The 57132-nt window shown below is 67.9% G+C and carries 54 protein-coding genes and 1 riboswitch (2 of these 55 running past the window's edge); of the genes, 29 read left to right on the top strand and 25 right to left on the bottom strand.

Features of this window, described 5'->3' with window-relative positions; genetic code table 11:
- Positions 1-1014, bottom strand: the 5' portion of a protein-coding gene (locus SK854_RS29090; RefSeq protein ID WP_319978307.1) for an MFS transporter. 228 nt of this gene lie to the left of the window's left edge; the window shows 1014 of its 1242 coding nt (coding positions 1-1014); its start codon is at positions 1012-1014; its stop codon lies beyond the left edge, outside the window.
- 54 nt (positions 1015-1068) lie between these two features.
- On the opposite strand from SK854_RS29090, the gene SK854_RS29085 reads away from it, so the two are divergent.
- Genes SK854_RS29085 through SK854_RS29075 form a run of 3 tightly spaced genes read left to right on the top strand, consistent with a single transcriptional unit; the run spans position 1069 to position 4005 of the window.
- Complete coding sequence (locus SK854_RS29085; RefSeq protein WP_281251353.1) at positions 1069-1569, top strand: ArsR/SmtB family transcription factor; 501 nt, start codon at positions 1069-1071, stop codon at positions 1567-1569.
- A gap of 25 nt (positions 1570-1594) precedes the next feature.
- Positions 1595-3055, top strand: a complete 1461-nt coding sequence (gene hflX, locus SK854_RS29080) for a GTPase HflX (protein WP_319978306.1) — start codon at positions 1595-1597, stop codon at positions 3053-3055.
- Positions 3052-4005, top strand: coding sequence for an SdiA-regulated/phytase-like domain-containing protein (locus SK854_RS29075; RefSeq protein ID WP_406601841.1), 954 nt, complete (start codon positions 3052-3054; stop codon positions 4003-4005). The genes hflX and SK854_RS29075 overlap by 4 nt, the downstream gene beginning before the upstream one ends.
- Positions 4006-4038: 33 nt before the next feature.
- On the opposite strand, the gene SK854_RS29070 is transcribed toward SK854_RS29075, so the two are convergent.
- The gene (locus tag SK854_RS29070; RefSeq protein ID WP_319978305.1) at positions 4039-5151 is read right to left on the bottom strand and encodes a cytochrome P450; all 1113 of its coding nucleotides are present in this window, start codon (positions 5149-5151) and stop codon (positions 4039-4041) included.
- Positions 5152-5275: 124 nt separating this feature from the next.
- On the opposite strand from SK854_RS29070, the gene SK854_RS29065 reads away from it, so the two are divergent.
- Positions 5276-6016, top strand: coding sequence for a GbsR/MarR family transcriptional regulator (locus tag SK854_RS29065; protein WP_319978304.1), 741 nt, complete (start codon positions 5276-5278; stop codon positions 6014-6016).
- On the opposite strand, the gene lexA is transcribed toward SK854_RS29065, so the two are convergent.
- Positions 6000-6677, bottom strand: a complete 678-nt coding sequence (gene lexA, locus SK854_RS29060) for a transcriptional repressor LexA (RefSeq protein WP_402915616.1) — start codon at positions 6675-6677, stop codon at positions 6000-6002. The genes SK854_RS29065 and lexA overlap by 17 nt on opposite strands.
- A 234-nt stretch (positions 6678-6911) precedes the next feature.
- On the opposite strand from lexA, the gene SK854_RS29055 reads away from it, so the two are divergent.
- From SK854_RS29055 to SK854_RS29045, 3 genes are all read left to right on the top strand, one after another.
- Positions 6912-7184, top strand: coding sequence for a hypothetical protein (locus SK854_RS29055; protein WP_319978303.1), 273 nt, complete (start codon positions 6912-6914; stop codon positions 7182-7184).
- A 272-nt stretch (positions 7185-7456) separates the two neighbouring features.
- Positions 7457-7927, top strand: a complete 471-nt coding sequence (gene nrdR, locus SK854_RS29050) for a transcriptional regulator NrdR (RefSeq protein WP_030464916.1) — start codon at positions 7457-7459, stop codon at positions 7925-7927.
- A gap of 65 nt (positions 7928-7992) precedes the next feature.
- The gene (locus SK854_RS29045) at positions 7993-10821 is read left to right on the top strand and encodes a vitamin B12-dependent ribonucleotide reductase (protein ID WP_319978302.1); all 2829 of its coding nucleotides are present in this window, start codon (positions 7993-7995) and stop codon (positions 10819-10821) included.
- 58 nt (positions 10822-10879) lie between these two features.
- On the opposite strand, the gene SK854_RS29040 is transcribed toward SK854_RS29045, so the two are convergent.
- Both SK854_RS29040 and SK854_RS29035 read right to left on the bottom strand, forming a co-directional pair.
- Positions 10880-11125, bottom strand: a complete 246-nt coding sequence (locus SK854_RS29040; RefSeq protein WP_319978301.1) for a hypothetical protein — start codon at positions 11123-11125, stop codon at positions 10880-10882.
- 207 nt (positions 11126-11332) lie between these two features.
- On the bottom strand, positions 11333-11893 hold the full coding sequence (locus tag SK854_RS29035; protein ID WP_319978300.1) for an HNH endonuclease: 561 nt from the start codon (positions 11891-11893) through the stop codon (positions 11333-11335).
- 60 nt (positions 11894-11953) lie between these two features.
- Here SK854_RS29035 and SK854_RS29030 point away from each other — a divergent pair, with 60 nt between their 5' ends.
- From SK854_RS29030 to SK854_RS29010, 5 genes are all read left to right on the top strand, one after another.
- A complete protein-coding gene (locus SK854_RS29030) occupies positions 11954-12505 on the top strand; it encodes a hypothetical protein (RefSeq protein ID WP_319978299.1) in 552 nt (183 codons plus the stop codon).
- A 188-nt stretch (positions 12506-12693) separates the two neighbouring features.
- Complete coding sequence (locus tag SK854_RS29025; RefSeq protein WP_319978298.1) at positions 12694-13590, top strand: ADP-ribosylglycohydrolase family protein; 897 nt, start codon at positions 12694-12696, stop codon at positions 13588-13590.
- 87 nt (positions 13591-13677) lie between these two features.
- A complete protein-coding gene (locus tag SK854_RS29020; RefSeq protein WP_319978297.1) occupies positions 13678-16167 on the top strand; it encodes a PEP/pyruvate-binding domain-containing protein in 2490 nt (829 codons plus the stop codon).
- A riboswitch (ZMP/ZTP riboswitch) is annotated at positions 16154-16240 on the top strand. (Overlaps the previous gene by 14 nt.)
- A gap of 23 nt (positions 16241-16263) precedes the next feature.
- Positions 16264-17091 (top strand): bifunctional 5,10-methylenetetrahydrofolate dehydrogenase/5,10-methenyltetrahydrofolate cyclohydrolase, encoded by an 828-nt coding sequence (locus SK854_RS29015; RefSeq protein WP_319978676.1) that lies wholly within the window; start codon positions 16264-16266, stop codon positions 17089-17091.
- 10 nt (positions 17092-17101) lie between these two features.
- Positions 17102-17758 carry an EcsC family protein gene (locus SK854_RS29010; protein ID WP_319978296.1) on the top strand — a complete coding sequence of 219 codons (657 nt, stop codon included), beginning with the start codon at positions 17102-17104 and terminating at the stop codon, positions 17756-17758.
- On the opposite strand, the gene SK854_RS29005 is transcribed toward SK854_RS29010, so the two are convergent.
- Positions 17755-18513, bottom strand: a complete 759-nt coding sequence (locus tag SK854_RS29005) for a bestrophin-like domain (protein ID WP_319978295.1) — start codon at positions 18511-18513, stop codon at positions 17755-17757. The genes SK854_RS29010 and SK854_RS29005 overlap by 4 nt on opposite strands.
- Before the next feature lie 315 nt (positions 18514-18828).
- Here SK854_RS29005 and SK854_RS29000 point away from each other — a divergent pair, with 315 nt between their 5' ends.
- From SK854_RS29000 to SK854_RS28990, 3 genes are all read left to right on the top strand, one after another.
- A complete protein-coding gene (locus tag SK854_RS29000; protein WP_319978294.1) occupies positions 18829-19791 on the top strand; it encodes a DUF6923 family protein in 963 nt (320 codons plus the stop codon).
- Between the two features lie 518 nt (positions 19792-20309).
- Positions 20310-20738, top strand: coding sequence for a CBS domain-containing protein (locus SK854_RS28995; protein ID WP_319978293.1), 429 nt, complete (start codon positions 20310-20312; stop codon positions 20736-20738).
- A 27-nt stretch (positions 20739-20765) separates the two neighbouring features.
- Positions 20766-21707 carry an MBL fold metallo-hydrolase gene (locus tag SK854_RS28990; RefSeq protein WP_319978292.1) on the top strand — a complete coding sequence of 314 codons (942 nt, stop codon included), beginning with the start codon at positions 20766-20768 and terminating at the stop codon, positions 21705-21707.
- A 105-nt stretch (positions 21708-21812) separates the two neighbouring features.
- Here SK854_RS28990 and SK854_RS28985 read toward each other — a convergent pair whose 3' ends face one another.
- Together SK854_RS28985 and SK854_RS28980 are read right to left on the bottom strand one after the other, a co-directional pair.
- A complete protein-coding gene (locus SK854_RS28985; RefSeq protein ID WP_319978291.1) occupies positions 21813-22352 on the bottom strand; it encodes an SRPBCC domain-containing protein in 540 nt (179 codons plus the stop codon).
- Complete coding sequence (locus tag SK854_RS28980) at positions 22342-22689, bottom strand: ArsR/SmtB family transcription factor (RefSeq protein WP_319978290.1); 348 nt, start codon at positions 22687-22689, stop codon at positions 22342-22344. The genes SK854_RS28985 and SK854_RS28980 overlap by 11 nt, the downstream gene beginning before the upstream one ends.
- Before the next feature lie 77 nt (positions 22690-22766).
- Between SK854_RS28980 and SK854_RS28975 the strand changes: the two genes are divergently transcribed.
- Both SK854_RS28975 and SK854_RS28970 read left to right on the top strand, forming a co-directional pair.
- Positions 22767-23732, top strand: coding sequence for a DUF3500 domain-containing protein (locus SK854_RS28975; RefSeq protein WP_319978289.1), 966 nt, complete (start codon positions 22767-22769; stop codon positions 23730-23732).
- On the top strand, positions 23662-24387 hold the full coding sequence (locus SK854_RS28970; protein WP_319978287.1) for an endonuclease V: 726 nt from the start codon (positions 23662-23664) through the stop codon (positions 24385-24387). Before SK854_RS28975 ends, SK854_RS28970 begins: the two co-directional genes overlap by 71 nt.
- On the opposite strand, the gene lspA is transcribed toward SK854_RS28970, so the two are convergent.
- The 3 genes from lspA to SK854_RS28955 are packed head-to-tail and all read right to left on the bottom strand — an operon-like array spanning position 24359 to position 26664.
- A complete protein-coding gene (gene lspA, locus SK854_RS28965) occupies positions 24359-24844 on the bottom strand; it encodes a signal peptidase II (RefSeq protein WP_319978286.1) in 486 nt (161 codons plus the stop codon). The genes SK854_RS28970 and lspA overlap by 29 nt on opposite strands.
- A 49-nt stretch (positions 24845-24893) precedes the next feature.
- Positions 24894-25361, bottom strand: coding sequence for a YybH family protein (locus tag SK854_RS28960; protein WP_319978285.1), 468 nt, complete (start codon positions 25359-25361; stop codon positions 24894-24896).
- Positions 25362-25365: 4 nt separating this feature from the next.
- Positions 25366-26664 (bottom strand): 6-phospho-beta-glucosidase, encoded by a 1299-nt coding sequence (locus SK854_RS28955; protein WP_319978284.1) that lies wholly within the window; start codon positions 26662-26664, stop codon positions 25366-25368.
- Between the two features lie 325 nt (positions 26665-26989).
- Between SK854_RS28955 and SK854_RS28950 the strand changes: the two genes are divergently transcribed.
- Positions 26990-29014: a helicase gene (locus SK854_RS28950; protein WP_319978283.1), complete on the top strand. Its 2025-nt coding sequence runs from the start codon at positions 26990-26992 to the stop codon at positions 29012-29014.
- Here SK854_RS28950 and cutA read toward each other — a convergent pair.
- Together cutA and add are read right to left on the bottom strand one after the other, a co-directional pair.
- The gene (gene cutA, locus SK854_RS28945; RefSeq protein WP_319978282.1) at positions 28997-29311 is read right to left on the bottom strand and encodes a divalent-cation tolerance protein CutA; all 315 of its coding nucleotides are present in this window, start codon (positions 29309-29311) and stop codon (positions 28997-28999) included. The two genes, SK854_RS28950 and cutA, sit on opposite strands and share 18 nt — an antisense overlap.
- A complete protein-coding gene (gene add, locus SK854_RS28940) occupies positions 29308-30309 on the bottom strand; it encodes an adenosine deaminase (protein WP_319978280.1) in 1002 nt (333 codons plus the stop codon). The genes cutA and add overlap by 4 nt, the downstream gene beginning before the upstream one ends.
- A gap of 107 nt (positions 30310-30416) precedes the next feature.
- Here add and SK854_RS28935 point away from each other — a divergent pair, with 107 nt between their 5' ends.
- Together SK854_RS28935 and SK854_RS28930 are read left to right on the top strand one after the other, a co-directional pair.
- Positions 30417-32216: a Xaa-Pro dipeptidyl-peptidase gene (locus SK854_RS28935; RefSeq protein WP_319978279.1), complete on the top strand. Its 1800-nt coding sequence runs from the start codon at positions 30417-30419 to the stop codon at positions 32214-32216.
- Between the two features lie 174 nt (positions 32217-32390).
- A complete protein-coding gene (locus SK854_RS28930; RefSeq protein ID WP_319978278.1) occupies positions 32391-33431 on the top strand; it encodes a DUF4192 domain-containing protein in 1041 nt (346 codons plus the stop codon).
- Here SK854_RS28930 and SK854_RS28925 read toward each other — a convergent pair.
- Genes SK854_RS28925 through SK854_RS28910 form a run of 4 tightly spaced genes read right to left on the bottom strand, consistent with a single transcriptional unit; the run spans position 33401 to position 38277 of the window.
- Positions 33401-35404, bottom strand: a complete 2004-nt coding sequence (locus SK854_RS28925; RefSeq protein WP_319978277.1) for a S9 family peptidase — start codon at positions 35402-35404, stop codon at positions 33401-33403. The two genes, SK854_RS28930 and SK854_RS28925, sit on opposite strands and share 31 nt — an antisense overlap.
- A gap of 6 nt (positions 35405-35410) precedes the next feature.
- Positions 35411-36373, bottom strand: a complete 963-nt coding sequence (gene galE / locus SK854_RS28920; protein WP_319978276.1) for a UDP-glucose 4-epimerase GalE — start codon at positions 36371-36373, stop codon at positions 35411-35413.
- Between the two features lie 36 nt (positions 36374-36409).
- Positions 36410-37585, bottom strand: a complete 1176-nt coding sequence (gene galK, locus SK854_RS28915; RefSeq protein ID WP_319978275.1) for a galactokinase — start codon at positions 37583-37585, stop codon at positions 36410-36412.
- The gene (locus SK854_RS28910) at positions 37582-38277 is read right to left on the bottom strand and encodes a metal-dependent transcriptional regulator (RefSeq protein WP_319978274.1); all 696 of its coding nucleotides are present in this window, start codon (positions 38275-38277) and stop codon (positions 37582-37584) included. Before SK854_RS28910 ends, galK begins: the two co-directional genes overlap by 4 nt.
- Before the next feature lie 78 nt (positions 38278-38355).
- On the opposite strand from SK854_RS28910, the gene SK854_RS28905 reads away from it, so the two are divergent.
- Complete coding sequence (locus SK854_RS28905) at positions 38356-39216, top strand: sulfurtransferase (RefSeq protein WP_319978273.1); 861 nt, start codon at positions 38356-38358, stop codon at positions 39214-39216.
- 16 nt (positions 39217-39232) lie between these two features.
- Here SK854_RS28905 and SK854_RS28900 read toward each other — a convergent pair whose 3' ends face one another.
- Positions 39233-39835 (bottom strand): DUF3558 domain-containing protein, encoded by a 603-nt coding sequence (locus SK854_RS28900; protein WP_319978272.1) that lies wholly within the window; start codon positions 39833-39835, stop codon positions 39233-39235.
- Positions 39836-39937: 102 nt separating this feature from the next.
- Here SK854_RS28900 and SK854_RS28895 point away from each other — a divergent pair, with 102 nt between their 5' ends.
- The 6 genes from SK854_RS28895 to SK854_RS28870 all read left to right on the top strand — a co-directional run bounded on the left by SK854_RS28895 (position 39938) and on the right by SK854_RS28870 (position 49675).
- On the top strand, positions 39938-41110 hold the full coding sequence (locus SK854_RS28895; RefSeq protein WP_319978271.1) for an acetoin utilization protein AcuC: 1173 nt from the start codon (positions 39938-39940) through the stop codon (positions 41108-41110).
- 6 nt (positions 41111-41116) lie between these two features.
- Positions 41117-43762, top strand: a complete 2646-nt coding sequence (locus tag SK854_RS28890; RefSeq protein WP_319978270.1) for a bifunctional acetate--CoA ligase family protein/GNAT family N-acetyltransferase — start codon at positions 41117-41119, stop codon at positions 43760-43762.
- A 184-nt stretch (positions 43763-43946) separates the two neighbouring features.
- Positions 43947-44780 carry a glutamate ABC transporter substrate-binding protein gene (locus SK854_RS28885; protein ID WP_319978269.1) on the top strand — a complete coding sequence of 278 codons (834 nt, stop codon included), beginning with the start codon at positions 43947-43949 and terminating at the stop codon, positions 44778-44780.
- A 31-nt stretch (positions 44781-44811) separates the two neighbouring features.
- A complete protein-coding gene (locus tag SK854_RS28880) occupies positions 44812-45579 on the top strand; it encodes a GntR family transcriptional regulator (RefSeq protein WP_319978268.1) in 768 nt (255 codons plus the stop codon).
- Between the two features lie 50 nt (positions 45580-45629).
- Positions 45630-49181, top strand: coding sequence for an ABC transporter substrate-binding protein (locus SK854_RS28875; RefSeq protein WP_319978267.1), 3552 nt, complete (start codon positions 45630-45632; stop codon positions 49179-49181).
- Positions 49182-49333: 152 nt separating this feature from the next.
- Positions 49334-49675, top strand: coding sequence for a hypothetical protein (locus tag SK854_RS28870; protein WP_093599595.1), 342 nt, complete (start codon positions 49334-49336; stop codon positions 49673-49675).
- Between the two features lie 72 nt (positions 49676-49747).
- Here the strand turns inward: SK854_RS28870 and SK854_RS28865 are convergent, their stop codons facing one another.
- The 6 genes from SK854_RS28865 to SK854_RS28840 all read right to left on the bottom strand — a co-directional run bounded on the left by SK854_RS28865 (position 49748) and on the right by SK854_RS28840 (position 54731).
- Positions 49748-50410, bottom strand: a complete 663-nt coding sequence (locus tag SK854_RS28865; RefSeq protein ID WP_319978266.1) for a hypothetical protein — start codon at positions 50408-50410, stop codon at positions 49748-49750.
- Positions 50403-50987, bottom strand: a complete 585-nt coding sequence (locus tag SK854_RS28860) for a hypothetical protein (protein WP_319978265.1) — start codon at positions 50985-50987, stop codon at positions 50403-50405. Before SK854_RS28860 ends, SK854_RS28865 begins: the two co-directional genes overlap by 8 nt.
- A 72-nt stretch (positions 50988-51059) precedes the next feature.
- A complete protein-coding gene (locus SK854_RS28855) occupies positions 51060-52238 on the bottom strand; it encodes an RtcB family protein (RefSeq protein WP_319978264.1) in 1179 nt (392 codons plus the stop codon).
- Between the two features lie 10 nt (positions 52239-52248).
- Complete coding sequence (locus SK854_RS28850) at positions 52249-52920, bottom strand: hypothetical protein (RefSeq protein ID WP_319978263.1); 672 nt, start codon at positions 52918-52920, stop codon at positions 52249-52251.
- Between the two features lie 48 nt (positions 52921-52968).
- Positions 52969-53769 (bottom strand): ABC transporter permease, encoded by an 801-nt coding sequence (locus tag SK854_RS28845; protein ID WP_319978262.1) that lies wholly within the window; start codon positions 53767-53769, stop codon positions 52969-52971.
- Complete coding sequence (locus SK854_RS28840) at positions 53766-54731, bottom strand: ATP-binding cassette domain-containing protein (RefSeq protein WP_319978261.1); 966 nt, start codon at positions 54729-54731, stop codon at positions 53766-53768. The genes SK854_RS28845 and SK854_RS28840 overlap by 4 nt, the downstream gene beginning before the upstream one ends.
- A 97-nt stretch (positions 54732-54828) precedes the next feature.
- On the opposite strand from SK854_RS28840, the gene SK854_RS28835 reads away from it, so the two are divergent.
- Both SK854_RS28835 and cpt read left to right on the top strand, forming a co-directional pair.
- Positions 54829-56148 carry an NAD(P)-binding domain-containing protein gene (locus tag SK854_RS28835; protein ID WP_319978260.1) on the top strand — a complete coding sequence of 440 codons (1320 nt, stop codon included), beginning with the start codon at positions 54829-54831 and terminating at the stop codon, positions 56146-56148.
- Positions 56149-56357: 209 nt separating this feature from the next.
- Entirely contained in the window at positions 56358-56903 is a 546-nt protein-coding gene (cpt, locus tag SK854_RS28830) for a chloramphenicol phosphotransferase CPT (protein ID WP_319978258.1), read from the top strand.
- On the opposite strand, the gene SK854_RS28825 is transcribed toward cpt, so the two are convergent.
- Positions 56900-57132: the 3' end of a radical SAM/SPASM domain-containing protein gene (locus SK854_RS28825; RefSeq protein WP_319978257.1), read on the bottom strand. It continues 613 nt past the right edge of the window; the window shows 233 of its 846 coding nt (coding positions 614-846); its start codon lies off the right edge, out of view; the stop codon is at positions 56900-56902. The two genes, cpt and SK854_RS28825, sit on opposite strands and share 4 nt — an antisense overlap.

Genomic DNA, 57132 nt, shown 5'->3' with positions numbered 1-57132 from the left:
GCAGATGGCCTGCCGGTAGCTCACCTGGCCGACGTTGTAGACGACGACACCGAACGCGCTGACCGCGAGCCCGGCCATCGCGAACACGATGCCCCAGCCCGGCTTGGTGAACGGCATCAGCAGCACGAACGGCCAGGTCAGCAGTGGCACGAACCAGATCAGCCGCGCCTGTCCGATCAGCACGCCGAGCCGGTGCGCGACCATCGCGCCGAGCACGCCGCCGACACCGCTCGCGCTGAAGATCAGACCCGCCGTGCCTTCGCTCAGCCCGGCCACCCGCAGCAGGAACAGGACGCTGACGGCGTTCTGGATGCCGTGGAAGAAGTTCGACGTGCCGGTGCAGGCCACGATCTTGCGCAGGGTGGCGTTGCCGAAGACGAACCGCAGCCCCTCCATGATCTCGCGGCGCAGGTGCGGATCGGGGTGGCGCTCCGGCACGGTCTCCACGATCTTGATGCGGGACAGGAAGAACGCCGAGCTCAGGTAGCCGAGACCGGTCGCGAGCACGCCGTTGGCCGCGCCGAGGAACTGCGCCACGTAGCCCCCGATCGCCGGCCCCGACACCTCGGCCACGGACATGCTGGCCTGCAGTTTCGAGTTGCCTTCGACGAGCTGGTCGCGTCCCACCAGCGACGGCAGGTACGACTGGTAGGCGACGTCGAAGAAGACCGTGCAGACGCCGACCGCGAGGCTCACGATGATCAGTTGCGGCAGGTCGAGCACGTCCATCCACCACGCGAGGGGCACGCTCAGCATCAGCGCGGCGCGGACGACGTCCATCGTGATCATCAGCGGTTTGCGCCGCATCCTGTCGACCCAGACGCCCGCGGGCAGTCCGATCAGCAGGAACGCCATCGTGCCCGCCGCGGCCAGCAGTCCCATCTCGAACGGTGTCGCCTGCAGCGCACCCGCCGCGAGCAGCGGGATCACCGTCAGCCCGATCGTCGAGCCGAACTGGCTGATGGTGTCGCCGAGCCACAGCCGGCGGAAGTCGTGATGCCCCCAAAGCGCCATGCCGAGAAGTCTGCGCTGAGTGATTGGAAAGTGTCAATCACTTAGACTGTGCTCGTGCCACTCTCCCGGAAGCGACGTCCCGCGACGAGCGACGAAGCCGCGGCGCTGAGCTCTGACCTGCGGCTGCGCATGATCCGCATGACGTTCGACCGCCCGCTCACCAACAAGGAGCTGGCCCAGCGGCTGGGCAGGGACCCGGCCACGACGCTGCACCACGTGCGCAAGCTCGTCGCCGCCGGATTCCTGGAGGCGATGCCTCCCCGCGCGGGCAACCGGGGAGCGAAAGAGATCCCCTATCGGTCGACAGGACTGTCCTGGGAGCTCGACAACAGCGAAAATGCGGTCGCCGTCGGCGAAGCGATGCTGCACGCTTTCCTCGGCGAGGTTGCCGACATCGGGCTCAGTGACGTGGATCAGAGCCGTCTGGTCGTCACCGTCGACCCCGAGGAACTAAAGCAGCGGCTCGCGTCGTTGATGGATGAGCTGGCCGCGCAACCGGTCAAGCCGGATGTTCCCCGTGTGGCGATCTACCTCGCGGTGTATCCGGGGGACTAACTGTCCGTGGGACGATGAAGGGCAAATGACGGAAAACATCCAGAGCACAGAGTTCGACCCGGAGTTCGACGCCACCTGGGAGGAGGACGACTTCTCCACGGGTGATTTCGAACGTGTCGAACGCGCCGCGCTGCGCCGTGTCGCGGGACTGTCCACCGAACTCGAGGACATCACCGAGGTCGAGTACCGGCAGCTCCGCCTGGAGCGGGTCGTGCTCGTCGGGGTGTGGACCGAGGGCACGGCGGCGGACTCCGACGCGTCGATGGCCGAACTCGCCCGCCTCGCCGAGACTGCCGGTTCCGAGGTGCTCGAAGGCCTCGTGCAGCGGCGCGACAAGCCCGACGCGGCGACGTACATCGGCTCCGGCAAGGTCTCCGAGCTGCGCGACGTCGTGCAGTCGACGGGTGCCGACACCGTGATCTGCGACGGCGAGCTCTCGCCAGGCCAGCTGCGTCAGCTGGAGGAGAAGCTCAAGGTCAAGGTCGTCGACCGCACCGCGCTCATCCTGGACATCTTCGCGCAGCACGCGCAGTCCAAGGAGGGCAAGGCGCAGGTCGAGCTGGCCCAGCTGCAGTACCTGATGCCGCGCCTGCGCGGCTGGGGTGAGTCGTTGTCGCGGCAGGCCGGTGGTCGTGCGGGTGGCGGCAACGGCGGTGTGGGTCTGCGCGGTCCCGGTGAGACCAAGATCGAGACCGACCGTCGCCGGATCCGCGCGCGCATCTCCAAGCTGCGCCGCGAGATCGCCGCGATCGGCGTCGTCCGCGAGACCAAGCGGGGCCGCCGCACGGCGAACGAGATCCCGAGCATCGCGATCGCGGGCTACACGAACGCGGGCAAGTCGTCGCTGCTCAACGCGCTGACGGGCGCCGGTGTCCTGGTGGAGGACGCGCTGTTCGCCACCCTCGACCCGACGACGCGCCGCGCGCTGACGCCGGAAGGCCTGCCGTACACGCTGACCGACACGGTCGGCTTCGTCCGGCACCTGCCGCACCAGCTGGTCGAGGCGTTCCGCTCGACCCTCGAGGAGGTCGGCCAGTCCGATCTGCTCGTGCACGTGGTCGACGGCTCCGACGGCATGCCGGAGAAGCAGGTCAAGGCCGTGCGCGAGGTCCTGTCCGAGATCAACGACAAGACCGACACGCCGATGCCGCGCGAGCTGCTCGTCGTGAACAAGATCGACGCGGTCGGCGACCTGGGCATGGCCCGGTTGCGGCACCTGTTCCCGGACGCGTCCTTCGTGTCGGCGCACTCGGGCCTCGGCATCGAGGAACTGCGGGTCCGCATCGCCGAGCTGATGCCACGTCCCGAGGTCGTGGTCGAGGCTCTCGTGCCGTACGCGCGGGGCGAGGTCGTCGCCCGCGTGCACCGCGACGGCGAGATCCTGTCCGAGAAGCACACGGAGTCGGGCACCCTGCTCAGCGCCCGCGTGCGTCCGGACCTCGCCAGCGCGCTCGAGGAGTTCGCGACGAACGGGACGCCTGCTTGATCCCGCCTCCACCCGTGGACGTGTGCCCGGTAGCCATGCAGGAGCTCTCCGGGCTCACGTCCGACGGCAAGCAGTTCTTCGCCGTCAGCGACAGCGACAACGGCACGCTGCGCATCCAGGTCATGGGCCGCGACTGCGTCGTGACGCGCACGATCACCGCGCCCGTCGACCCCTACGACGTCGAAGACCTGGCGATGACGCCGGACGGCACCCTCTGGGCGTCCGACACCGGCGACAACAACAAGTCCCGCTCCACGGTCGCCTTGCACAAGGTCTCGCCTTCGGGCGCCGTGGAGCGGTTCCGCGTCACGTACCCGGACGGCAAGCACGACGCCGAGGCGTTGCTCATCGACAAGTCCGGCACCCCGTACATCGTCACCAAGGAACCCCTCGGTTCCGCGCTGGTATATCGCCCGACGGCTCCGCTCCAAACTGATATATCGGTGCCGTTGGAGCAGGTCGCACGCGTGTCGCTGTCGACGACGGACACTCCGGGAGGCCCCCTGGAGGGCACCCTCGACTCGCGTCTCGTGACCGGAGCCGCCTCCACACCCGACGGCTCCGTCATCGCCCTGCGCACCTACACCGACGCCTACCTCTACCCGGTCCCCGACGGCGACGTCGTGAAGGCGCTGTCCGGCGACCCGGTCCGAGTCCCACTGCCGAACGAGCCTCAGGGCGAGGCCATCGCGTTCGACCCGGACGGCACCCTGCTCTCGGCCTCCGAAGGCACCGGCACCCCGATCCGGGCCGTGGCGGGCGCCGCGGCCCTGGCCCAGCCACCCCCGCCGACGACCACGACACCTCCGCCGGCCGCCGACCAGCCGCAGGCGTCTCCCTCGGAATCGCCGGGCGGCTCGTGGCAGAACTGGCCTCTCGCGCTGACCCTGGGCGGCATCGTGCTCGTCGCCGCCCTCGTCATCGGCCTGCGCTTCCGCCGCAGGGCCTGATTTCTGGGCCTGATTTTCGGGCCTGAATCAGTCCTAGTCCCAGGCGACGGGCATCCGCTCCAGCCCGCCGATCACCAGGCTCGCCCGATGCGGCAACTCCTCTTCCGGCACGGCCAGACGCAGCTTCGGGAACCGCGTGAAGAGCCCGGGAAAGGCGATCTTCAACTCGATCCGCGCGAGGTGCTGGCCGATGCACTGGTGGATGCCGTGCCCGAACGCGAGATGCCCCGCCGTTCCCCGAGCCAGGTCGAGGACGTCCGGATCGGCGTAGCGAGCCGGATCGCGGTTCGCCGACCCCAACTCGACGAACACGGTGTCACCCGCGCGCACGACGACGCCGTCGATCTCGACGTCCTCCAACGCGGTGCGCGCCGTAGCGGGCGTCAAACTGATATATCGGAGCAGCTCCTCGACGGCGGCGCCGGGATCGGTGAGCATCGCCTCCACCCGCGCCCGTTCCCGCAGCAACTCCAGCGCGCCGAGCGACAGCATGTTCGTCGTGGTGTCGAGCCCGCCTCCGAGCAACGCCATGCCCATCGCGGCCATCTCGTCATCGGTGAGTGGCGACTCGCCCGACCCAGCCGGCTCCGAGTGGACGAGGTCGCTCAGCACGTCGTCCGTCGGCTCCGCCTGCTTCGCCGCGACCATCTCCAGCATGAACCGCTGCAGCCGCTCGAACGCCTCGAACATCGCCACGGCTTCACCGGCTCCAGCGCCACTGGCTCCGGTCAGCACCATCGCGTCCTGCTGGAACTCCACACGCCGCTCGTACGGAACCCCCAGCAACTCGCAGATCATCAGACCCGGCACCGGCACCGCGAAGTGCTCGACCAGATCCGCCGGCGACCCCTGCGCCGCCAGCACGTCCAGATGCTCGGCCGTGATCACCTCCAGCCGCTCGGCGAGCAACCGCATCCGCCGCACGGTGAACTGACCGGTCAGCCGGCTGCGGTAGCGGGTGTGCTCCGGCGGGTCGTGATCGGTGAACGCACCAGGCGGCGACGGCGGCGCGTCACCGGGACTCCCCGGCCCGAACGGGTTGTGCATCAGATCCGGCCGGATGCTGAACCGCCCGTCCGCGAGCACCGCGCGCACAGTCGCGTGATCGTGCGCGCGCCAGCCGTCGTGCCCGTCCGGAAACGTCATCGGACTCAGTGGCATTGCTCCCCCCTTGCAACGAGGTCTTTCCCCTACCTGCAAGCTAAAAACGTTTGCGGACGAAGTCAAAAGACTCATTGCAATGGCTTGAAGCGCAAGGCACCATGGGGTTGTGCCTGGTAAACGCCTAGACGAAGAAGAACGGCAGCTCATCGCCCAGTTCCTCTGGGACGGGCTGGGATACTCCGAGATCGGGAGGCGGTTGCAAAGGCCTGCCTCGACGATCCAGCGCGAGGTGACCCGCAACGGCGGCCACAACAACTACCGGCCGGGTGCCGCGCACCGGGCGGCGAGCGATCGGGCGATGCGCCGGATGCCCGCCGTCGACGATCTCGACGTCGACGAGGAGGCGTACTCGTTCGACCGCAGTCCGGCGCAGGTGCAGGAATTCCACCTGAGGCTGGTCGGCGTGTTCCGGCAGACCGGGCTCACGCGCACGGCGGCGCGGATCCTCGCGGAGATCTTCATGACCGACAAGGGCAGCCTGTCCGCGACGGAACTGGTGCTGCGGTTGTCAGTCAGCCCGGCGACCATCTCGCGGTCGACGAGCTACCTGCAGGAGATCGACCTGCTGCACAGCGAACGCGAAGGCAAGCGCGTGCGCTACTTCCTGGGCGATGACCTCTGGTACCGGGCGTGGCTGTCGAGCGCCCAGCGCAACTCGGTCTGGGCGCACACAGGACTGGAAGGTGCCGAGATCTTCGGTCTCGGCACCCCGGTGGGAGCCCGCCTCAAGGACATGGGCCAGTTCTTCGCGTTCGTCGTGGTGGACATGGAGTCCACCCGGCAGAAGTGGCTCGACTTCTTCGAGAAGAAGAAGCACGCCCGCGGAGAAGCTACGGAAGACGCCTGAGCACGGTCACGACCTTGCCCAGGATGGTGGCCTCGTCGCCGTTGATCGGCTGGTAGGCCGTGTTGTGCGGCATCAGCCACACGTGGCCGTCCTTGCGCTTGAACGTCTTCACGGTCGCCTCGCCGTCGATCATGGCGGCGACGATCTCGCCCTGGTCGGCCGTGGGCTGCTTGCGGATCACGACCCAGTCGCCGTCGGTGATCGCGGCGTCGATCATCGAGTCACCGACGACGCGCAGCAGGAACAGCTCACCCTCGCCGACGATCTCGCGCGGCAGCGGGAACACGTCCTCGATCGACTCCTCGGCCAGAATCGGGCCACCAGCCGCGATCCGGCCGAGCATCGGCACGTAGGCGGGCGTCGGCTTGGACATCGGGTCGATACCGGCGTCGATCTCGTTGGGCAGCATCCCGACCGCGCGCGGGCGGTTCGGGTCGCGGCGCAGGAAACCTTTTCGCTCCAGCGCGCGCAGTTGGTAGGCGACCGACGAGGTCGATGTGAGACCCACGGCCTCACCGATCTCGCGCACGCTCGGCGGGTAGCCGAAACGGTCGACCCAATCGCGGATCACGTCGAGCACCTTGCGCTGACGCAGAGTCAGGCCGGCGTTTCCCGCGATCTCGTTCACCTGTGTCTCCACAAGAGCGGGATCCGGGTCGATCGTCTTGCCTGCCACGGTCGCTGTCCTCCTCGCCGCCCCCAGTTCGAATGGGAATCCGGCCTCCGTCGATCTTCGTGGTCGACGGTAGTCGTGTTTGCTGCACAGATCAAACACCTGTTCGAGGTATTTGGGCGCGTGTTGTGGCGTTCGGAGAGTCGGTCTGGTAGAAATTCGCACGGACGTTCGATCGAACCCCTGTTCGATCATGGTGGTTGACCTGCGATGGAGGTCGTGATGGCGGTACTCGTCGAGAAGCGGATGCGGGTAGTTGAAGACGCGGACGTCGCAGCGGGACGTCCACTCCGTTCGGGTCCCCGTGTCATGCCGCGCAGGCCCGCGACCAAGCCGCGCCCGGTCGCGGTGCCGGTGTCGCGCGAATCGAGCTCGTGCGAGGTCCGGCCGAAGCGCGAGTCGGTGTTCGAACTCGTCGCGGTCGGCGTGCTGAGCGCCTTGACGGTGGTCGCGCTCGGCGTGCTCTATCTACAGCAGGCGGGGGTCACCCCGTAGGCCTGCCCCTACATCTTGTGTTTCCGGCGCCCGGCGTGACGTGTTCTCTCCGTCATGTGCGGGCGTCGTTGCGTAATCACCGCTGATCGCTCGCGGTTCCTCCAACAGAGTGACACGCGACGCGCCGTGTCGAGTTGCGTCGACGTCCGCTGCGATCTAGGTTCTACCCCTACATCTAGTGGTTCCACCGTTGTAAGTAGTCCACAGGTTGTGGGTAACCCGACCAGTGTGGCTGCTGCGGTGAGTGCTGCGCTGGGAAGGGGTGAGGTGGCGTGCGGTGTCCGTTCTGCCGTCATTCGGACTCGCGGGTGGTCGACTCCCGTGAGGTCGACGAGGGACAGGTGATCCGTCGCCGCCGCTCCTGCAACAGCTGCAGCCGCAGGTTCACCACGGTCGAAGAAGCGGTTCTCGCCGTGGTCAAGCGCTCCGGCGTGACGGAGCCCTTCAGCCGCGACAAGGTGGTCGTCGGTGTGCGCAGGGCGTGCCAGGGCCGCCCGGTCGACGAGGACGCGTTCCAGCAACTCGCCCAGCGGGTGGAAGAGTCGATCCGGTCGACGGGATGCGCGGAAATCGCCAGTCACGAGGTGGGCCTCGCCATTCTCGGCCCCCTGCGTGAGCTCGACGAGGTCGCTTATCTGCGCTTCGCGAGCGTTTACAGGTCCTTCTCGTCCGTAGAGGACTTCGAGAAGGAAATTCTTGATCTTCGCACTGCGAGAGCCGAGGAAGCACCGGCCGAGCAGTGATCCACGCGCACCAGAGCGCGTGAGACAACCATCTTTTCTAAGCACCAGCACGAGGGAGATCCACCGTGACCGAGACCGTCGGCGGCTCAGCCAAGAAGACAGCCGCACGGGCGGCTGCGAAGCCTGCCGCGCTGAAGATTCAGCGCGTCTACACCACCGAAGGCCGCCACCCCTATGACGAGGTCACGTGGGAGCGCCGCGACGTCGTCATGACGAACTGGCGCGACGGCTCGGTGAACTTCGAGCAGCGCGGTGTCGAGTTCCCCGCTTTCTGGTCGGTGAACGCCACCAACATCGTCACCAGCAAGTACTTCCGCGGTGCCGTCGGCAGCGAGGTGCGGGAGCAGTCGCTGCGCCAGCTGATCGACCGCGTCGTGAAGACCTACGTGGGCGCCGGCAAGGAGCACGGCTACTTCACGGGCGAGCAGGACGCCGAGATCTTCGAGCACGAGCTCACCTACATGCTTCTGCACCAGGTGTTCAGCTTCAACTCGCCGGTGTGGTTCAACGTCGGCACCAGCTCGCCGCAGCAGGTCAGCGCGTGCTTCATCCTCGCGGTCGACGACACCATGGAGTCGATCCTCAACTGGTACCGCGAGGAGGGCCTGATCTTCAAGGGCGGCTCCGGTGCCGGCCTGAACCTCTCGCGCATCCGTTCCTCGAAGGAGCTGCTGTCCTCCGGCGGCACCGCGTCGGGCCCGGTGTCGTTCATGCGCGGCGCCGACGCGTCCGCGGGCACCATCAAGTCCGGTGGCGCCACCCGCCGCGCGGCCAAGATGGTCGTCCTCGACGTCGACCACCCGGACGTCGTGGAGTTCATCGAGACCAAGGCGCGCGAAGAGGACAAGATCCGCGCGCTGCGGGACGCCGGGTTCGACATGGACCTCGGCGGCGCGGACATCGTGTCGGTGCAGTACCAGAACGCGAACAACTCGATCCGCGTGTCGGACGAGTTCATGCACGCTTACGAGAGCGGCAACGACTTCGGTCTGCGCGGCCGTCAGACCGGCGAGGTCATCGAGCGCGTCGACGCCAAGGAGCTGTTCGGCAAGCTCGCGAAGGCCGCGTGGGAGTGCGCCGACCCCGGCATCCAGTACGACGACACGATCAACGACTGGCACACCTGCCCCGAGTCGGGCCGCATCACCGCGTCCAACCCGTGCTCGGAGTACATGCACCTCGACAACTCGAGCTGCAACCTCGCGTCGCTGAACCTGATGAAGTTCCTGAGCGACGACGGCAAGTTCGACGCCGTCACGTTCGCCAAGGCCGTCGAGCTGATCATCACCGCGATGGACATCTCGATCTGCTTCGCGGACTTCCCGACCGAGCCGATCGCGGACACCACCCGCAAGTTCCGCCAGCTCGGCATCGGCTACGCCAACCTCGGCGCGCTGCTCATGGCCACCGGCCACGCGTACGACTCCGAGGGCGGCCGCGCGCTCGCCGCGACCATCACCTCGCTGATGACCGGTGTCTCGTACCGCCGTTCCGCGGAACTCGCGGGCATGGTCGGCGCGTACGACGGCTACAAGCGCAACGCCACGGCGCACCAGCGCGTCATGCGCAAGCACGCCGCCGCCAACGACCTGATCCGCACCTACGGCGGCAACGACTCGGCGACGCACAAGGTCGCGACCGAGGCGTGGCAGCAGTCGCTGGAGATCGGCGCGAAGAACGGCTGGCGCAACGCCCAGGCGTCCGTGCTGGCCCCGACCGGCACCATCGGCCTGATGATGGACTGCGACACCACCGGTATCGAGCCGGACCTGGCCCTGGTCAAGTTCAAGAAGCTCGTCGGCGGCGGCTCGATGCAGATCGTCAACCAGACGGTGCCGCGCGCTCTGAAGGCTCTCGGCTACCTGGACGAGCAGGTCGAGGCGATCGTCGAGTTCATCGGCGAGCACGGCCACGTCGTCGACGCGCCGGGCCTGCGCCGCGAGCACTACGAGGTCTTCGACTGCGCCATGGGCGAGCGTTCCATCGCGCCCATGGGCCACGTGCGGATGATGGCGGCCACCCAGCCGTTCCTGTCCGGCGCGATCTCCAAGACCGTCAACATGCCGGAGAACGCCACGGTCGAGGACGTCGAGGAGATCTACTACCAGGGCTGGAAGCTCGGCCTGAAGGCGCTCGCGATCTACCGCGACAACTGCAAGGTCGGCCAGCCGCTGTCGGCGGGCAAGGGCGCGAACAAGGGCGCGGAGGCCAAGGCCGCGGAAACGGTCGTCGAGTACCGCCCGGTCCGCAAGCGCCTGCCGAAGAAGCGCCCGTCGCAGACCGTGTCGTTCACGGTCGGTGGCGCCGAGGGCTACCTGCACGCCGGTTCCTACCCGGACAACGGCCTGGGCGAGATCTTCGTCAAGCTGGGCAAGCAGGGCTCCACGCTGGCCGGCGTGATGGACGCGTTCTCGATGTCCATCTCGGTGGGCCTGCAGTACGGCATCCCGCTGGAGTTCTACGTCTCGAAGTTCCAGAACCTGCGCTTCGAGCCGGCGGGCATGACCGACGACCCGGACGTGCGCATCGCGACGTCGGTGCTGGACTACCTGTTCCGCCGCCTGGCGCTGGACTACCTGTCCTACGACAAGCGCGCGCAGCTCGGCATCTTCACCGCCGACGAGCGTTCGACACAGGTGGCCGGCGAGTACGGCGCCCCCGTGTCGTCCGACGTGGACCTCGAGGGTCTGCGCGGGTCGGTGGAGGCCGCTCCGAAGCAGGTCGAGGCCGCCGTCGAGACGCCGAAGCACGTGGGTAGCTCCACCGAGCTGCTGGAGCTGCACCTGGGCAAGGCCGCGGACGCGCCGCTGTGCATGACCTGTGGCACGAAGATGCGTCCGGCCGGCTCCTGCTACCTGTGCGAGGGCTGCGGCAGCACGTCCGGCTGCAGCTGATCGGTGATCGCTGCCTGCTGGGGAACTGTTCCTCAGCAGGCAGCGACGATCACTGCGGTCAGAAGAGGCTCTTGCGAGCTCGCACTGCTTGTGCCTCCGGAAGTGTGACTCCGTGACGGTCGGCCAGTTTTCTCTCGGCCTCCGCGATCACGCAGGCGATCGTCGACGGATTGAGGCGGCCCTCTCCGAAATGGATGATCGCCTTCTCGAACTCGCCGTCAAGTGCATCGGCGAAGTCAGCAGCCAGGGCACGTCCGTCAACGCCGGCTTCCAGGATGCACTCGATCGGCTTCCTGTCGAACATGGTCTCGAACTCTTCGAAGCCGCGGACTGTCCAGTAGGTGTCGTAGAGCGGGACGTTGGTCGTCCGCAGTGTCGGGTCCGCCCAGTGACGCGGGCACGATGTGGCACTTCTCCAGCCGCGACTTGTCAGCGCAGCGCCAGCAGCGCTCGTGGGCTTCGTTCCAGTCAACGCCAAAGCCGCACGCGCCCTCCCGCTGTCGGCGGCCCGTTACGGCAGCTTGATGCCGTGACGGTCCGCCAGCTTCTTCTCGATCTCCGCGATCACACACGCGATCGTCGACGGGTTGAGCCGGCCCTCCCCGAAGCGAAAGACGGTCTTCGCGAACTCGTCCGCCGCCAGCGCCCGGCATTCGGCGTTCAACGAGCGGTGGTCGACCGCCGCCTCCTTGAAGCACTCCAGCGGCTTGCGGCCGAAGATGATCTCGAACTCCTCCCAGCCGCGCAGCGTCCAGTACGTGTCGTTGGACGACATGGACGTCGCGCGCAGCCACCGCCACAGGTACTGCGGATCCAGGTGGCTCGGCGACTCGCTGACGCAGCGCCCGCACAGCAGCACCACGTTGTCCGTGGTGCGACTGCCGCCCATTGACGCAGGCACGACAAGGTGTTGCTCCAGTGAGGACCTGTAACCGCAGCGCCAGCAGCGTTCGTGGGCCGTGCTCCAGTCGAGGCTGAGATCGACCTCGTGCTCGACCCAGTACGCGACGATCTGCCGGTTGCTGATGCTCATGTGGTCCTCTCCCCAGTCGTTGACTCCCCTGTCGGTCATGAAGGCGATTCCGTTTCGCCTACCCGCAACTGATAGAACATCTCGCATTAAGGGGGAGAGATGCCTTCGTTCGACGACTTACGCCGTTACCTGCTCGGTCAGCTCAACGCCGCTGTCCGGCGTCCCGGCATGTACGGCGGTGAGGCGGTGATCCTCACCCTGCTGGACGCGCTTGCGTTCGCCGACGACCGCACGGACCGGTGGCAGATCGAGCTCGACGCGCTGGTGAAGCGCGGAGCGGCGAACGCGGCGATGGTCAGCGGCGCGGTGCACGAGGCGCTCGGGCATCGCAGCGAGGACGTCATGGCGTCGGTGTACGCGGATCTCGCGCACCGGCAGGGTTGGCTGTCGCTCGACGCCGACAGCCGCATCCCCGGTGTGCTGGGGGAGCGGGACTGCCTGCTCGACGACGTGATCGCCGAGTACGGCGAGCCGCCGCTGTGGCTGGGCGGCACGAATCCCAAGTACTCGAAGACGCTCGGCTACCCGGACCGGTCGGGGGCGCTGGTGTTCTTCCACTTCATGCCGGAGATGCGGCTGATGGCGACCCGGCGCGGCGACGGTGGCTTCCGCGACAGCTTCGTCTTCACCCCTGCCGGGCTGTCGCGCTGACCATCTCTGCAACTCAGTGATGAGCGGCGTCTGCCGGTGTGCGGACCACGCCAGCGCGATGTCCTCGATCGGCACGTGCACGAGGTCCTCGCGCGAGTAGATGCTCCGCGACCGCTACGAAGCACCGCAGCTTCCGCAGCTCCAAATCCATGTGCCCAGGGCAGGTCAAACCGGTAAAATCGCAGGTGATGCGCATAGTTCTGCACACTCGTGCGCGCCTGGACCTCGCATACGCCTCGCTCGACGGGCTCTCCGTCGGCGACGCTCTGGGCGCACAGTTCTTCATGGTTGGCCGCTCGTTGCCCGACCTCGCGGCTGGTAAGCCGCCACGGGGTCCGTGGGAGTGGACCGACGACACCGAAATGGCCTGCAACCTCGTCGCCGAGCTTCGTGATCACGGCGACGTCGACCAAACCCGGCTCGCGGCGACGTTCGCCGATCGCTGCGAGCCCTACCGCGGTTACGGCGCGGGGGCGTTCACCATCCTGCGCAAGATTCGCCAGGGCACGCCGTGGAAAGAGGCGGCCTCCAGCGCGTTCGACGGGCAGGGCTCGTGCGGCAACGGCGCCGCGATGCGGATCGCACCGCTGGGTGCCTACTTCGCCGACGACCATCAAGTCGTTACGGCGCAAGCGATCCGGGCCAGCGAGGTGACGCACCAGCATCCGGAGGGCGTCATGGGCGGCCTCGCCGTGGCGCACGCGTCGGCCGTCGCGGCCAAGGCACGGCTGACGGGCGCGCCACCACGTGATCTGCTCGGGACGGTGCTCGACCACCTCGAAGACTCGTTCGTGCGCAAGGGAATCGAGAAGGCACGCAAGATCGGCAACGCCGAGGAGGCCGCGTACGTCCTGGGCAACGGCTCGCGCGTGACGGCGCAGGACACCGTGCCGTTCACGCTCTGGGTCGCGGCCCACCACCTCGGCGACTACCGCGCCGCTATCACGACGTGTGTCAGGGCGGGTGGTGACATCGACACCACGGCCGCGATCGTCGGCGGCATCGTCGCGAGCCCGCCGAAGCAGTGGCGACGGGAACGTGAACCCCTTCCGGACTGGGTGAGCCGCTCTGAACAGGAGTTTTGATCTCGGCGGAGTGATTTATTCATCGCCTGTTGAGTTTTTGGCCGAACGCTCGTAACCTCCTCCTCAGCGGAACCTGGAGGGGTGACCATGGCGCTCACGATCGACTTCAAGTCCATCGACGGCTCGATGCTCGCCACGGTCGGCGGCAAGGCCGCGAACCTCGGTGAGCTCACCAGCGCCGGCCTGCCGGTTCCGCAGGGCTTCTGCGTCACCACGGACGCCTATCGCGCCGTAGCGCAGGCCGACGAACTGGCGAGCACCACTCCGGAGAACGCTCGCAGGACGTTGCTGGAAACCCCTGTGCCGCAGGACATCCGGGACGCGATCGTCGCCGAGTACCGCGAACTCGGCGACGACGTACCAGTGGCAGTCCGGTCCAGCGCCACGGCCGAGGACCTGCCGTTCGCGAGCTTCGCGGGCCAGCAGGACACGTTCCTCAACGTCGTCGGCGAGGACGCGGTGGTCGACGCCGTGCGCCGGTGCTGGGCGTCACTGTGGACAGATCGCGCGGTCAGTTACCGCGACACGAACGGCATCGACCACACCACCACCTACCTGGCCGTTGTCGTGCAACGGATGGTGCAGTCCGCGGTGTCCGGCGTGATGTTCACGGCGAACCCGGTCACCGGCACGCGCGACCAGATCGTCATCGACGCGAGTCCTGGTCTCGGTGAGGCCGTGGTGTCCGGTGCGGTCAACCCCGACCACTTCGTCGTCGACGGAGGCGAGATCGTCGAGAAGCGGCTGGGGGACAAGAAGTTCGTCATCCGCTCGCTACCCGGCGGCGGCACTGAGCACGTCGAGGTCGGCGAGAGCGACGAACAGTGCCTCACCGACGGGCAGATCCACGCGCTCGCCGTCCTCGGCCGCAAGGTGCAGCAGCACTACGGGTCGCCGCAGGACACCGAGTGGGCGATCGACGACGACGGCGACCTGCACCTCACCCAGGCGCGCCCGATCACGACGCTGTTCCCGTTGCCGGACAACCCGGACGGCAAGGCGCACGTCTACTTCTGCTTCAGCCTCGCGCAGGGTCTCGAACGCCCGATCACGCCGATGGGGCGCGCGGTGTTCCGGGAGATCGCCAAGTCCGCTTTGGAGATCGTGATCGGCGACCCGAAGAGCAAGTCCTATGTGGAGGCAGGCGAGCGCATCTTCTTCGACGCCACCAAGGCGTTGCAGAGCAAGGTCGGCCGCGAGTTCATCACGCGGCTGCTCGGCGTGATGGAGGCGCGCTCCTCCGAGGTGCTGCGCGGCCTGTTCGACGACCCGAGGTTCGCGATCAGGAACTCCTCGCCGGCGCCCGCGGTGAAGCGCGTCCTCCGGCTTGGCCGCCGGTTCAACGTGCCCGTGACGGCGATGAAGGCGCTGGCGAACCCCGAGAAGGCCGTGCGGAACGCGTTGCTGCTGGAACGCGAGATCCTGGAAAAGTCCAAGGCGCTCTCAATTGAGCAGGCGCTGCAACAGTGCGTCGTGCCCGTGCTGCCCCGGCTCGCGCCCACCGCGCTGATCGGGTTCGCGATGCTCGGCCTGGTCGGCAAGGTCGTGAAGACCAGGCCGGGGGAGCTGCAGACCGTCCTGCGCGGCCTGCCGAACAACATCACCACCGAGATGGACATGGCGATGTGGGACCTGGCACAGGAGATCCGCCACGACCCCGTCGCGCTGCGGCAGTTCCAGAACGGCGAACGCCCCGCTGCGCTCGACCGGTTCCTCGCACGGTGGGGTCACCGCGCCGTCGCCGAGATCGACCTCGGCCTGCCGAGGTGGTCCGACGACCCCGCGCACGTCATCGGTGTCGTGAAGAACTTCCTGCGCCTGGAAGGAGACCAGGGCCACCCGGACGCGGTCTTCGCCCGTGGCGCCGCCGAGGCCGAGGCGATGATCGACACGCTCGCCAGGCGCGCTTGGGGCCGTGGCTGGTTCGTGCGCTTCGCGTTGCGCCGCACCAGGTTGCTCGCCGGCCTGCGGGAGTGCCCGAAGTACCTGATCATCACGTTGTTCGGCGCTTTGCGGCAGCGCGTCACCGATATCGGCGCCCAGCTCGTCGCGGCCGACCGGCTCGACACCGCGGACGACGTGTTCTTCCTGAACTTCGAGGAGATGCGCTCCCCGCAAGGCGATCTGCGCCCGCTCGTGGCCGGGCGTCGTGAGGTCTACGGCCGCGAGATGCGACGCAGGCACATCCCGCGCGTGCTGCTGTCGGACGGCACGGAACCCGAAGCCGTGCACCACGGTGCGCCCGTAGAGGGTGATCTCGTCGGCACACCGGCGTCGGCGGGCACGGTCACCGGCATCGCGCGTGTCGTGATGGACCCGGTCGGCGCCCATCTCGAACCCGGCGAGATCCTCGTGGCGCCGTCGACCGATCCCGGCTGGACACCGCTGTTCCTGACGGCGGGCGGCCTGGTGATGGAGATGGGCGGCGCGAACTCGCACGGCGCGGTCGTGGCGCGGGAGTACGGCATTCCCGCGGTCGTGGGCGTGCGCGAGGCTGTGACGAGGATCAAGACCGGGGAGCGGATCACCGTGGACGGCAGCACCGGCGCGGTCATTACACTGGACGACGGGTCGTGACTGGCGCAATCGAGGTGGAGCACCACCGGGAAGCGGCCCGGACTGACTGAAGCCGCGCGCCTGGGCGATTTCACCTGTGGAGGTTGCCCCGTGCTGATGTCCGGAACCGAACTCGCGCGCGCCATCGTCGCGCGTGCGTCCGAGAAGGCCGCCGAGTACACGTTGCTCACCGGCCGCAAACCGTGCCTGGCCACCGTGATCGTCGGCGACGACCCGGCCTCCGTCACGTACGTGCGCATGAAGCAGAACCGGTGCCACAAGGCGGGACTCGAGTCCCGCCACGTGGCGTTGCCGGAGAGCACGACGACCGAGCAGTTGGTGGCGAAGATCCGCGAACTGTCGGACGATCCTGCGGTGCACGGCATCCTGCTGCAGCACCCGGTACCCGGCCACGTGGACGAGCGGGCCGCGTTCGAGGCGATCGCCCCGCACAAGGACGTCGACGGCGTCACGATGCATTCGTTCGCCGGGATGTCCTTCGGGCACAACGAGTTCGTGTCGTGCACGCCCGGCGGGATCATGCGCCTGCTGGACGCTTACGACGTGGAGATCGCAAGCAAACACGCGGTGGTGATCGGTCGCAGTCCGATCCTCGGCAAACCTGCCGCGATGCTGCTGCTCGCCCGCGACGCCACGGTCACGATCTGCCACTCGAAGACCGCGGGCCTGGCGGAAATCGTGCGTACGGCGGACATCGTGGTCGCCGCGGTGGGCAAGCCGCGGTTCGTCCAGGGGGACTGGATCAAACCCGGAGCCGTCGTGATCGACGCCGGATACAACGAGGGCAACGTCGGTGACGTCGACTTCGCGGCCGCTGCCCACGCGGGTCTGATCACACCGGTGCCCGGAGGCGTGGGCCCGACGACGATCGCGGTTCTGCTGGAACAGACCGTCGAGGCCTCGCTGCGGCAGCTGAACGCGTAATGTCGGGATTGTGGCTGAGTCCAAGGGTGAGCTGAACAAGGTCCAGCAGGGCATCGCCGATTACCTGCTGCGCGCCGGCGTAGACGGCTTCGGTCCGTTCAAGAGCGCCCGCGAGTCCGCGTCCGACGCGCTCGTGAAGAAGGGCGACGAGGTCGATGCGATCAAGCACCTCATTCGCACGCACGTCGCGCTGGCGGGTGCCCAGGGCTTCGTCACGAACCTCGGCGGCCTGATCACGCTTCCCGTGTCGCTGCCGTCCAACATCGCGGCCACTTACGTCATCCAGACGCACCTCATCGCGTCCATCGCGTCGTTGCGCGGCCACGACGTGGACAGCGATGAGGTGCAGATGGCCATCCTGCTGTGCCTGCTCGGCAACGCCGGAACCGAACTGTTCAAAAAGGTCGGCATCAAGCAGTTCACCAAGAAGGCCGCGTCGGCGCTCATCACAAAATACGGTACGAAGAAACTCGGCACCGTCGCGGCGAAGGGTGTTCCGGTGCTGGGCGGCGTGATCGGTGGGGGCATCGACGCCGCCTCTACCAGAGCGGTCGGCGCATTCGCAAATCGCTACTTCGCTCAGACGGACGCATTGCCGAAGGTCATCGACGGCGAGGTGCTGTCCGTGCAGATCGAGGAAGCCGACGGAAAGTCCGATTCGCGCTAGCTCAGCCGGTCCAGTGCGGAGCTGAACGCGTCCGACGGGATGAGCACACCACCGCTGAACGGATTCTGCAGCTGGTGGATCGCGAACAGCAGCAGCACCAGCGTAGAGGTCAGCGTGATGGTGATCAGCAGCTGTGAGGTCAGGGTCGGCCCGCGGAACAGGTACGGGAACAGCAGCGAGAGACCGGTGCCGATCAGCAGCGCGAGCCACACGACCGGGTTGACGCCGTTGTCCGCCGCGTCCAGGCGTTCCTGCCTGGCCTGGTAGACCTCCCACAGCTGGTTCGCCGCCTCGGCCTTGCGGTCCTGCTGCCAGTCGCCGTCCGGCGCCGCCGCCGCGATCGTGTCCCTGATCTGGTTCAACCTGGTCCAGCCCTCGTTGTCGACGGTCTCGCCGTCGCGCATGCGGGGCCATTCGTCGCGGACGACGGTCGACACGTAGTCGCGGATCAGGTCGTCGACCTTGGTCTTGGCCGGCTCGGGCAGCGAGTCCGAGGCCCAGTTGACGGCGACGAGGGAGTTGGCCTCCTTCTGCACCTGTTCCTCCGCGCCGTTGGCCGCGTCGAACAGGGAGATCAGGATGAAGGCGGCCAGCACCGCGTGCAGGCCGGCGACGATGCTGAACACCGATCCGCCCGCGCCGAGGTTCTTCTCGCCCACTTCCTCCGAGCCGAACCGGCGGGTGATGACGACGAGAACGGCGGAGATGACGGCGGCACCGAGAACCCAGAGCGTGCCGCTGAGGTAAATGCTCAATTCGGCTCCTTTCTGGTGTGGGATTAGACCACGGTCTACTGTGACCGGTACAGCACGGTCTGGTTAACGAGTAATGGTCAGGTGGGAATGCGCGGCAACAGCAGTGATACCCGGTTGTCGTATTGGGCTACTCCATTCCGGTGGCGGCGGAATATGCTCGCACTGGGTGGTGTCTCGTCCCTGTTGATGCTTTCCGCGCCGTTCACCAGCGCCGTTGCTCAAGCCGCACTCCCGAACTGTGACGCTTATCAAGTCCGTTCATCCCATCGTGGAGACTTCTCGACGTTCACGAAAGTGGACGTCTCATCCGGTGGGGTGACAGAAGTAGCCCGCCTGGACTACGCGCTGAACGCACTGGGGTACTCGGCGACGCTGGGCCGTCTGGTCGGTCTCACGTCCAAGGGACATCACTGGTGGAAGAACCCCTCGCACGTCGTGCTGATCGACACCAAGGGCGTGGTCAACGACCTCGGACCTGTTGACGCGCACTGGTTCCGCACCGACGACGTGTCGGCGGGAGCGGTCGTCGGCACCACGTTCTACGTGCGTGACACCGCCCGGCTGCACGCCATCGACATCGACCCGGCCAGCCCGTCGTACCTCAAGATCGTGCGGACCGTCGTGCTGGACTGGCCCGCTCTCACACTCGACGACTTCACCGCCGACCCGGCGACCGGCAAGCTGACCGGGGTGTCGGCCGCGGGCCGGGGACCGGGCGAGGTCGTGTCGTTCGATCCGGTGTCCGGGCGCGTCCAGAGCAGGACGGAGATCGCCGGTCTGCCCGGCAAGTCCACCTACGGCGCCGTGCTGATCGACGCCGCCGGCACCGTCTACGCGATCAACAACGGCTACAACGGTTACAGCCGCCTCTATCGCGTCACGGGCACCACGGCGGCAGAGCTCTCGACAGGTCCGCAGATGAGCCTGATCGACGCGGCGGGCTGCCTGCCGAACCCGATGCCGCCCCGCGTCGAACCTCCCGCCCCGCGCCCCGAGGTGCCGTTGCCCCCTGCGCCTCCCGCCCCTGGTGTTCCTCCTGCTCAGGCCCCGGTGGCCGTGCCGATTGTGCGGCCGCCGCCGGTCGCCACGACCACGCCGTCTTCCCTTGCGCCGCAACCGGTACCGGTCCGCGCCGCGCGTCAGAGGACCGAGCCCCGCCAGGAACTCGCGGCCGATCCCGAGACCACTCCGCTGACCAAGTCCCGCAAGTGGGCGGTGGTGACCGTCATCCTCGTGATGTTCGGCGCCGGAGCGGCAGCCGCTCGCGCACGAGGCTAGATCTCCGGATTAATTCGGTTGGCGTGCGACGACGGCGTCGCTAACGTTGCGGACATGCGCCTCATCTGATGAAGCCCCGCAGCGCTCTTGACGCTGCCCTCGCGACCTCGTCGTCGCACGCCTCTGGTGACCCATGAGCGGGTCCATCTCTCACGGCTGTTTTTCGCCGTGCCCTTTGCACGCCCTCTTCGCGAGGAGGCTTTCGCATGCCTGACACCACCCCACCCCAGCCCGAGCCGGGCAACCGTGCTGCGCGTCGTGCGCAGAAGCGGGGCAAGCAGGACCAGAACGCGCACTTTCAGCAGCCACAGCTGCGTGCCCCATTGGTCCAGCCGCGCCAGTTCGCGACCCGTCGCCGCGGAGGAACCGCGTAGCCGACGCCGAACCAGGCGCGACACCAGCAGGGGACGCGGTCGAACGAGCGCGTCCCCTGCTCTCTTCGTGGGTTCGATCTCCCGTTCTGTCCGGATCCGATCTAGCCTGAGTTGCTACCGGACCGACAGGATCGGAGGCGCCAGATGAGGATCGCTGACGTTTTGCGGGCCAAGGGAACAGCCGTCGCCACAATCGACCCGGACGTTCCGGTGTCCGAACTGCTCAGAGCGCTCGCCGAACACAACATCGGCGCGATCGTCGTCGTCGGTTCTTCCGGCGTGGCGGGGATCGTGTCGGAGCGCGACGTGGTGCGCCGACTGCACGAAGTGGGAATTGACCTGCTGTCTTCTCCTGTGTCGGCGATCATGACCGCCGACGTCTTCACCTGTTCGCCGTCGGACACGGTGGACAGCCTCACGGTCGTGATGACCGAGCGGCGCTTCCGGCACGTGCCCGTGCTGTCCGACGGGCAACTGGTCGGGATCGTCAGCATCGGCGACGTGGTGAAGAGCCGGATCGGGCAGCTCGAACAGTCGCAGGACCAGCTGCAGGCCTACATCGCCCAGGGCTGACCCGAGCCACTCACTACGCTGGATCGGGTGAAACCTTCTCCTGGCCGGCCCGGACTCGTCCCAGAACTGGTGGAGGTCGCACCAGGAGTCCACGCCTACATCCAGCCCGACGGGTCCTGGATGATCAACAACACCGGCGTCGTCGTCGGCTCCGACGACACGCTGCTGCTCGTGGACACCACGTCCACCGAGGCACGCAACCGCGCGTTGCTCGCCTCGGTGGCGTCGGTGTGCCCCGCCGAACCCCGCTACGTGATCAACACCCACCACCACGGCGACCACACCTTCGGCAACTGGCTGATGCCACCGTCCACCGTGATCGTCGGCCACGAGGCGTGCCGCGAAGAGGTGCTCGCCGCCGGTCTGATCGCCGCGCAGGTCCTGACCGGCCCGGACTACGGCCACCTCGAGGTCCGCCCGCCGTCGCTCACCTACGCCACGTCCCTGACCCTGCACCTGGGTACGCGTGTGGTCGAACTGCACCACCCCGGCCCGGCGCACACTCGCGGCGACACCGTCGTGTGGCTGCCCGCCGAGCGCGTCCTGTTCACCGGCGACCTGGTCTTCGCGGGCGGCCAGCCTTTCCTCGCCGAGGGCAGCATCCACGGCTACCTGTCCGCACTCGAGTTCCTGCGCTCGTTCGACGCCGCGGTGGTCGTCCCCGGTCACGGTCCGCTACTGCGAGGCCCCGAGATCAACCGCGTCCTGGACGACCTGGTCGCCTACACGACCTATCTCTCAGAACTCGCGACGTCCGGCCACGCCGCCGCCAAGACCCCGATGGAGGTCGTCCAAGAGGCAGGGGAGTCGCGCTTCTCGTCGTGGCAGGAGTCCGAGCGCCTGGTCGGCAACCTCCACCGCGCCTACCACGAACTGGACGGCAAGCCCCTCTCCGAACGCCTCGAACTCCCTCGTGTCTGGATGGACATGATGGAACTCCACGGCGGCCCCATCGCCTGCCACGCCTAGCTCCAACCAATATATCGCTCTCGCGACCCTGTCTGACCTGCCGTTTAGCAATGAGCCTTTGGACGATGAAGTCAAAAGACTCATTGCTAAGCCAGGTTTCACGTTCTAGACGGCCTGGTCGACGCCGGGCGGTTCGGGAACGTTCTCGGACTTCGTGCCTGCCGGCATCGCCCACATGAAGGCGCGCATCATCGCGTACTGGAACCTCAGACCGGTGCCGACGTCGCCGGACTCCATGACCTGCTTGAGCGCGGCGAGGATGCCCTTCCAAGTGGTGTCGACCTTGTCGAGCCGCTTGACGCCCTCGGGCCAGCCGGAGTTACGCAACGTGACACGCGTACCGCCATCGACCTCTTCGAGCTCCCAAGAGACGACGGTCCACGGGTCGTCGCGCATGGTGAGCCGCTGCGTGTGGGAGAGCAGCCGCGGCGGATCGACCTCGATGACGCGGCCGACGACGAAGACCCGCTTGCCGTCGGTCGACCGGTAGTACAACGGCGCGCCCGGCTCGAGCGCGGAGTCGAGAACCGCGTCCATCATGGCGCGCTGCTTGCCGTCGAGTTTGGTGATCTCCGCCCACACCTTCTCGATGGGCGCGGCGATCACGATGCTGTGCAACAGCTCGGTGCCGGGTTCAGCCAACATCCTCATCCTCCTGTTCAGCGCTCTCGACCGTGAACTTCAGACCGACCAGCGCCGCTGCCCAGTTCTCCTCGTAATGCGCGACCCACCGCTGGTGAATCTGCTGGATGGGCACGGGATTCAGGTGGTTGACCCGCTTCCGGCCCCGCGGCTCCACGAGCACCAGATCGGCCTCGCGAAGCACACCGAGGTGCTGCATGACAACGTGCCGGCTGGTCTCCAACTCCTCGACCAGCTCTCCCGTGGTGCGCGGTCCCGTGCGCAGGACGTCGAGGATCGCGCGCCTCAGCGGGTTCGCGAGGGCGCGCCAGACGGCGTCATCATCATGTGGCAACTTCATTACGTAAGATTTTTAACACCTAAGTGCACCCATGTCGAGCATCAGAACATCGACCTCAAGGCCTATAAGTTCGAGTGATGCTGCACGACGTCGCTGACGCCACGCACCGATATATCAGTCTGCTCGCTGTTGACCAGCGCGAACATGCGATTCGCGCGATCACGGACGATGACCTGAGGCACCGCTGGGCGTATACACCCGGTACTCGCTCTGGGCTCGCGCTCGGTGAACTCCGGCGAGACCAGCGCAAAGCGGTGCACGGCATGCTCGCGACCGTGCTCAGCCCACACGCCTACGCCCAAGCCGCAGCGGTGATGGCGTTGGAAGACGTGCTCGACCACCGCGAAGGCGGGCGCCGGGACCGGCACAGCGGCGACTTCTGGACCGTGCTCTTCGGCACGCCCGGCAGCGATGAGCCTTGGGGCTGGCGCGTCGAAGGACACCACCTGTCGGTGAACGTCGTCGTCGCCGACGGCCGTGTCTCCGCGACACCGTTCTTCCTCGGCGCGAACCCTGCGCGCGTTCTCTACCGGGGCCGCGTGGTCGGCCAGCCGCTGCGGCTGGAAGAGGAACTCGCCCGCGAACTCCTCGACCGCATGGGCCCGACCGCCCGTCGCCTGACCGTCGTCTCGGACACCGCGCCGCACGACATCCGAACCGGCAACGCGCCACGAATCAGCCCGTCTGAACCGGTCGGCGTGACCCCGGCCCAGCTCGGCAAACCCGCCGCGGAACTGCTCGTCGACATCGTCCGCCTCTACCTCGATCGGCTCGCGTACGAACTGGCCGACGAGGAGTTCGCCCAGATCGACCCAGAACGCCTGCACTTCTCGTGGGAGGGCTCGCTACGCCGAGGCGAGGGCCACTACTACCGCGTCCAGGGCCCGGAACTGCTCATCGAGTACGACAACACGGCCAACGAGGCCAATCACGTCCACACAGTGTGGCGTCGCCATTCAGGTGACTTCGGCGATGACCTGCTCGCGGCCCACTACGGCGCGTCACGGCACACTGTCGCTCGTGGAGTGGCCCAGAACGGTTGACCCGAGAATTGACGCCGCCGTAGCAACACAGGAGCGCCTGCGCACCCAGGTGATCACCACCAGTACCCCTGACCTGTGCATAGACACCGTGGCGGGCCTGGACGTCGGCTACCGTAGCAATGACACAGTTGCGGGCGTCTGCGTGGTGTTCGATGCAAAGACGCTGGTCGTCCTCGACGAGGTCGTCGTCGAGGACACGACGGACTTCCCATATATCGCCGGGCTCTTCGCGTTCCGCGAGATGCCCGTCCTGCTGCGCGCCCTCGATCAGGTGACCGTCGTGCCCGACCTGCTGGTCGCGGACGGTCAGGGCCTCGCGCACCCGCGCAGGTTCGGCCTGGCGTGCCATCTTGGCGTGCACACCGGCATCCCGAGCGTCGGCGTCGCCAAGAACGCGATGGGCGCGTTCGAGCAGCCAGGTCATGCCCGCGGGTCGATGAGCGACCTCGTCATGGACGGCGACAACGGCGACGAGGTCGTCGGCAGAGCACTGCGGACACAGGACGGTGTGAAACCCGTCTTCGTGTCGGTCGGCCACAAGATCGACCTGGACCGTGCGTGTGCCGAGGTGCTGCGCCTGGCTCCGCGCTACCGGCTGCCTGAGACGACCCGCCGCGCCGACACGCTCACGAAGCAGGCTGCTTCGTCGGGGTGAAGCTCAGCAGCACGAGCAGGATCGCCCCGCCGACCAGCGCGATGTCCGCGACGTTGCCGACGAACCAGCCGTTGTAGTCGATGAAGTCGACGACGTGCCCGCGCGCGAAGCCCGGCGGCCGGAACAGCCGGTCGAGCAGGTGCGTCGTCGCGCCGCCCAGCATCAAAGCGAGTGCGATCGCCCGCAGCCTCGACTGCGGCTGCATGCCGTACCGGGCGAGCATCACGACGGCGACGGCCGCGACGATGGTGAAGATCCACGTCGACCCCGCGCCGATCGAGAACGCGGCACCGGGGTTGTAGAGGAGCCTGAACTGCAGGAACTCCCCGAGAACGGGAATGGGCGCGCGGCCGGTCAGCGCGCTCTCGGCCCAGAACTTGGTGGCCTGGTCCAGCAGCAGCACGAGCACGGCGATGCCCATGACGAGTGGCACGCGGCGAGAGGTGGTGGTGTCCATTTGCGGACGAGCGTAGTTAAGAACACCGCCACTCGGCATCAGACCCTGGTCACTCCTTGAACGCGTCAACGTCGTCGACGCCTGCCGCAGCGAGAAACTCCTCCTCCAACGTCGCTGACCGCTCGTCGGTGTCATAGTCGACGCAGATGCGCCACCGTCCGTCTGTGCGTCGCGAATACGTGTGGAAGCGGCCGTAGAACGTGCGTCCGTCGCCGTCCGCGCGCGTCGACTCGAGTTGGAAGATGCCGCGCTCGCTCGCGATGTCGTTCGCCGCGACGCACTCGACGAACCGGAATGTGATGCTCACCGAGCTGCCGCGGTCAGCGAGCTCCGCGAACCACCGCTCCGTCTGGTCGGCGTACTCGGAGAACCCGAACACCTGTTTCGCCGGGCCGCCCGCGCGAATCAGGTCCGGCGAGTACAGGTCCAGGAACGCCGACGCGTCCAGCCGCCCGTAGGCGAGCCGGAACGGGTGCCAGACATCGTCGTTGAGCTGCCGCAACAGTGTGGTGTCCACGATCTCAGAACGTAGCCCGGAAGACTCCGGACAGAAGCGGATGTGCGTCAACGATCTTGCGAGCGATGCTGACGGAGTCGACGAGTGGATGCAACGCCACCGCCTTCACCGCGTGCGCACGCTCACCGCTGATGGCCGCTTTGATGGTGGCGCGTTCGACGACCTTGAGCGCGGTGACAAGTCCGACACCCTCGTCCGGCACCTGGCTGACTGACACCGGCCGCGCGCCGTTCGCGTCGACAAGGCTCGGCACCTCGACGATGGCGTCCGCGTCGAGACACGACAACGTCGTTCCGTTCGGCACGTTGAGGATCAGAGTGGCTCGCTGGTCGGATGTGATCGCGTGCATCAGGTCGAGGGCGACCCGCTCGTAGCCGCCGCCGTCGAGGTCGTCGCTGTCGCGTTCGTCGTCGCGGGTCTCGGCCATGTAGGTCTGCTCGCGTTCGAGACGGGTTCGCTCCCAGCTTTCCCACGAAGGCGCCGCGTAGAACTGTTTCTGCTGCTCCAGCAAGAACGCCCCGCGTGACGTGCCGGACTCCACCGCCTCACGCGTGAAGTAGTAGTAGTGCAGGTACTCGTTCGGGATAGCACCCAACATCCGCAGCCACTCCGCGCCGAAGAGTTTGCCTTCCTCGAACGACTCGAGCCGCTCGGCGTCGGCGAGCAGGTCTGGCAGCACATCGCGCCCACGCACGTGGACGCCCCTCAGCCAGCCGAGGTGGTTGAGGCCGGCGTAGTCGAGCCACGCGTCTTCGAGACTGGCGCCGACCGCCCGCGCGACCCGCTTGCCAAGCCCGACGGGGGAGTCGCAGATGCCGATGACGCGGTTGCCGAGGTGCGTCGACATCGCCTCTGTGACCATGCCGGCCGGGTTCGTGAAGTTGATGACCCACGCGTCCGGCGCTTGCACTGATATACGGCGCGCGATGTCGAGCGCGACGGGCACGGTACGCAGCCCGTATGCGACGCCGCCGGCGCCGACTGTCTCCTGCCCGAGCACACCGCAGCCCGCCGCGACGCTCTCGTCGGCCGCGCGTCCGTCCAGCCCGCCGACGCGGATCGCCGAGAACACGAAGTCCGCTCCGCGCAATGCCTCGTCTAGATCGGTCGACGTCGTCACGGCCGGCGCATCCGATATATCAGTCGCGAGTGAGGCGAGGACGCCACTGATCGCGGCGAGGCGGACGGAGTCCAGATCGTGCAGCACGACCTGGGTCACGCGCCTGGGCGAGCGATCGGCGAGCAGTGCGCGATAGACGAGCGGCACTCGGAAGCCGCCTCCGCCCAGGATGACCAGCTTCATGCCTTGACCACGTCCTCGGGGATCTCTCCTGCAGTGCGAGCCGCTTCGCTGAATCTTACATTTTCAGGTGCGGTGGACGACGAATTGCCGGAGCGTCGGCCGTTGGACTACGGGGGCTTCGCGGTCAGCGCTGACTCATCGGTCTGCGCAATGGGACTGGAGAGTCGGCTGTCGCTCGGCAGGCTTGCTGACCTGCGCGGATCAACTTCGTCGCGGGATCTCACGAAGGGTTCCACGCGCGACTGAAGTGTGATAAAAAGAATGGCTTTGCATTTTCGGAATGAATTTTCCGGGAAGACAGAATTATTGTATCACAGGGGGCAAGGTGTTGGCGAGCGAACAGGCACGGATCACCTCTCTGTATGAAAAGCTCGACAAAGAACGGAACAAAGCGGCCACCGACCTCGCGGCCGCGCTGCGGGACACCGTTACCCAGCGACTGGACCGCGAGGCGTCCATCGAGCTGCTGACCAGGGAAGTGGGGAAGTACCGCGCGGCGGAGGAGGGGTTGTGCTTCGGCCGCATCGACTCGGAGAAAGGCGACTGCACCTACATCGGACGCGTCGGGTTGTTCGACGACGACTTCGAACCGCTGCTGCTGGATTGGCGCGCACCGGCCGCGCGGCCGTTCTACACCGCGACCGCCGCGAACCCGGAAGGTGTCGTACTGCGGAGGCACTTCCGCGTTCGTGACCGAGAGCTGTGCGACTTCCACGACGACGAACTGCTGACCGACACGACCGCGCTGCTCGACGCCCTCAACGCGCCGCGGACCGCGACGATGCGCGACATCGTCTCGACGATCCAGGCCGAACAGGACGAGATCATCCGCTACTCGGGCCCCGGCGTGCTGGTGATCGAAGGCGGTCCTGGCACCGGCAAGACCGCTGTGGCCCTGCATCGCGTGGCATACCTGCTGTATACGCGCCGTGAACGCCTGTCGCGGCATGGCGTGCTGATCGTCGGTCCGAACACCGGTTTCCTCCGCTACGTCGGCGACGTCCTGCCGTCGCTGGGGGAGACCGACGTCGTGTTCGCCACGCCCGGCGAGCTGTACCCCGGCTTCGTGACCGACCTCGAGGACTCACCGTCGTTGCAACGGATGAAAGGCGATATATCAGTTCTGGACCTGCTGGCAGTCGCTGTCGCAGATCGGCAGGAGCTTCCCGACGAACCCGTCGAGATCGAGCTGGAAGACGTGATCGTCCCGCTCGACGCGCACATCGCCGCCCTCGCACGAGAGAAGACCCGCTACTACGGCCTGCCGCACAACGCCGCCCGCAAGTACTTCTTCCTCGCGCTCGCCGAGGAACTCGTCGCGCCGGCGTTGCGGCTGATCGGGGTCGACTGGCCGGAGATCGAGGAGGACGTCCGCCACGAACTTCGCCACAGCTCCGCGCTGCGCGACGTCGTCGACAGGCTGTGGCCGCTGCTCACGCCAGAGCAGTTGCTCGCCGACCTGTACGCAGGCCGCTGTTTCCGGATCGGCGCACCGGAGCTGTATCGACCCGACGCCGAAGCGTGGACGGTGTCCGACGTGCCGCTACTGGACGAGCTCGCCGACCTGCTCGGGTCCGATGGCACCGCGGAACGTGAGGCCAGGCGAGAGGAGGAAGAACAGGTCGACTACGCGCGGGGCGTCATGGACGTCCTGTCGATCGACAGGCGCGCGGACTCCGACGAGTACATCGTCACGGACTTCGTCAACGCCGAGGTGCTGGCAGCCCGGCACGAGGTTCGCGACCAGCGCACTCTCGCCGAACGCGCCGCCGGCGACCGCACGTGGACCTACGGCCACGTCGTCGTGGACGAAGCGCAGGAACTGTCCGCAATGGACTGGCGAGTGCTGCTGCGCCGATGCCCCAACAGGTCCATGACCGTCGTCGGTGACCTGGCCCAGCGCCAGGCGGCGGGCGGTGTCCGGAGCTGGGGGTCGGTGTTCGACCGGTTCGCCTACCGCCGGCTGGAGGTCAACTACCGGACGCCCGCCGAGATCATGGCCGTCGCCACCCCGGTTCTGAAGCTCGTCGACCCCGACGTGTCGGCGCCGGTGTCGGTGCGTACGTCCGGCGTGCGTCCGTGGGCTCGTCGCGTGACTGATATATCGGCCGCTGTGCGCGACGAACTCGACGCGCACGCCAGCGCATGCAACGAGCGCACCATCGCTGTCATCGGAGAAGGCTGGATGCCGCCGCGCGCGTCAAAGGGGCTGGAGTTCGACGTCGTCCTCGTCGTCGAACCGCACCGCATGTCGCCCAGCGAGCTGTACGTGGCGCTGACGAGGGCGACACAGAGGCTCGGCGTCCTGCACACCGAACCGTTGCCACGTCACCTAAGAGGTCTCCTCTGAGACCCACGCCAGGTAGTCGTCGTTACCTCCGGTCACGGGGGTGACGACGACCTCGGGCACGTCATAGGTGTGATGCGCCTTGATGTGCGCGACGAGGTCGTCGGCGCGGATGGCGGACGTCTTCACGACGCACTGCCACTCCGCGTCGACGCGCACCTCGCCGTCCCACCGGTAGACGCTGCGGATCGGCACGATCTGCACGCACGCGCCGAGCCGTGCCTCGATCACGCCCTTCGCCAGCGACTCCGCGGCCTCGGCGGAATCGACCGTCGTCGTCACCACTCTCACATCGCTCACAGCGCGTCGATCTCCTTCAACAACTGGTCCTTCAGTTCGTCCGGCGCGTACGACGCCCGCACCGCCACCCGTGCGAGGCCGGCGAGCTCGTCGCGACCGAACCCGAACCGCTCGTGGCACAGCAGGTACTCGCGGTCGAGGTCGGTGTGGAACATGCCGGGGTCGTCGGTGCTGATCGTCACCGGCACTCCAGCGTCCATGAGCCTCGGCAACGGGTGCTCGTCCAATGACTTCACCGCGCCCGTGCGGATGTTCGAAGTCGGGCACACCTCTACTACCACGCCCTCGTCGGCGAGGTGCCGCACCAGCTCGGGATCCTGCACAGCGCTGACCCCGTGCCCGATCCGTTCGGCGCGCAGATCGCGCAGCGCGGCCCAGATCTCGCTGGGCGGCGTCGTCTCGCCGGCGTGCGGCACCATGCGCAGCCCGGCGTCGCGTGCCATCGCGAACGCCTCGCGGAAGTTCGACCTCGGCGAGTCCGACTCGAATCCGCCCAGCCCGAACCCGACCAGCCCGTCGGGCCGGTGCTCGGTCGCGAACCTTGCACTCGTCATGCCCCAGTCGCGGTCCCAGACTCCGGGAACATCGAAGATCCACTGCAACGCCACACCGTGCACGGCGAGCGCTTCGTCGCGGCCGGCGTGCAACGCCTCGACGAGTTCGTCGGGCGCGATGCCCGCCCGCAGGTGGCTGGTCGCGCTGATCGTCAGTTCCGCATATCGGATATTGGTCCGTGCGGCGTCACGCGCGTATCCGACGATGAGTGTGCGGATGTCCTCGCCGGTGGTGACGAGGTCGTTGACGATGCCGTACACGTTGATGAAGTGCCGGAAGTCTCTGAACTCGTAGAACTTCCGCAATGCGTCCTCATCGGCCGGCACCCGTCCGCCGGGGTGGTTGCGGGCGAGCGCTAGGACGGTGTCGACGGAAGCCGCGCCCACGAGGTGGACGTGCAGCTCGGCCTTCGGCAACGCGTGGACGAAGTCAGAAATGTGCACGGTCCATGCTCTCAGGTCAAGGGCCGTTCGACGGGTGACATGTCTTGCAGTCAAAGGAGAGGGTGCAGGCGAATCCCTGTCTCTGGCTTCCGCATTGGGGGTGCCTCGTGAGGGGCGCACGAAGAGTTGCACTGCTGACAGCGGTGCTGGTTCTGCCATTCCTGCCCGCGACGGCCCAAGCCGCCGAGGGGCCGGTGTTCTCCGACGGCGAGGCGCAACCCGTCTTCGATCCGAAGGACGTGGTGAAGGAGAGCCTCTGGGTCCGGGCGCCGGTCGACAGCGACCGCGACGGCAAGGACGACGAGGTCTACACCGAAGTCGTCCGGCCACGTGCCACCGAACGGGGTCTCAAAGTCCCCGTCGTCTACATGGTCAGCCCGTACTTCTCGGGCGGCAACGACGTCGCCAACCACAACGTCGACGTCGAGCTGTACGTGCCTGACAAGCGCGACGGCCGATTGCTGAAGTCCTCCTCCGACGAACGCATCACCGCCGCCCTCGGGCCCAACCCGATCACCTCGGGCCGTTACGAGGCCTACTTCATCGCGCGCGGATACGCCGTCGTCTACGCCGAATCGCTTGGCACCGGCAAGTCGACGGGATGCCCGACGACGGGCGACGTCAACGAGACGATCGGCGCGCGGGTCGTTGTGGACTGGCTCAACGGCCGTGCGACCGCACGCACCGCCACGGGCGAAGCCATCAAGGCGACCTGGTCGACCGGTAAGACCGGAATGATGGGCGTGTCCTACAACGGAACACTGCCCAACGCCGTCGCCTCCACCGGCGTGCGCGGCCTCGAAGCCATCGTGCCCATCGCCGCGATCTCCAGCTGGTACGACTACTACCGCGCGGACGGCGCCGTCGTCGCACCCGGCACGTTCCAGGGTGAGGACGCCGACGTGCTCGCCGAGTACGTGTACACGCGCGCGGACCGGGAGATCTGCAAGCCGATCATCGCCGAGATCGCCAAGGACCAGGACCGCATCACCGGTGACTACAGCCGGTTCTGGGACGACCGCAACTACCTGAACGACGTCCGCAAGGTCCGTGCGGCCGTGCTGGCGGTGCACGGGCTCAACGACTGGAACGTCAAGATGACGCACGTCGAGCAGTGGTACTCGGCGTTGAAGAAGGTCGGTGCGCCGCACAAGATCTGGCTGCACCAGTCCGGTCACACCGACGCCGACACGCTGCGTTCGGTCGAGTGGCGGCGCACGCTGAACCGCTGGTTCACCCAGTACCTCTGGGGTCACCGCAACGGCGTCGACAAGGAGCCGAAGGCGACCCTGCAGCGCGAGGACAAGACGTGGGTCGACGAGAAGGACTGGCCGGCTCCCGGCACGTCCGACGTGAAGCTGCGTCTGTCCGCGGGCGGATCCGCCAAGGGCGGACTCGGAATTCTGCCCGGTCGCGGCGTCGAGAAGCTCACCGACGACGCGACGAAGACGGCTGAGTCGCTGATCGACCTGGCGACCTCGCCGAACCGGCTCTCCTACACCTCGGAGGCGGCGAAGAAGCCGCTGCGGTTGTCGGGCAAGTCGACGGCGAACCTGAGGGTCGCGTTCGACCGGCCCGCGGCGAACGTGACGACTCTGCTCGTCGACCGCGCGCCGGACGGCCGGTCGCACGTCATCACGCGCGGCTCGACCGACCCGCAGAACAGGGAGCGGCCCGACAAGACGTCGCCGATCAAGCCCGGCAAGTTCTACGACGTCGAGGTGCCGATCGTGCCGGACGACTACGTCCTGCAGACCGGTCACCGGCTCGAGCTCGTCGTGATCTCCAGCGACTACGACTACACGCTGCGCCCGCAACCGGGTGCCGGCCTGTCGCTGGACCTCACCCGGACGTCGGTGGAACTGCCTGTCGTCGGTGGCTGGCGCACCGTGTTCCAGACGTTCTGAGGTGGTGCCGCGCTTCGGTCTTCCAAGGCCGAAGCGCGGCAACCTAGCACCCACCCCCGACAAAAGCCCGCTCCCGAGTGCCCCAAGATCTCAACTTGTCCACAACCGCCGAGTTGTCCACAACCTCGCGGCCGACCCGGCTCACCACCAGGTCCCACCCTCCACAGTGGGCCCATGCCCTCAGCCCTCTCGAAGCCGATCCGCGTCCGCGAAGCCGGCGATCTCTACGCCGCGATCCCGCACCTGATGGGGTTCCACCCGGCCGACTCGCTCGTCGTGCTGGTGCTGAAAGACCATCTGGTCAGCATGACCATGCGCGTCGACCTTCCCCGCCCGCGACATAGAGGCCTTCTCGCGGCCCAACTGGAAGGTCCGCTGCAGGAACAGGGCGCGACGGAAGTGATCCTCGTGGTCGTGTGCCCGCCGTCTGAGCACATGCCCGAAGAACTGCCGCACGAGCCACTGGTCACCACGCTCAAACTCGAACTGGGCGGCGTGGGCATCGAAGTCGTCGAGGCGGTGTGGCTGCCGTCGTGCCAGAAGGACGCGCGATGGCTCTGCTATCTCGACATCGACTGCCACGGCACACTGCCGGATCCCCAGCTGTCCGCGATGGCCGCCGCGTCGGCGCACGAGGGCAACGTGACGTTCGAGTCGCGTGCCGCCATGGCCGCGATCGCCGCGCTGGATCCACCCGAGGCGCTGGAACGCAGATCCTCGTTGCTCGACGAACTCGTGACGACCTCGTACGACCCTGACCCGAGGCCCGAGCTGCGTCGGGTGAGTGAGGCGATCGACGCCGTGGAGCACCGCAAAGGATCGTTGCCGGACAAAGAGATCGTCGCTCTGGCGAGAGCGCTGTCAGTGCCTGAGGTGCGCGACGCGAGCATGGGGTTCGCGGCGCAGCCCCGGTCCCGGCTGGCTGAACGCCTGTGGCTCGAACTCACCAGGGCCAGCCCGGCACCGGAACGAGCGGAGCCCGCCTGCCTGCTCGCGTTCTATGCCTACCAGCGTGGCGACGGTGGGATCGCGTCCATCGCGCTCGACGCGGCCGAGGAGGCATGTCCCGGCCATGCGCTGAGCAAGCTCATCCGCGCCGCCGTCGGCGCCGCGTTCCCACCATCGGAGATGCGGGCGCTGTCCGCCAAGTACCTGGACAGCGCCCGTGAGCTGCTCGCCGGAGCTCAGAGCAGTTCGGGTCGCTCCCAGTCCTGATCCAGGACGTGCTCGGCCAGGAACGCCCACACCGTCTCGTACCAGACCCGAGAGTTCCCGGGGGTGAGGATCCAGTGGTTTTCGGTTGGGTAGTAAAGGTATTTCGCGGTGACTCCGTGCCGGACGAGGTCGAAGTACAGGCGATGCCCCTCACCGATGGGAACCCGATAGTCCTTGTCCCCGTGGATGACGAGCATCGGGGTCTTGATGTCTGCCACCCGCAGGTGCGGGGAGTTGGCCAGGATCCGCTCCGGCTGGGTGAGGGGATCGCCCATCTCCCGCATCCAGAAGTAGGAGCTGTCGGTGCCGCCGGAGAAGGCGTCGAGGTGCCACAGGGACGCGTGGGTGACGATCGCGCGGAACCGGTCGGTCTGGGTGGCGATCCAGTTGGCCATGTAGCCGCCGAACGACCCGCCCATCGCGGCAGTCCGGGAAGCGTCGATGTCGGCTCGCTCGACGGCGACGTCCGTGATGGCCATGAGGTCGGTGTAGGGCTCGGCGCCCCAACGACCCCAGCCGGCCTTGATGAAGTCCGGCCCGTACCCGGTCGACAGGGCGGGGTCGGGCAGCAGGATGGCGTAGCCGCGCGCGGCCATCAGCCACGGGTTCCAGCGCCAGGTCCAGCCGTTCCAGCTCATGACCGGACCGCCGTGGACCCACAGGACCAGCGGCGCGGGCGAGTCGGCGGAGGCGCCTTCCGGCAGCACCAGCCAGGAACGGACGGTCCTGCCGTCGGCGACGACCGTGGAGATCTCGGTGAGGGTGCCGGGCACCGAACCGAGGGCACCGGGCGCACGCAGCCGTTCCGGATCCTGGTCGGCTCCGGTGGCGGCGAACCGCACGGGCTGCGGCGGATGGTCGACCGAGTTGCGCAGCGCGTACAGCGTCTGGCTGTCCGGGCTCACGACCAGATCGCTGTAGTAACCGGAGACCGTCAACTTCGTGATCTCGCCGCTCGCCAGGTCGAGCCGCCACAGTGGCTGGTGCCCGAGAAGGCTCGCGGTGAAGAAGACCGCCGACCCGTCCGGGCTCACCACCGGGTGGTCCGGCTCCTCCTGGAAGTCGGGTGCCAGTGGCGTGATCGAGTCGTCCGCCAGGTCGATGCGCACCAGGTCGCGCCGGTATGGGGAGTCCGGAGTGGACTCGCGGAACCGGATCGCGATCACGGCGGCGGAGTCCGGCGTGAACGTGGGGCTGTGGAAGGAGAAACCGTCCTCGGAGGCGATGACCCGGGAGGTGCCGTCGGTCGTGGCCACGACCCGAAGCTCGATCCTGCGGCCGTAGGCGGCGCTGACGTCCACGGCGTGGCCGTGAACCGCCCACTTCCCGTCTGGACTGAGCGCGACGTCCTCGTCGCTGAGCCGGCTTTCGGAGTCTTCGCTGAGGGCGGTGACCTTCTCGGCGCTGACGTCCGCGACAGGAGCCGCGAACAGTCGCGGGTAGGCGGGACCGAGGTCCGCGTCCCAGTACCTGATCGGGTACGACTCGTGCAGGATCGCCGTCACGCCGGCGTCCTCGCGGGCCTTGCGCTTGGCGTTGTCGCCGTCGCCGAACTCCGTGAAGCGGTACGCCGACGACGTGAACAGCACCGTCTCGCCGGCGGCGCGCACCTGACCGACTCCGCCACCGGGCCGCAGCACCTCGGCGGCCTCACCGTGGACGGGAAGCCGCCACAGCGCCTTCTTGTCCTTGGCCTCGCCAGGCTTCGCGAGCGGGTCCGGGCGAGCCGACAGGAACAGCAGCGATCCGTCCGGTGCGAACACGGGGGAGGAGTCGCCCTTGGCGGAGCGGGTGAGCCGGACGGCTTCCCGCTCCCCGGTGGGATCGACCTCCCAGAGAGCGCCCTGCCACGTCTTGCCGTCCGCGGCGAGCGTGGACACGACCGTGACGAGCCGGGTGCCGTCCGGGGACAGCGCGAGCGACGCGAGCCGCGGGGTGGCGTTGTAGCTCTCGAAGGAGGCGAAGTCGGTCATCCCGGCTCAGGCCTCGTGACGGGCGCGGGTGAACTCCCACGCGTCGCGGACGATGCCGGTGATGTCCGCGCGCTCGGGCTTCCAGCCGAGGTCGGTGCGTGCCCGCTCGGCGGAGGCCACGAGGACGGCCGGGTCGCCGGCGCGCCTGGGGGCGACGACGGCGGGGATCGGGTGGCCGGTGACCTCGCGGCAGGTGTCGATGACCTGCTTGACCGAGAAGCCGGTGCCGTTGCCCAGGTTGTAGATCCGGTGCTCGCCGGCGGTGGCGTGCTCGAGCGCGAGGAGGTGAGCGTCCGCGAGGTCCGTGACGTGGATGTAGTCGCGGACGCAGGTGCCGTCCTCGGTGGGCCAGTCCTCGCCGTAGATCGAGATGTGCTCACGCTGCCCGAGCGCGACCTGGAGCACGAGCGGGATCAGGTGGGTCTCGGTCGCGTGCCGCTCGCCGATGCTGCCGTAGGCGCCGGCGACGTTGAAGTACCGAAGGCTCGTCGCCGCCAGGCCGTGCGCGGCCGCGTACGACGTGATCGCGTGGTCGATGGCCAGCTTGGTGGCGCCGTAGGTGTTGGTGGGCGCGGTGGGCGCGGTCTCGGGGATCGGCACCTCCCTCGGCTCGCCGTACGTCGCGGCAGTCGAGGAGAAGACGAGCTTCGGCGTGCCGTGATCCTTCATCGCGTCGAGCAGACGAATCGCCGTCAGGACGTTACCCGTCCAATACTTGCCGGGGTCCTGCATGGACTCGCCGACGAGGGACTTCGCCGCGAAGTGCAGAACTCCGTCGAACCCTTCCGCGAGGACATCGCCGATCACCTCGGCGATGTCGCCCTTGATGAAGCGCGCTCCCGCGGGGACGGCGTCCTCGTGTCCGGTCGAGAGGTCGTCGAGGACGACCACCTCGTGTCCGCCTTCGAGCAGCCTGGCGGCGCACACGCTGCCGACGTATCCGGCCCCGCCCGTGACGAGCAGCTTCACCACAGTCCTCGCATTCCTGGTCAAGATCGTTCTTGGCTACCGGTCCCTGCCCGCGCCCGCGGACGGAACCGCCGTGAAGAGCCTCGGCCGCGTGAGCGAGCGCGAGGCGAAGCCGGCGAGCACGGACCGCTCGACCTCGTCGTGCCGTTCGACAGGCACGAGGGCGATGGCCGAGCCACCGAAACCGCCGCCGACCATCCGGGCGCCCAGGGCACCGGCCGCCATCGCGGAGTCGACGGCGACGTCGAGCTCGAGGCACGAGACCCGGTAGTCGTCCCGGAGGCTCGCGTGCGAGCCCGAGAGGAGGGGACCGACGTCGGCGAGCCTGCTGTTGCGGAGCAGTTCGACGGTGCGCAGGACCCTGTCGTTCTCGGTCACGACGTGCCTTACCAGCGGACGCAGCTCTTCGGGCAGCCGGACGAGCGTCTGGTCGAGCTCGGCGATGTCGACATCGCGCAGCGCGGGAACACCGAGGATGCCGGCCGCGCGCTCGCAGCCTGCCCGCCGGGCGCCGTAGCCGCCGTCGACGAGGGCGTGGCTGGCGCGGGTGTCGATGACGAGGACCTCGAGCCCGCTGGCAGCCGCGTCGAACGCGACCTGCTCAGGCTTGCCGGAGCGCACGTCGTAAAACAGGGCGTGCGCTTCGATGCAGCACAGCGATGCCGTCTGATCGAGGATGCCGGTTGGCGCACCCACGAAGTCGTTCTCGGAGCGCTGCACCCAGCGCGCGATGTCCGCCCGCTCGGCGTCGACGCCGGCAAGGCCGAGCAACGCGAGCGCGACAGCGCATTCCAGAGCGTGCGAGGAGGAGAGACCGGCCCCCGCGGGAACGTCGCCCGCGATGACGAGATCCGCTCCACCGGTGACGGCGATCCCCTGCTCGCGCAGGGCCCAGGCGACGCCACCGGGGTACGCGGCCCACCCCTTGACGGTGCCGGGGACTAGGTCGGCGACCACGACCGGGTCCGCCTCCTGCAACCCGCCGTCGTCGCCCATCGTGCTGACGGTCATGACGCCGTCGGCACGGGGCGACGCCGCTACCGCGATGCGGTGCGGCAACGCGAACGGCAGCACGTAGCCGTCGTTGTAGTCGGTGTGCTCGCCGATGAGGTTGACGCGGCCCGGGGCCGACCAGACCCCGTCGGGCGCACGTCCGTGCAGGCGCTGAAACGCCTCGGCCGCCTTCTCAGCCGGTGTCGTCGCCTGGGTCACCGGGCGAGCACCATGACGGCGTGGGCGACCGCGGGGTCGAGCTCTGCCGTGGTGCCGTTGCCGCCGCGCACCTGGATGACCTTGGCGCCACCCAGCGCCTCGACCTCCACGGTGCCGCCCGGCACGACGCCGGCGCCCTTCAACTCGGCCATGAGGTCCGGGTCGAGCTGGACGTGCTCGGCGATGCGGCGCACCTCGACGCGACCGCCGCCGCGGCGGGCCACCTCGTCCACGCGCAGCAGGTCCGCCTCGGCGGGCGGGGCGGGCTCGCCGTCGCCCAGCTTGTCGAGGCCGGGGATCGGGTTGCCGTAGGGCGAGGTGGTGGGGTTGCCGAGGAGCTTGATGAGCTTGCGCTCGACCGCCTCGCTCATCACGTGCTCCCAGCGGCATGCCTCGCTGTGCACGTGCTCCCACTCGAGCCCGATGATGTCCACGAGGAGGCGCTCGGCCAGCCGGTGCTTGCGCATGACGGCGATCGCGAGGTTGCGGCCCTGCTCGGTGAGCTCGAGGTGGCGGTCCTCCGCCACGATGACCAAGCCGTCTCGTTCCATGCGGCCGACGGTCTGACTCACCGTCGGTCCACTTTGGCCGAGGCGCTCGGCGATGCGGGCGCGCAGAGGCACCACGCCCTCTTCTTCGAGCTCGTAGATCGTGCGGAGATACATCTCCGTGGTGTCGATGAGGTCGTTCACACCCGCTCCCCTTCGTATGGTGTCAATGGTAGTCGTGCCGGGGGACACAGGTGTCCGCGCGGGTGCAGGATGTGAGCCGTGCATCCCTTGATCACTCCTGAGGCCCTCGCCGATGCGCTGAGTGCGCGTTCGACCACCGTCGTGCTGGACGTCCGGTGGCGTCTCGGCGGACCACCCGGACGCCAAGACTACGAGGTCAGCCACGTGCCTGGCGCGGTGTACGTGGATCTGGACACCGAGCTGTCCGCTCCGCCCGGGATCGGGGGCCGTCATCCGCTGCCGGATCCGGAGCGGTTGCAGGAGGTGCTGCGCGGTGCGGGCGTGCGCGAGGGTGGTCAAGTCGTGGCATACGACGGTGGAGACGGGTCGGTCGCGGCGCGGGTGTGGTGGCTGCTGCGGTGGGCCGGGTTCGGTGAGGTCGCGGTGCTGGACGGCGGGTTCGCCGCGTGGGAGGCCGCCGGGCTGCCGGTGACCGCGGACGTGCCAGCGGCCCCGACGGGTGACACCGAGGGTGATGCCGGTGATGTGGTGGTGCGGCCTGGGCAGATGCCCGTGTTGGACGCGGACGAGGCCGCGGCGCTCGCTCGGGAAGGTGTGCTGCTCGACGCGCGGGCGGCTGCTCGGTATCGCGGGGAGACCGAGCCGGTGGATCCCAAGGCCGGGCATGTTCCGGGGGCGCTCAACGCGCCGACGACCGGGCATGTCGGAGCGGACGGGCGGTGGCTCGGGCGGGAGGAGTTGGCCGCGCGGTTCGCCGGGCTCGGGGTGTCGGGTGGTGTGGCTGTCGGCGCGTACTGCGGGTCGGGCGTCACCGCCTCGTCCGTGGTGCTTGCGTTGGAGGTCGCGGGGATCACGTCGGCCGAGAAGCCGGCGGCGTTGTACGCCGGGTCGTGGTCCAACTGGTGCGCGTTGGACCGGGAGGTCGCGACCAGCGGCTGATGTCGCCTGGCGGGGGCTAGGCGCTCGGGATGCGGTTGAAGCCCTCGGTGGCGAGTTTGAGGGCCGTGGCGCAGGTGTCCAGTTCCTCGATCGCCAGGACGCTCACCGAGAAGGCAGAGGTGATGGCGTTCGGGTCGTCGGTCAGCATGACGGTGACCTGGCAGTCCTCCTTGGAGGCGCTGACCTGCCATGCCGTGTTGCCGCCGATCTCGATCTGCTTCTTCTCGCCTTCCTGGTCCGCCACCTCGGGGACCGTGACCATCTGGGTGATGACCGTGGACGGGCCGGTGGTGGTGTGGATGCAGCCGCCGTCCGCCGAGGACTTGCCGCCGGTGGCGGCCTCGATGTCCGCCGCTTTCAGGATGCCGCAGGTTTCCAGGCCGACGGCCTTCTTCTTGGTGGTGATCTTCACGTCGCCCTGTTTCGGGGCGGTCGGGTCCGCCGGCTTGGAGGCCGGGGTGCTGGCGGGTGGTTTCTTCGTGGTCGTGGTGGGGTCGGCGGGTTCCTGGACCGCGTTCGGGTCTGCTGCCGCTGAGCCCTTGACCTGTTCGGCGCAGCCTGTGACGGCGGCGAGGGTCAGGCCCAGTGCGAGGAGGACGGCCGCTGGTCGCAGGTGCATGTCGCCTCTGACCCCTGTTCGGTGCGATCGGTTCCGGCCAGGTGCGCCAGAAGGGCGCGCCGGAATGTGGCGCCGGAAAAATGCGACTGTAGGTTGCTGGGCATGGGTAAGCCAGCCGCGGTTGTCTGGGACAGGTCCTTCCTCGGGTACGACCTCGGTGGCGACCATCCCCTGAATCCGGTTCGGCTCGACCTGACCGTCCGGCTCGCCACGGCGCTCGGCGTGCTGGACGGCGTTGAACTGAGGGTTCCCGTGCCGGCCGGCGACGAAGAGATCGAGCTGGTGCACAAGCCCGGCTATTTGAGTGCCGTGCAGGCGGCGCCCACGGCCGGGTGGGATGTCGGGCACGGGCTGGGGACGCCGGACAATCCCGTGTTCGAGCGGATGCACGAGGCTTCGGCGCTGGTCGTCGGCGGGTCGCTGGTGGCGGCTCGGGCCATCGCGTCGGGTGAGGTGGATCGGGCGGTCAACATCGCGGGTGGGTTGCACCACGCGATGCCGGACAGCGCGGCCGGGTTCTGCGTTTACAACGACTGCGCGGTGGCCATCGAGTGGCTGTTGCGCAGCGGGGTGGAACGCATCGCCTACGTCGATGTCGACGTGCATCACGGGGACGGGGTGCAGACGGCGTTCTGGGACGACCCGCGGGTGCTGACGATCTCGTTGCACCAGCATCCGATGAGCCTGTGGCCCGGTACCGGGTGGGCCGGTGAGGTCGGTGGCGCCGGGGCCGAGGGCAGTGCGGTCAACGTGCCGTTGCCCGCGGGGACGCGGGACGGCAGCTGGATGCGGGCGTTTCACGCGACGGTGCCCTCGTTGTTGCGGGCGTTCCGGCCGCAGGTGCTCGTGACGCAGTGCGGTGTCGACACGCACAAGGAGGATCCGCTCGCGGATCTGTCGTTGAGCGTTGACGGGCATCGGGCGATTTACCAGGCGTTCCGGGACCTGGTTAACGAGCACGGGTACAAGTGGCTCGCGCTCGGAGGTGGCGGGTACGAGCTGCTCAGGGTGGTGCCGCGGTCGTGGACGCACCTGCTGGCCACGGTCCTGGACCGCGATGTCGACCCGAACCGGCCGTTGCCGGCGGACTGGATCGCGCACGCGACACGGATCGCACCCGAGTGGCCTTTGCCTGCGTCGATGACGGATGGATGCGACCCTGGGCACCAGCCGTGGGGTGGGGACGCGGAGGAGCCGGTGGACAAGGCGATCCGCGAGACCCGTCGCGCTGTGTTCCCCTTGCATGGACTTGATCCCGACGACCCCAGGGACTGAAGCCACGTGGGCTCCGAAAACGGGCACAGAGATCCGTTCGACTTCCCGCGGCGCTGGGAGGCGGACGTCGTCCTCAGCGACGGCGGCACCGTCCACCTGCGTCCGATCACGCCGGACGACGGCGAGAAGCTGCGGGAGTTCCACGGCCGGTTGTCTGAACGGACGCGGTACTTCCGCTACTTCGGGCCGTATCCGCGGATCCCGCAGCGGGACCTCGACCGGTTCAGCACTGTCGACCACCACGACCGCGTCGCGCTGATCGCGCTCCTGGGCGACGACATCGTCGCCGTCGGGAGGTTCGACCGGCTGCACGGTGAGGGCCATCGGGGAGACAGCGCCGAGGTGGCGTTCGTCGTCGAGGACGGCCACCAGGGGCGCGGGCTGGGCAGCATCCTGCTCGAACACCTCGCCGCCGCGGCCAGGGAGGTCGGGCTGGAGCGGTTCGAGGCGGAGGTGCTCGCCGAGAACGGGCAGATGGTCCGGGTGTTCCGCGACGCCGGCTACCAGGTCAGCAGGGCGTTCGAGGAGGGCGTGCTGCACCTGGAGTTCGCGATCGACCCCACCGACGAGTCCGTCGCCGTCGCCAGGGCCCGCGAGCAGGCCGCCGAGGCCCGCAGCGTGCACAACCTGCTGCACCCTCGCAGCGTCGCGGTCATCGGCGCGTCCACCGATCCGACCAAGATCGGGCACGCGGTCCTCAAGAACCTCCTCGAAGCCGACTTCAACGGGCCCGTCTACCCCGTCAACGCCGAGCATCGCGCCGTACGGGGCGTGCGGGCCTATCCGACCGTGCTCGACATTCCCGACGACGTCGACCTCGCCGTCGTCGCCGTCCCCGCGGCCAGCGTCGACGAGGTCATGGACGGATGCCTTGCCAAGGGCGTGAAGGCGCTCGTCGTCGTCAGTTCGGGATACGGCGAGACGGGGCCCGACGGGCTGTCGGCCGAACGCAGGCTCGCGGCGGAGGCGAGAGCGCACGGCATGCGCGTCGTCGGTCCCAACGCACTGGGCGTGATCAACCTCGACCCCAAGGTCCGCCTCAACGCGAGCCTCGCCCCGAAGCTGCCGGCACGGGGCCGCGCGGGCTTCTTCTGCCAGTCCGGCGCACTGGGCACGGCCATCCTCGCCAACGCCGCCGGCTGGGGTCTGGGCCTGTCCACGTTCGTCTCGGCCGGCAACCGCGCCGACGTCTCCGGCAACGACCTGCTCCAGTACTGGGAGACCGACCCCGCCACCGACGTCGTCCTGCTCTACCTGGAGTCGTTCGGCAACCCGCGCAAGTTCGCGAGGCTCGCCCGCCGACTCGGCCGCACCAAGCCCATCGTCGCGGTGAAGTCCGGCCGGCACGCCGTCGTCCCCGGCCTCGCCGCCACCGCCGCGAAGGTCGACGAGTCGAGCGTCCAGGCCCTGTTCGAGCAGGCCGGCGTGATCCGGGTCGACTCGCTGGCCCAGCTGTTCGACACCGCGCTCCTGCTGGCCCACCAGCCGCTGCCCAAGGGCAAGCGCGTCGCCGTCGTCGGCAACTCCACCGCGATCGGCCTGCTCGCCGCCGACACGTTGCTCGCCCAGGACCTCGAACTCGCGGGCGATCCCATCGACGTCGGTGCCCAGGCCACGCCCGAGGAGTTCGCGAAGGCGGTCAAGGAGGCCCTGGACCGCGCCGACACCGACGCGCTCGTCGTCGTGTTCGTGCCTCCGATCGCGGTCCCCGGCGCCGCCTATGCGCGTGCGATCAAGGAGTCCGCGCACCGCACGAAGCCGATCGTCTCCACGTTCCTGGCGGTCGAGGGCATTCCCGACGAGCTCAAGATGCCCGGCAAGGGGTCGATCCCCAGCTACGCCAGCCCCGAACGCGCCGTGCTCTCCCTGGCCCGCGCCGTCCGCTATGCCCGCTGGCGTGCCGCGCCGCAGGGCAACTTCGTGCGTCCCGAAGGCATCGACGCCGACAAGGCGCGATCCATTGTGGACAACCCGTGGAGCGAAGTCCGCCTCGACGATCGCAAAGCCGTCGAACTGCTGGAGTGCTACGGCATCGACGTCGTCCCGTTCCGCATCGCCCACAGCGCCGAGGAAGCCGTGCAAGCGGCCGACGAACTCGGCTACCCCGTCGCGATGAAGGCCACCAGCGAACGCCTGCGCCACCGCACGGATCTCGTCGGCGTCCGACTCGACATCGCCCAAGCCGAATCGGTCACCGGGGCCTACCAGGACCTCGCCGAACTCTCCGGCAAACCGGGCGTGTACGTGCAACGCATGGCGCCCAAGGGAGTCAGCTGCGTCCTGGGCCTGCAGGACGACCCGAGCTTCGGCACGCTGGTCTGGTTCGGACTGTCGGGTCTGGTCAGTGATCTTCTCGGCGACCGGGCCTACCGGGCGGTACCGCTCACCGACACCGACGCGGCGGAACTCGTTGCCGCACCGAAAGCAGCGCCTCTGCTCACTGGTTACCGCGGCGACGAACCCGCAGACCTGAAAGCACTTCAGGATTTGGTACTCCGTTTGGCCGCGCTGGCCGAGGACCTTCCGGAGGTGCGTTCCCTGAAGCTCGAACCCGTTCTTGCTTCTGCCGCAGGGGCTTTCGTGAGCAGCGCCCGCATCGTCATCGGCCCGCCTCCGTCCCTGCACGACGCCGGTCCGCGTCGCCTGCGCTGACTCCTGGGCGACGCCGGACTGATCTGTTACCGCACCGATTCCGTTGTTTCCATTCGTGTCGAGGTATGGACATGCGTCGGTTCGCCGCTTAGGTTTCCCGCATCGCCCAGCAGCGCCGAAGCAGGTGCGCAGGCGCATGCCCGTGGAATACCGCTGTAGTGGATGACCGCTGTAAGAGGGACGAATGACGCCGAGAGCACTTCTCCGCCTGGTCGCGACAACATGTGCGGCCGTGCTCCTGCTCGCCTCGTGCGCGGGTGGCGGCGGGTCCGGTATGGCCAGCAAGGTCAGTTCGGACGACCGCATGGTCATCGCCGTGTCGTACGACCAGCCGGGACTGTCGATCCGCAGGCTCGACGGCAGCTACCGCGGGTTCGACGTCGACGTCGCCAAGTACATCGCGAACGAACTGGGCGTCAAAGAGGAGAACATCACCTGGAAGGAAGCGCAGCCCGGCAACCGGGAGACGCTGCTGACCAGCGGTGAGGCCGACATGGTCGTCTCCACCTACTCGATCACGGACAAGCGCAAGCAGATCGTCGACTTCGTCGGCCCGTACTTCGTCGCGGGCCAGGACCTGCTGGTGCGCATGAACGAGAACCGCATCGAAGGCCCCAAGTCGCTCAACTCGACCCTGCGCCTGTGTTCCACCGCCGGCTCGACCTCGGCCGAGTACGTCCGCGACCAGTTCGCGAAGGACGTGAAGATGGTCGAGTACGCCAAGTTCAGCGACTGCGTCACGGCGCTGCTCGCGGAGAACGTCGACGCCGTCACCACCGACGACGTACTGCTCGCGGGCTACGCCGCCCAGAACCCGGAGCTCCTGCGGGTCGTCGGCGACCCGTTCAGCAAGGAGGAGTACGGCGTCGGCCTGCACCGCGACGACCCCGCCAGCAAGACGAAGGTCCAGGCCGCGATGCAGAAGATGATCGACACGGGTGCCTGGCGCAAGTCGCTCGAGGTCAACATCGGATCTTCCGGCTACAAGATTCCCGACCCGCCGAAGCTGGCCCCCTGATCACACGGGGCGTCACGTAGGCTCACGCCACGTGAACCGCGTCCCGCCGCACCGCGCTGATCGACCCGTTCGCGCGGGCATTCCAGAACACGGCAGAGTCCCGCGCTACTACGCGGTCAAGGCCGAGCTGTTCGACCTCGTCGAGAACCTCGGCGAAGGCACCGTCCTGCCCTCCGAACGTGAACTCGCCGAACGGTTCTCCGTCTCGCGCGTCACGTTGCGGCAGGCCGTCAGCGAACTCGTGCTCGAAGGCAAGCTCATCCGCCGGCAGGGCAGCGGCACGTTCGTCGCGCCGCCCAAGCTCGTCCAGCCGTTGTCCCTGGTCAGCTACACCGAGGGCATGCGTCGTCAGGGCGTTGAGCCGAACCGCACGGTCATCACGGTCGAGGAGCTCGGCGCCGACGAGGGCCTGGCCCGCGACCTGATGCTCGAACCCGGCGACCCGATCGTGCACCTCGAACGCGTCCTGCTCGCCGACGACGAACGCATCGGCCTCGAGTCGACGTACCTGAGCCTCGGGCGCTTCCCGGACCTGCTGGAGAAGCTCGACCCCGCCGGCTCGCTCTACGCGTGTCTCACCGAACGGCTCGGCGTCCGTTTCGCCGAGGCCGAGGAACGCGTCGAGACGGTGCTCGCCACGCCCCGCGAGGCGTTGCTGATCGGCACGAACCCGGCGCTGCCCATGCTGTTGCTGCACCGCGTCTCCTACGACGTCGACGGCCACCCGATCGAACGCGCCCGCTCGCTCTACCGCGGTGATCGGTTCAGCTTCGTGGCCAGGCTGCACGCGGACCGCTAGCCGGTTCATTCGGAACGGAACAGGATCGGTCTCCGAAGCGTCTGAGGATCATGGCGCTGGAACCGGAGATCGGGCTCGTCGGCAGGGACGACATCACCGCGTTGGTGGAGTCCCTCGTGGAACGCCGCGCGAAACACCCCCTGCCGGTGATCGTCGCGTTCGGCCCCGGCGGCAGCGGCAAGACGTCGTTGCTCGACCACGTCCGCCGGCGGTACCGCGACGCGCCGACGGCGAAGGTCGACCTCGACAAGGCCGGATCCCGTTCCTGCAAGGACATCCTCGACGTCGCCGCCGAGCAGCTGCGCTCCTACCGGCACGCCGAGTTCGGCCGCATGCGGTTGCCGCGCTACGACCTCGCCCGGCTCGCGCTCCACACCGAGCCCGCGGACGATCCGCACCACCGCGCCCGTGAGCTCGCCGCCAAGCAGATGACCCGGCTCGTCGCGGTGGCCGACGCCGCCGAGGTCGTCGAGATGCTGCCGCCCGCCCAGGGCCTGGGCAAGGTGTTGCGGCCGTTGCTGTTGTGGCTCATCGGGCTCGCGGTCGTCGCGCCGCGGCCGTTGCGCTGGCTGCTGGGTGGGCCGCGGGTCGCGAGTGCGTTGCGCTGGTTCGAGAACTACGCCGGCCAGGAACTGAAATCGGGACAGCGCCTGAAGTTCGACGCCGCACTCGTGCACACGTGGAGCCTCCACCGCTCCGGTGACACGCTGGAGATCGACCGCCTGCTCGTCGCCGCCTTCCTCGCCGACATCACGGCCGCCTACCGGTTTCGCCGTTACCGCAGGATGAACAGCCTCCTGCTGCTCGACGGCGCCGACCTGCTCGACGGCATCGACTCCTACCTGCCCCCGAAACGGCCGCGGCCCGCCGCGCGGGCGACCGACTTCCTGAGCCTGCTCGCCGAGCGCCGCGCGAAGGAACCGAACGTGCCGCTGCTCGTGATCGCCACCAAGCAGTCCGCGCCCGCATTGGACGACTCGGCGGTCTTCAAGCCGGTGCGCCTGGAACCCTTCACCCTGGCGCAGACGCGGCAGTTCCTCGCCGAGTGGAACCGCACCCGCAACAGCACGGTCGAGTCCGAGGCGCTCGTGGAGGAGTTGCAGGAGGTCACGCACGGCCACCCGCTCGCGGTGCGGCTCGCCATCCAGCTCGTGCAGTTCGTGTTCGCGCGAGACCAGGTGCTGCCGTCGGTGCGGTCGGTCTTCGACGAACGGCTGCCGGTCGACGAGACCACGACGTTCCAGGACGCCACCGTCGGCGACTACCTGCTTCTCCGCTTCTTCCAACGCATTCCGGGCACCGAGGAGATGCCCGAACGCGAGGCGGCGCGCGAGATCTTCGCCCGTCTCGCCGCTCCGCGGGTGCTCGACCGGCACGTGATCCGCGCGCTGCTGCCGCCGTCGTGGTCGGCCGAGAACATGCGCGCTCTGCTGGCACAGCTCAGCTTCGTCGGCCAGGAGGGCGAGAACTTCGTCCTGCACCCGCTGTTGCGCGACCTTCTCGCACGCAGGCTCCGTGATGTTCCCGCGGACCAGCCGTTCTCGCACGCGAACGTCCACCGGTTGCTGAAGGACCGCTACGACAGCCTCGGGCAACGCGAGGACGCGCTCTACCACGCACTCGCGCTCGGCCAAGTCCATCTCGTCGCGCATCGCCTGCGCCCGCACGTCGACGAACGCAGCGACCGCTGGATCGCCGAGCTCGCCGCCATCGCCGAGGCCCCGATGCCACCGGGCGAAGGCGAACCGGAGTTCGACGAAGAGCCGCGCGCGTGGTGGGAGCGCCTGCGAACCGGCACGAAACGCAACCTGCATCGCCGCTACGACAGCGTCGTGCGCCCGGAGACGGGGCTGCTGGAGGACGCGGTCATCGCGACGTGGGAACTGCGCTCCCGCAGCAGGACCGTCCGCCCGACCGTCGAGATGTACGACCAGGTTCTGCGCACCCACCAGGAACTCGACGGCGCCGAGGAACGCCTGACCGCCTACCGCACGGCGAAACGCGCGCTGGAGCACAACACGCCCGCGTCGCCGCCGGTGTCGTTGCCGCGCCCGTCCACGGTCGGCAGGTTCCCGTATCCGCGGCGCTGGCCGGGTCGCAACTCGGTGCGCCGCGTGACCGTCTATCTCGTCGTCGTGCTGCTCGCTTTGTACGGCGCGGCTTTCTACCTCCAGAACAGCACCAACTGCTTGCGTTACGGCGTTCTCGAACCCGCCGAGCTCGTCGCGGACCTCAGAGGTGAACGCACGCGCATGTCCAAAATGGATGGAGTGCAATGTGTTGGCTTGAGTGAGAAGCCGGGCAGGTTCGCGTACGGCGACCCGGCCGCGCAGAACAACGACGACGCCGAAGTGGAGGAGCTCGCGACGCTTATCGCGGAGGAGAACGACCGCGCCACCAAGGTGAAGGACCGCAGCGTCGTCACGATCGTCGTCGCCACCATGCTCAGTTCCAGCGAACGCGTGAAGCGGGACCTGTCCGCGGGCGTGAACGAACTGCGCGGCGCCTACCTCGCCCAGCGCGACTGGAACCAGCTCGACGGACTCGGACGCAATCCTTTGGTGCGCCTGGTTCTCGCGAACTTCGGAGGCGAGTCCAAGTACGCGGAGAACGTCGCGAAGCAGATCCGCGACTACGCCGCGCGGGACTCGTCGGTGATCGCCGTGACGGGTCTCGGGCAGAGCCGCGAGACCACCCAGTCGGCGCTCGCCGTGCTGGCCCCGTCGAAGGAACAGCCGACCGGCATCCCGATGGTCGGGTCTTCGTTGTCGTCGACGAACTTCAGCCAGAAGCCGTACTTCTTCCGCGTCGCGCCGGCCAACGACCGTCAGGCGCAGGTCGCCGCCCGCATCATCGAACGCACCGAAGCGCTGCGCGGTCGCCCGTTGCATCTCGTGCGCAGCCCGGGAGACGAGTACAGCTCGGATCTCGCCGAGAAGTTCGAAGCTGTGCTCAAGCCCGAACGCCACGACTACGACGAGACGGCCAACGCGGTCACCACCCAGCTGGGGCAGGTGGTGACGGACATCTGCGAGAAGGCTCCGAACCCGCTCATCCTCTACACGGGCCGCACCGCGGAGGTCGGCGGGCTCCTGACCGAACTCAGCCACAGCAACTGCACCGACCCGGTGGTGTTCGGCGGCGACGACCTGACCCAGCTGGAGACGACGAACTTCACGGATCTGGAAGACGTCAAACGATTCGCCGACGGCCGGCTCTACTTCACGACGTTCGCGTGGACGCCGGGCCGCGAGCCGATTCCCCAACCGACGCAACAGTTCTTCACCACGTACGAGGCCGCCCAGAAGAAACACGCCAGAAGGGCATTCCTTTCGGGCCCCAACGGACACGTCCTGCTCGCTTATGACGCCGTCAGCGTTGTCGCGCGGCAGACGTCCGTTGGTGCGTCACGAGAAGACCTCTACGAAAGGCTGCGCACTTTGCGTGACTTCCCGGGCGCGTCCGGGAGGCTGACATTCGACCGGACCGGTGCGAGCGGCACATCCGGCGCCGACCCGGCCGACAAGCTGGTCGTGGGCCAGATCGTCAAGCTGGACAACGGTTTCCTCGTTTCCCGCTACGTGTCGCACGAAGGAACGTGACCATCAGGTGAAGTGACTGCGGGTCACCGCACCCCGTGCGGGTGCAGGAAAGATACCGCCCGTTCGCACTCGTTTCCCGCTCAAGTCGCGGAGGTACTGTTGACGCTACGAACTTCAGGCGTCCGCAACGGTGCGGAGGAGCGGGGTGTGCCGTGTCCTTCAAGGCGGAGTTCCTCGCAGAACTCGAGGATTGCCTGCGCGGCTACGGCGCGGTCCCGGTGAGCAATCCCGACGCACTCGCGTTGTTCATCGAGTTCGTGCGAGCCCTTCCGGCGAGTGACCAGAGGCTGCGTTGCCTCGAAGGTGTCGACCAGGGTTCCGGGTCGTTCTGGAACAACCCGGCGGTGTGGTGGGAGCAGGTGCCGAGGTTCGGCGCGGGACTTCCCCGTTGCGGATCGGCGGAGTGCCGCAAGCTGCTGGACGACATGCTCGACGAGGCGATCAGCGACGAGATCGACGTGCTCGAGATGGAGATCCGCGAACTGCCCAGCTGAGGCTGGAAGAGGTCCGGACATGCCTGCCGGCGCCGCCACCTGTTACGGCCACGGCGCCGGGGCTTCCAGCACTTATTTGACGGCGACCAGCGACTTGAACAATTCCCGATAGCGGTGGAGAGCCAGTCGCAGGTCCTCGGTCTGTGGATCACCGTTTCCCTCGAGCTGCTTGGTGAGGGAGCGGTGGCGCGTGTTCAGTTCCTCGAGGGCGCGGGTCACGAGGTCGTCGGCCTTGCGAACGGCGGCCTTCGGGTCGTCGACGAACTCGTACTGCACCGACTGCCACTCGTCCTCGAGCTTGCTGGACAGCTTCTGGTCGGTGCGCGGCTGGTCGGCGCGCTGCGACCCGGTGGGCTGCCGGTCGGTGCGGTTCTGCTCGCCGCGCTCGTGCTCGGTGCGCTGCGCTTCCGTGCGCTGGTGCTCGGTCCGCTGAGCCTCGGTCTTCGCGTCAGTCCGGCTCGGGTCCGTCCGGTTCACGTCGGCCCGCTGGGCCTCGGTGCGCTGCGCGTCGGTCCGATTCGCGTCGGTCCGATTCGCGTCGGTGCGCTGAGTGTCAGTGCGCTGAGCGTCGGTCCGGCTCGCGTCGGTCCGGTTCGCGTCGGTGCGCTGGGCCTCGGTGCGTTGCGCGTCAGTCCGTTCCGCGTCGGTGCGCTGCGTCTGCTGCGGGGTGCGGTCACCCTGCTGCGGACGAGCCGGAGTGGGAACCCCAGCGGCGTGAGTCGGTGCCTCAGACATCAGTCTTCTCCTTCCGCACGGTTTCCCTGTCCTTGCGCGGCTCGGCGCCGTGTTCGAGCAGATCCGTGAAGAGTTCGCGGTAGTGGACCATCGCCGTGCGCAGGTCCTCGGTGCTCGTTTCGCCGAGCTCGTGGCGCTCGGAAATGTCGTGCGCCTTGCGGTAGTGCTCCAAGGTCCGCGCGTGCTCGACGGACAGAACGCTCAGCTGCGCCTCGTAACCCTCGGTGGGGTACCCGCGCTCGGACATCAGATCGGTCACGAGCCGGTCGGCGTCCGCGATCGCACTCTCCGGCGAGTCGACGAACTTCGTCTGCACGTTCGCCCAGTGCCGGCGGTAACTCTCCTGTGCCGTCTGGGAAAGCGACTTCAGGTCGAACTCGCTGTGGCGGTGCTCCCGCTCCGCGAGTTCCTTCTCCGCGGCCGTTCTGCTGTCGCTGTCCGTGACCGCGCGGTCGTATTCAGGGCCGAAGCGGTCACGCAGCTTCTTGCGCTGCATAGCGGGCCTCAGCACGAACGCGAGGACCGCCAGCACCACTAGAACCGCGACCACCAGGCCGATGATGGCGCCCGTTGACATGGAAAAACCTCCAAGACAGGCAAGAAAGACTCTGCTGTCCTGGAGGCTTCCCGTTCACCCACAAGGGAAACATCAACCCTTGATACAAACCACCTGCTTGAGCTTGGCGACCACCTCGACCAGGTCGGACTGGTTCGCCATGACGGTGTCGATGTCCTTGTACGCGCCCGGAATCTCGTCCACCACGCCGGAGTCCTTGCGGCACTCGACACCACTTGTCTGGTCGGCGAGATCCTTCGTCGTGAACGTCTTGCGGGCCTTGTTGCGCGACATCCTGCGGCCGGCGCCGTGCGACGCCGACTCGAACGAGTCGGGGTTCCCGAGCCCGCGCACGATGTACGAACCGGTGCCCATGGATCCCGGGATGATGCCCAGCTCACCACGTCCGGCGCGGATCGCACCCTTGCGCGTCACCAGAACGTCCTCGCCGAAGTGGTTCTCCTCCGACACGTAGTTGTGGTGCGCCGAGATCGGCTCCTCGAAGACGATCTGCGGGAACTCGCCGCGCAGCACGTCGCAGACCAGGCGCAGCATGACCGCGCGGTTGCGTCGCGCGTAGTCCTGCGCCCAGTACAGGTCGTGCCGGTACGCCGCCATCTCGGGCGTGCCCGAGAGGAACACGGCGAGGTCCGGGTCCGGCAGCTCGGCGTTGTGCGCGAGCGTGCGCGCCACCGCGATGTGGTGCTGCGCCAGTTCGTTGCCGATCCCACGCGACCCGGAGTGCAGCATGACCCACACCCGCTGGTCGCCGTCCAGGCAGACCTCCAGGAAGTGGTTGCCGCCCCCGAGCGTGCCCATCTGGTGCAGCGCCTTGTCGGCGCGCGCCTTCACGACGGGCGTGAGGTCGTCGAACTTCCTCCAGAACGTGCCCCAGTCGGACGCGTCCCTCTCGGTGAACGCGGTCGCCTTGTGCTGACCGAAACCGACGGGGACCACGGCCTCCATGCGGGACCGCAGGCCGCGCAGTGTCTCCGGCAGGTCACTGGCCGTGAGCGAGGTGCGCACGGCGGTCATGCCGCAGCCGATGTCCACGCCGACGGCCGCGGGGGAGACGGCGTCGCGCAACGCGATCACCGAACCCACCGTGGCGCCCTTGCCGTAGTGCACGTCGGGCATGACCGCGATGTGCTTGAACGCCCACGGCAGCGAGGAGATGTTCTGCAGCTGCCGCATGGCGAACTCCTCGACCTCGTCCGGTCGAGTCCACATGCGAATGTCCACGTTCTGGCCGCGGACCAGGGTTGCTGCCATGCCCACGAGGTTAGGCGGCGCTTTGCCCGTTCCACAAAAGAGTTTCCGCGCTCACGAACTCCCACGTGCCCTTGCGCACCTTGGCCTTGCGGAGGTCGCCACCGATGTTCGTGACGAACGCCCGCACGGTCGGCAGGTCGTTGATGTCCGCGATGAGGATCGCCTTGTTCTGCAACGTGACGCTGCCGCCGCCGAGCTTCTCGCGTGCGACCGCGTCCTTGAGCAGACCGTCGCGGACCTGCTTCGCGGTGATGCCGTCGACCTCGACCTGGACGGCGTCGACCTTCGGCGAGTTCGCGAGCAGGAAGCGGAACGTGAGCACCGACTCCTGCCGGAACTGCTTGCTGATCGTGGACGCGGTGTGGCGCAGGCTTTCCTCGTCGAGGGTGACGTCGAACTTGCGGGAGCGTTCGAACGTGGTCTGCTGCTGGTCACTCGACCAGAACACGCCGTCGAGCAGCGTCGAACGGGTCGTGCGGCCGCCGTTCGCGTGCACGATCGCGCGGACCTCGCGGTCGAACCGCACCAGTCTGTCCTGCAGTCGCGGGTCGGCGGGGTCGGTGATGATCGCGGTGTTGTTCGTCGCGAAGATCTCCGGGCACGGCAGCGGCGCGCCCGCCGCCGTGCCGGTGGAGACCGCGAACGCCAGTACCGACGTGACTGCCACGAGAAGATTTCGCATGGGGCACAACGTATTGGGCGTGACGCGGTTCGGTACACCCCGTTCCACTCAGCGGGCTACGGCGCGTTTGTACTGGTGGTTGGCCAGCGGAACGAAGATCAGCAGGAAGACCACCACCCAGCCGAGCGACGCGAGCACCGGGTGCTGCAGCGGCCACACGTCCGGTGGAGTCTGCAGGGGAGAGGTGTTGCCGAACAGTTCGCGGGCGGCCAGCGTGACCGCCGAGACCGGGTTCCACTCGGCGACGTGACGCAGGCCCGCGGGCAGGTTCTCCGACTGCACGAACGTGTTCGCGATGTAGGTGATCGGGAAGATGAAGATGAAGCTGGCGTTGTTGAACACCTCGGGACTGCGCACCAGCAGCCCGATCCACGCCATCGCCCACGAGAACGCGTAGGCGAACAGCAGCAGGATCCCGACCGCGGCGAGGGCCTCCAGTGGCGACGAGTGGATGCGCCAGCCGACGATCAGGCCGGTGATCATCATGATGACGATGACCAGCGCGTTGTTGACCAGGTCGGACGTGGTGCGGCCGACCAGGACGGCCGAGCGAGCCATCGGCAGCGAGCGGAACCTGTCGATGATGCCCTTGGTCATGTCCTCGGCGAGGCCGCTGCCGGTGATGGTGGCGCCGAACAACACGGTCTGCGCGAAGATGCCGGCCATCAGGAACTCGCGGTAGTCCATGCCGGGGATCTGGATCGAGCCGCCGAACACGTAGGCGAACAGCAGCACGAACATGATCGGTGCCGCGGTGGAGAACACCAGCAGGTCCGGCACGCGTTTGATCTTGATCAGGTTGCGCTTGGCGACGACCCCGCCGTCCGCGAGCGCCTGCAGCAGCTTCACTTCTGTTCCTCCCGCACTGAGTCGTCCGCGACGTGACCGGTCAGGGCGAGGAACACGTCGTCGAGCGTCGGCCTGCGCAACCCGATGTCGAGGACCTTCACCGACTCGGCGTCCAGGCGCCGGATCGCCTCCATCAACACCGAGGACCCGCCCGTGACCGGCACGGTGAGGTGGTTCTGGCGGTCGTCGGACTCGATCTGGCCGACGGCGAGACCTGCCAATGTGGTGGCGGCGCTGCCGAGTTCGGCGGACGTGGCGACGGACAGTTCGAGGCGTTCGCCGCCGACCTGGTCCTTGAGCTGGTCCGCGGTGCCCTCGGCGATCACCTTGCCGTGGTCGATCACGGCGATCTGGTCGGCGAGCCGGTCCGCCTCTTCGAGGTACTGGGTGGTGAGCAGCAGGGTCGTGCCGCCTTTGACCAGTTCCTCGATCACGTCCCACATGCCCAGCCGGGAACGCGGGTCGAGGCCTGTGGTCGGTTCGTCGAGGAACAGCACGGTCGGCTTCGCGACCAGCGCGCCCGCGAGGTCGAGCCTGCGCCGCATGCCGCCGGAGTAGCCCTTCACCGGTCGGTCGGCGGCGTCCTCGAGATCGAAGCGGGCGAGCAGTTCGCGGGCTCGTTCCCGGCTTCTGGCTCGGCCGAGGTGGTACAGACGGCCGACCATGTCGAGGTTCTCGAACCCGGTGAGGTTGTCGTCGACGGCCGCGTACTGGCCGGAGAGCCCGATCTTCGTGCGCAGCTCGCCGGCCTGCCTGCGCACGTCGAGCCCGGCGACGCGCGCTGATCCCTCGTCGGCCTCGAGCAGTGTGGTGAACACCCGCACCGCCGTCGTCTTGCCGGCGCCGTTGGGACCCAGCAGACCCGTGATGGTGCCTTCGGGCACGGTGAGGTCCAGGCCGTCGAGCGCGACGACCGATCCGTAGCGTTTGACCAGGCCTTCGGCCACGATCGCGTCTGTCATGGGGGCATCATGGCGCTGAGGTCTGACAATCTCGTCCGATTTATGACCGTGTCCAGGTGATTGACAGCCGCTTTGAACGTGAAAATACTTCAGAGTCATGGAACGCGTGTGCGTCATCGGTGCGGGCTCGTCCGGCATCGCCGCATGTCAGGTGCTCGGTGCCCGCGGCATCGAGTTCGACTGCTTCGAGACCGGGTCGGAGATCGGCGGCAACTGGCGCTACCTCAACGACAACGGCATGTCGTCGGCCTACCGGTCCCTCCACATCAACACCTCGCGGCAGATGATGGAGTTCAAGTCCTTCCCGATGCCCGCGCGTCTGCCCGCCTATCCGTCGCACTTCCAGATCGCCGAGTACTTCGACGACTTCGTGAAGCACCACGGGTTCCGCGACCGCATCCGCTTCCGGACCGAGGTCACCTCGGTTTCCGTCGCGCCCGGTGGCTATTCCGTCACCACGCGCGATCGCGACACCGGCGAGGAGATTTCGGGTGTCTATAGTTCAGTAATCGTCGCGAACGGGCACCACTGGTCGCCGCGGATGCCCGAGCCCGCGTTTCCCGGCTCGTTCGACGGCGAACAGATGCACGCGCACTTCTACAAGACGCCCGAACGATTCGCGGACAAGAAGGTGCTGGTTCTCGGCATCGGCAATTCCGCCTGTGACATCGCGGTCGAGACCTCACGCGTCTCCGCGCGAACGTTTCTGGCAATGCGCCGAGGCGCGCACATCATGCCCAAGTACCTCTTCGGCATGCCGACCGATCACCTGACGACCTCACCGCTCGCCCGTTTCGCGCCCGCCTGGCTGCAAGCGCTGTCCGTGCGGGCAATGCTGCGGCTGGCGCGCGGCAAACTCTCCGACTACGGCCTGCCCGAACCGTCGCACGGCATCCTCGCCGCGCACCCGACGGTGTCCGACGACCTGCTGACCCGGCTCGGGCACGGCGACATCACGGTGAAGCCGAACCTGACGCGGCTGGACGGGTCCGGGGTCGTGTTCGCGGACGGATCCCGCGAGGACGTCGACGTGATCGTCTACTGCACCGGGTACAAGGTCGACTTCCCGTTCCTCTCCTCTGCCGAGTTCCCCGCCGTGTCGTCCTCGGACAACGAGGTGTCGCTGTACCGGCGAGTCGTGGATCCGGCGCATCCCGGGCTCTACTTCCTCGGGCTGATCCAGCCGCTGGGCGCGATCATGCCGCTGGCGGAGGCGCAGTCCGAGTGGATCGCCGACCTGATCTCGGGGCGCGGGACGCTGCCGTCGGTGCCGGAGATGAAGGCGGAGATCACCTCCTACCGGGAGACGCTGCGGCGCCGGTACGTGAAGTCGAAGCGGCACACGCTGGAGGTCGACTTCCTCGGGTACCAGCGGGAGCTGCAGGAGGAACGGCGGGCCGGCGCCGCTCGCCGCTGACTCGCCGCCCTGCCCTGCGCCGCTGCCCCACGTCGCCGCCCTCGATGTCGACCTTTGCAATGAGTCTTTTGACTTCGTCCGCAAACGTTTTTTGCATCCGGCGTGGGGCGAGGAGCGATATATCAGGTGGCGGGCGGGCTGTGAGCTGCGAAGGGTTCGAGGGCTGTACAGGAGGGGTGGGCGCTGGGCGGCGTGGGTACGGTCGGAGCGTGTCGTCGAGTGCTCAGGTGATCGTTCTCAACGGTGGGTCCAGCTCCGGCAAGTCGGGGGTCGCGCGGTGCCTGCAGGCGGTGTTGCCGGAGGCGTGGCTGGCGATCGGGGTCGACACGTTGATCGACGTGATGCCCGCGCGGTTGCGGCTCGGGTCGGAGGGGATCGGGTTCGCGGGCGACGGTGAGGTCAGCGTCGGGGCCGAGTTCCGGTTGCTGGAGGACGCGTGGATGCACGGCGTCGCGGCGATGGTGCGCGCGGGGGCGCGGGTGATCGTGGACGACGTGTTCCTCGGTGGGACCGAGTCGCGGCGGCGGTGGGAGAAGGCGCTGGACGGGCTCGACGTTGTGTGGGTCGGGGTGCGGTGTGACGCCGCTGTCGCCGCCGGGCGCGAGCTTGCTCGTGGTGATCGGGTTGCCGGGATGGCCGAGGCGCAGGCTGAACTTGTGCATCGCGGGATGAGCTACGACGTCGAGGTCGACACCGCGAACGCCGAGGCGGTCGAGTGCGCGAGGGTGATCGCCGCGCGGCTCGGGAACGTCTAGGGACGAGGTGGGTCGTCGTTCGGGGCACAGGAGCCGCCGCCCTGAGGCCAGCACGACGGGCCGGCGGTGATCGACGGGGTCAGCTGGGCGGTCGACAGGATCGTCGCCAGGTCAGTATCCAATATATTGCCCAGCTGGATTCGGCGGGCGAACACGCACGGCCACACGTCGCCGGACGGTGAGATGGCGACGGCGCCGTGGCCGCAGCGGCCACAGAGCTGGTCAGAAC

Source organism: Lentzea sokolovensis, from assembly GCF_033949975.1.
GTDB classification, from domain to species: Bacteria; Actinomycetota; Actinomycetes; order Mycobacteriales; family Pseudonocardiaceae; genus Lentzea; species Lentzea sokolovensis.
Note: the sequence above shows the minus strand (reverse complement) of the source record. Positions and strands in the feature narration are given on the sequence as shown.

Excerpts from the sequence above, each read along its gene's own strand:
- hflX (WP_319978306.1), top strand. The coding sequence starts at position 1,595 with ATGACGGAAAACATCCAGAGCACAGAGTTCGACCCGGAGTTCGACGCC.
- SK854_RS29070 (WP_319978305.1), bottom strand. The coding sequence starts at position 5,151 with ATGACGTTTCCGGACGGGCACGACGGCTGGCGCGCGCACGATCACGCG.
- SK854_RS29055 (WP_319978303.1), top strand. The coding sequence starts at position 6,912 with ATGGCGGTACTCGTCGAGAAGCGGATGCGGGTAGTTGAAGACGCGGAC.
- SK854_RS29040 (WP_319978301.1), bottom strand. The coding sequence starts at position 11,125 with ATGTTCGACAGGAAGCCGATCGAGTGCATCCTGGAAGCCGGCGTTGAC.
- SK854_RS29035 (WP_319978300.1), bottom strand. The coding sequence starts at position 11,893 with ATGACCGACAGGGGAGTCAACGACTGGGGAGAGGACCACATGAGCATC.
- SK854_RS29030 (WP_319978299.1), top strand. The coding sequence starts at position 11,954 with ATGCCTTCGTTCGACGACTTACGCCGTTACCTGCTCGGTCAGCTCAAC.
- SK854_RS29025 (WP_319978298.1), top strand. The coding sequence starts at position 12,694 with ATGCGCATAGTTCTGCACACTCGTGCGCGCCTGGACCTCGCATACGCC.
- SK854_RS29020 (WP_319978297.1), top strand. The coding sequence starts at position 13,678 with ATGGCGCTCACGATCGACTTCAAGTCCATCGACGGCTCGATGCTCGCC.
- SK854_RS29015 (WP_319978676.1), top strand. The coding sequence starts at position 16,264 with ATGTCCGGAACCGAACTCGCGCGCGCCATCGTCGCGCGTGCGTCCGAG.
- SK854_RS28995 (WP_319978293.1), top strand. The coding sequence starts at position 20,310 with ATGAGGATCGCTGACGTTTTGCGGGCCAAGGGAACAGCCGTCGCCACA.
- SK854_RS28985 (WP_319978291.1), bottom strand. The coding sequence starts at position 22,352 with ATGTTGGCTGAACCCGGCACCGAGCTGTTGCACAGCATCGTGATCGCC.
- SK854_RS28980 (WP_319978290.1), bottom strand. The coding sequence starts at position 22,689 with ATGAAGTTGCCACATGATGATGACGCCGTCTGGCGCGCCCTCGCGAAC.
- SK854_RS28975 (WP_319978289.1), top strand. The coding sequence starts at position 22,767 with ATGCTGCACGACGTCGCTGACGCCACGCACCGATATATCAGTCTGCTC.
- SK854_RS28970 (WP_319978287.1), top strand. The coding sequence starts at position 23,662 with ATGACCTGCTCGCGGCCCACTACGGCGCGTCACGGCACACTGTCGCTC.
- lspA (WP_319978286.1), bottom strand. The coding sequence starts at position 24,844 with ATGGACACCACCACCTCTCGCCGCGTGCCACTCGTCATGGGCATCGCC.
- SK854_RS28955 (WP_319978284.1), bottom strand. The coding sequence starts at position 26,664 with ATGAAGCTGGTCATCCTGGGCGGAGGCGGCTTCCGAGTGCCGCTCGTC.
- SK854_RS28930 (WP_319978278.1), top strand. The coding sequence starts at position 32,391 with ATGCCCTCAGCCCTCTCGAAGCCGATCCGCGTCCGCGAAGCCGGCGAT.
- SK854_RS28925 (WP_319978277.1), bottom strand. The coding sequence starts at position 35,404 with ATGACCGACTTCGCCTCCTTCGAGAGCTACAACGCCACCCCGCGGCTC.
- SK854_RS28900 (WP_319978272.1), bottom strand. The coding sequence starts at position 39,835 with ATGCACCTGCGACCAGCGGCCGTCCTCCTCGCACTGGGCCTGACCCTC.
- SK854_RS28895 (WP_319978271.1), top strand. The coding sequence starts at position 39,938 with ATGGGTAAGCCAGCCGCGGTTGTCTGGGACAGGTCCTTCCTCGGGTAC.
- SK854_RS28885 (WP_319978269.1), top strand. The coding sequence starts at position 43,947 with ATGACGCCGAGAGCACTTCTCCGCCTGGTCGCGACAACATGTGCGGCC.
- SK854_RS28875 (WP_319978267.1), top strand. The coding sequence starts at position 45,630 with ATGGCGCTGGAACCGGAGATCGGGCTCGTCGGCAGGGACGACATCACC.
- SK854_RS28865 (WP_319978266.1), bottom strand. The coding sequence starts at position 50,410 with ATGTCTGAGGCACCGACTCACGCCGCTGGGGTTCCCACTCCGGCTCGT.
- SK854_RS28860 (WP_319978265.1), bottom strand. The coding sequence starts at position 50,987 with ATGTCAACGGGCGCCATCATCGGCCTGGTGGTCGCGGTTCTAGTGGTG.
- SK854_RS28855 (WP_319978264.1), bottom strand. The coding sequence starts at position 52,238 with ATGGCAGCAACCCTGGTCCGCGGCCAGAACGTGGACATTCGCATGTGG.
- SK854_RS28850 (WP_319978263.1), bottom strand. The coding sequence starts at position 52,920 with ATGCGAAATCTTCTCGTGGCAGTCACGTCGGTACTGGCGTTCGCGGTC.
- SK854_RS28840 (WP_319978261.1), bottom strand. The coding sequence starts at position 54,731 with ATGACAGACGCGATCGTGGCCGAAGGCCTGGTCAAACGCTACGGATCG.
- SK854_RS28835 (WP_319978260.1), top strand. The coding sequence starts at position 54,829 with ATGGAACGCGTGTGCGTCATCGGTGCGGGCTCGTCCGGCATCGCCGCA.